This window comes from Streptomyces sp. NPDC050548 (assembly GCF_044457385.1).
Classification (GTDB): domain Bacteria; phylum Actinomycetota; class Actinomycetes; order Streptomycetales; family Streptomycetaceae; genus Streptomyces.
This window is the reverse complement of sequence record NZ_JBITGV010000004.1, coordinates 255634-310540: the sequence shown is the minus strand read 5'-3', so window position 1 is coordinate 310540 and position 54907 is coordinate 255634. Positions and strand designations below refer to the sequence as shown.

Below are 54907 nucleotides of genomic sequence, written 5' to 3'. Positions count from 1 at the left end.
GCACCGCGGCATCCCCGTCGACGGGGTCCCGCCCGCGCCCGTGTCGGCGGCCAGCCGTTCCCGGCTGGCCGCCGAGCGGATCGCGCTCGACGCGGGCGCGGTCGTACTGCGGCCCGGTCTCGTCCTCGGTACCGGAGACCGCTGGGTCGTGCCCGCGCTCGGCGAACTGCTCCGGCGGGTGCCGTTCCGCTGGGACGGCGGTCGCGGGCGGGTCTCCGCGGTGGCCGTCGAGGACCTGGCCCGGCTCGTCACGGCCCTGGCCACGGCACCGGACACCGTGCCCTCCGGGGTCTTCCACGCCAGCCATCCGACGCCGGTGCACAACCGCGACCTCATGACGAGGCTCGCGGAGCTGGACGTACTGTCACCGGTCACCGGTGACTTGACCTGGGAACAGTGTCTGGCGCGGCTTCGGGAGGTGCCCGGCCGCATCAGCGAGAGGCAGTTCGCCCTGCTGGCGCGCGACCACTGGTACGAGAGCGAGGAGATCTGGCGGCTCGCGGGATGCGCTCCAGGTCCCGGTCCACTGGACCGGTTGACCGAGGCGGCCCCCTGGTACCGGGCGCACCTCGCGGCCGGATGAGCGTGGTCAGCCCGCGCCAGTAATCAGGCCCCGCTCTTCGGAATGGGCTGACACTTCGGGCAGAAGTAGGAGGAGCGGTTCATGAACGGGGCTCTTCTGATCCTCGTTCCACACCGGTTGCACGCCTGGTCAGAGCGCCCGTATACGTCCAATTCCCTGCTGAAGTAGCCGGACTCCCCGTTCACGTTGACGTACAGGCTGTCGAAGCTGGTGCCGCCCACGTCGAGGGCCGCGGTCATCACATCCCGTGCGTGGCCCAGGAGTTCGGCGGTGCGCGGGCGGGTGAAGGTCGCGGTCGGGCGGTCGTAGTGGACGCGGGCCCGCCAAAGGGTCTCGTCCGCATAGATGTTGCCGACTCCGCTGATCAACGACTGGTCGAGCAGGGCCCGTTTGATGGTCGTGCGCTTGCGGCGCAGCGCCTGGTGGAACAACTCGTCGTCGAACAAGGGGTCCAGGGGGTCGCGCGCGATGTGCGCGATGACGTCCGGCAGCCCGTCCGGGGTGGTGTCGTGCAACGACAGCCCGCCGAAGGTGCGTTGGTCGACGAAACGGAGTTCGGTACCGAGGGTGTCGGCGAACCGGACCCGGATGCGCAGGTGCTTCTCGTCGGGGAACTCGTGCTGCTGGACGAGGAGTTGACCACTCATCCCGAGGTGGGCCACTACCGCCTGGTGGGTGTCCTCAAGCGGCAGCCACAGGTACTTGCCGCGGCGGCTCGGGGTGCCGATGCGATGCCCCTTGAGCCGGTGCGCGAAGTCGTCGGCGCCGGCGACATGACGTCGTACCGCACGCGGATGGAGCACCTCGGTGTCGGTGACGGTGCGCTGGGCGACCCACCGCTCCAGACCCCGCCGGACGACCTCGACCTCGGGCAACTCGGGCATTGGCATCCCCTGTTGGTCACGTGAACGATCCGAGCGCCCGCCCCACTCGGGGACGGGCGCTCGGATCTCGCTGTTCGGTCAGGCGGACGCCGACGACGGGTCGGCGCTCTCCTCGGCAGGCTGCTCAGCGGCCTCGGCGACGACCTCGACGGCCTGCTCGGCCGCCTCCTTCGCCTTCTTGGCACGCTCGTCCGCGTCGGCCCGGATGGACCGCCAGGCGGACTCGGCGGCCTGCTGCTCCGCCTCCTTCTTGCTGCGGCCGGTGCCGGTGCCGTACGAGACGCCTCCGACGCGGGCGGCAGCAGTGAAGGTCTTCTCGTGATCGGGGCCGGTCTCCGTGACCAGGTACTCGGGAACACCGAGTCCTTCGGTCGCGGTGAGCTCCTGGAGACTGGTCTTCCAGTCCAGGCCGGCACCGAGGTTCGAGGACTTCTCGATGAGCGGGTCGAACAGGCGGTGCACCAGTTCGGAGGCCGCGTCGAGGCCCTGGTCGAGATAGACCGCGCCGATCACCGCTTCAAGGGTGTCGGCGAGGATGGACGCCTTGTCCCGGCCGCCCGTGCCCTCTTCGCCCCGGCCGAGCCGGATGAAGGAGCCGAGTTCCAGACCGCGACCGACCTCCGCCAGCGCACGAGAGTTGACCACCGCGGCCCGCAGCTTGGCCAGTTGGCCTTCGGGCAGGTCAGGGTGGGTCGTGTACAGCGTGTCCGTGACGACGAGGCCGAGCACGGAGTCCCCGAGGAACTCCAGCCGCTCGTTCGTCGGCAGACCGCCGTTCTCGTACGCGTACGAACGGTGGGTCAGCGCGCGCACCAGAAGGGCGGACTCAAGGTGATACCCGAGCCGCCCTTCCAACAGCGTGTGGGACGAGGCCGTGTCCGCCTGCTTCTTGGCGACTGAGTCCGCCTTGACGTCAGACATGGAGCCTCTCACCAGCCGCTCAGACCTCTAGGACCTGGCGCTTGTTGTACGTGCCGCAAGACGGGCACGCGATGTGCTGCTGCTTGGGCTCGTGGCAGCGCTCGCACGCAACCAGAGGGGTGACCGCAGCCTTCCACTGCGACCGGCGGTGGCGCGTGTTGCTGCGCGACATCTTCCGCTTCGGAACAGCCACGGCTACTTCTCCTGCTTCTCGTTGGCGCGCGCCGGTCGGGGCGCTTCGCCACTGATCTCGTCCTTCTCGCCGTCTTCGAGTGAACCGGCGAGTCCCTGCAGTGCCGCCCAACGGATGTCGACGGCGTCATGGTGGTGGTCCGGGTCGTCCGCGAGCCGCACTCCACACTCGGAGCACAGGCCCGGACAGTCGTCCTGGCACACCGGCTGCATCGGCAGTGCGAGCACCACCGCATCACGCAGCACGGGTTCGAGGTCGAACAGGCCGTCCTCGATGAAGAGCCTGTCCTCGTCTTCCTCGGCGTCGTCGACCGGTTCCGCTTTCACACGGCCACGGTCGTCGGCGTCAGGGTACGAGAACATCTCCTGGAATTCCGCTTCGAGCGACAGCTCAAGCGGCTCCAGACACCTTACGCACTCCCCCTTGGCCTGTGCACGGGCGGTGCCTGTGACAAGCACCCCTTCCATGACGGACTCAAGGCGGAGGTCGAGCTTCACCGGGGCGCCTTCCGGCACTCCGATGACTCCCTGGATCCCGAGATCCTTGGGAGCGTCGATCGAACGGGTCAGGCGCTGCAGCGCACCAGGACGCCGCCCCAGCTCGTGAGTGTCGAACACGAGAGGGTTGCGGTGGTCGAGGCGGGCGTTCAGAGCCATTCCTGTCTTTCGGTCTGCTGAGCTCAAGGAGCGCTGCCCTTCGGTGCTTCCGGGCAGCGTGGATCGCGGACGTACACGCGACCGAAGAGCCAGGATACTGGACCTTTCGCTCACGGCCCAATCCGGTGGTCCCTTACAGGCCTCGGCCCTGCTCGTACGCCCGCAGCTGCTCGGCGCTGATCATGCCGGTGTCGAAGAGGCTGGTCTCGTCGAGGGCGTAGCCCTGCTGTCCCTGTGGGTCCAGCTGCTGGGCCTGCTGCATCTGGTTCGGGTCGTACACGGGCTGCTGGCCGGTGTCGTAGCCCTGATAGGCGTACGGGTCGGCCTGCTGGTAGCCGTAGGGGTCCTGCTGCTGGGGCTGGGCGTACTGCTGCTGATAGCCGTACTGGTCCTGCTGCTGGCCCGGCTGCTGGTAGTCGTAGGCCGCCTGCGGGGCGTAGTCCTGCTGCTCGGGCTGGACCGGGGTGTTCGAGACCGGGGTGTCCGTGACGGTCGCGAGGTCGGCGAGGTAGTCGGCGTCGCTGGTGTGCTGGACCTGGCTGCCGTCGGCGTCGAAGGCGAGGGCGCCGAGGTCGTCGCTGGCGATCCGGCCGTGCAGCTTCTGCCGGCCCTTGCCCACGGCCTCCAGGGTCTTGGCGAGGACCGCCTCGAAGGCGCCGAGCTTGACGTCCACGTACGCGTCGGCGTCACGGCGCAGGGTCTCCGGATCGTGGCTGCGCTCGGGGGCGTCCTCGTCCTCGTAGCCCTGGTCGTCGATGCCGGGACCCGTCCCGAGCAGCTTCTCGCGGCCCCGCCCCACCGACCCGAGGGTCTTGGTGAGGACGACCTCGAAGTTGGCGAGCTTGGAGTCGACGTAGTCGTCGGCCTCCGCGCGGACCTCCTCGGCCTCCTGGCGGGCCTCGGCGAGGATGCGGTCCGCCTCGTTCTGCGAGCGGCGGGCGACCTCGGTGTCGGAGATCAGCGAGCCGCGCTCGGCGTGCGCGGTCTGGATGATCCGCTCGGCCTCCTGGCGGGCCTGCTCGACCATCTCGTGCCGGCCGCCGATCAGCTCCTGCGCCTCGGCCAGCGAGTCGGGCAGCGCCGCGCGCACCTCTTCGAGCAGCGCGAGCAGCTCGGCGCGGTTGACCACGCAGGAGGCCGACATGGGCATGGACCGGGCGCTGGAGACCGAGGCGACGATCTCGTCGAGCTTCTTCTGCACGTCCACCGTGTGCTCGCCACTCTCTACCGACGTGTTGGAGACGGACGGGTCGACTGTACGACCACTCCTGTCCCGCCCGACACCGGGTGACGCACAGTCAGTCCCTCAGGCCTTGCCGATCCGGCCCTTGAGCGCGTCCAGGACCACCGGCGGCACCAGGTGGGAGATGTCGCCGCCCCAGGTCGCGACCTCCTTGACCAGCGAGGACGAGAGGAAGCTGTACGTGGGGCTGGTCGGGATGAACAGGGTTTCGACGCCCGAGAGTCCGTTGTTCATCTGGGCCATCTGCAACTCGTAGTCGAAGTCGCTGACCGCGCGCAGGCCCTTGACGATGGCCGGGATGTCGCGCTGCTTGCAGTAGTCGACGAGGAGGCCGTGGTAGGCCTCGACCTGCACGTTGCCGAACTCGGCGGTGACCTCGCGGATCAGTTCGATCCGCTCGTCGACGGTGAACAGGCCCTTCTTCGACTGGTTGATCATCACGACGACGTGCACGACGTCGTACAGCCGGGAAGCACGGGCGATGATGTCGAGGTGGCCATTGGTGATGGGGTCGAAGGACCCCGGACAAACAGCGCGGCGCACTTGATTTCCCTCGCTCTCCGGTCCGGTCATCGTGCGTCTTCGCACGTAGAGGCGGCGCGACCGTACCAAAAGGTCCCCTCGCCGTAGCGACGGGCCCGGATCCCCTCGAAACCGTCCGGCCACCCGAATTCGCCGCCTCTGGTGCTGCGCTCCACGGTGACGAGAGCGTCCGGCGCGAGCCAGCCCCCCGACCGGAGTGTGAGGAGAATCTCCCGAAGATCGTGATCTGGGACAACATACGGAGGATCGAGAAAGACGATGTCGTACGGCTCTGCCGACGCCGGCGTCTGAACGACCTGTTCGGCCTTGCCCGCCCGGACCTCGGCGCCGGGGAGGCCGACGTTCTTGACGTTCTCCCTGATGACCCGGGCGGCCTTGGCGTCGGCCTCGACGAGGAGGGTGTGGCTCGCGCCGCGGGAGAGGGCTTCGAGGCCTACGGCGCCTGAGCCGGCGTAGAGGTCGAGGACCCGTTCGCCGTTCAAGGGGGCGCCCAGGAGGGACTGCCAGGTGGAGAAGAGGCCCTCGCGTGCGCGGTCGGAGGTGGGGCGGGTGCCGGTGCCTGGCGGCACGGCGAGTCGACGTCCGCCGGCTTCGCCGGCGATCACGCGGGTCATGTTCGGTCCTTGCTTGTGGGCGTCTTCAGGTATCAGTGTGGCTGGTCGCGCAGTTCCCCGCGCCCCTGGGTAAGACAGCCTCAGCCCTTTTCCAAGTACTGCTCCCTTTCCTCGTCCAGGAGGGCGTCCAAAGCCGTACGGAGGCCAGGCAGCCCCGTCAGCTCGGGATCGGCCTCCACCACCTTCGCCGCCTCCTCCCTCGCCTCCGCGATGACCTCCTCGTCCTCGATGACCGACAACACCCGCAGGGACGTGCGGGCACCGGACTGGGCCTGACCCAGCACATCGCCCTCTCTCCGCTGTTCGAGGTCGATGCGGGAGAGTTCGAAGCCGTCGAGGGTGGACGCCACGGAGTTGAGGCGCTGGCGGGCCGGGCTGGCCTCGGGCATCTCGGAGACCAGGAGGCAGAGGCCGGCCGCCGAACCACGCCCCACCCGGCCGCGCAGCTGGTGGAGCTGGGAGACACCGAAGCGGTCCGCGTCCATGATCACCATCGCCGTGGCGTTGGGCACGTTGACGCCGACCTCGATGACCGTGGTGGCGACCAGGACGTCGGTGTCCCCGGCGGCGAAGCGGCGCATCACGGCGTCCTTGTCGTCGGGGTGCATACGGCCGTGCAGGACCTCGATCCTGAGGCCCTGGAGGGGGCCCTTGGCGAGCTGGGCGGCGATGTCGAGGACGGCGAGCGGGGGGCGCTTCTCGGCCTCGTCCTCGGCGGACTTCTTCTTGCCGGCCTTCTTCGGGTCGTCCTCCTCGTCGCCGATACGCGGGCAGACGACGTAGGCCTGATGGCCGTTGCCCACCTCCTCGCGCACGCGCTCCCAGGCGCGGGCCAGGAAGTGGGGTTTGTCGGCGGCGGGGACGACATGGCTGGCGATGGGTGAGCGGCCGGCGGGGAGCTGGTCGAGGACCGAGGTCTCCAGGTCGCCGAAGACCGTCATGGCGACCGTGCGCGGGATGGGGGTGGCGGTCATGACGAGGAGGTGCGGGGGCTGTTTGCCCTTGCCGCGCAGGGCGTCGCGCTGCTCGACACCGAAGCGGTGCTGTTCGTCGACCACGACCAGGCCCAGGTCGTGGAACTGCACCTTGTCCTCGATCAACGCGTGCGTGCCGATCACGATCCCGGCCTCGCCGGTGACGAGGTCGAGCAGTGCCTGCCGCCGCGCGGCCGTTCCCATCGACCCGGTGAGCAGCGTGACCTTGGTGGCCCGCTCGGCCCCGCCCAGCATCCCGCCCTCGGCCAGCTCCCCCATCATCTCGGTGATGGAACGGTGGTGCTGCTGCGCGAGCACTTCGGTGGGCGCGAGCATCGCGGCCTGCCCGCCCGCGTCGACGACGGCGAGCATGGCTCGGAGGGCCACCATGGTGTTGTGCGTCACCGTGAAGTTGTCGGTGACGTATGCGTGGCTGGGGTGCGCGACGCTGATGCACTGGACGGGCTTGCGTCCCACGTACTCAACGGCCCGGATTCCGCGGCGGAACGTGTTGTATTTCGGCCTGCTCCCTACGCGTTCGGCCTTGCGGGCCAACCTGAACGGAGCGTATTCGTCAGGCAGGGCCACGGAGACGTTGAAGGCCGCCTTCTTCGGCAGGACACGCGCTCGCCCGCCGAGTGAACGCACCAGCCAGGCAACGTCGTTGGCCAGTGCGAGCGAGGCAGAACAGAACGAGATGCTCAAGCCGTCCGAGTGGACGGTCCCGTCCGTATCCATCAGCCCTTGAAGCAGAGCCAGACGGTTCTTGATCGATGTGTTCTTGAACTCGTCGGGAACGAACTTGCCGTGCGATGTGACACCCCAGAGACTCAATCCGCGCAGGGTCTGGATCACAGGGTTGCGGACGCCTCCGGCCCGTTGGGCGAGTCGAATGGTGAAGTCGCAACGGGAGCCCTTCACCGGGATCACTTGGCACTCCGGGGCCACAGAGGCCTCCACGGCATCACGGATCTCGTCATCCATCGTGGAAAACCGCAGGTTGTGCCGGAATGAGCCGTCTCCCAGAAGGAGACCGAACAGGTAGGGATCGAGAGGCAGTCCACAGTCGCCTCCGAGATCGACCGGGGCAGCTGCCGGGAGATACCACTTCGAAGATCCATTCGCCTTGAACGTGTCCAGCCGGATCTCCCGAGTCGTCATGACTTTGGGAGCCTGTCCTCGGTGCCACCCGCAGCTCGTGTCGACGATCCAAAGGTGCTCGTCGTCGCACTCCACATGGCTTCCGTCGGAGAGGACCAAGCGCCAGACCTCACGCTCTCCCTGGGGGAAGACCCCGTCGATCAGCGCGATCTCCCCGTCCGGAACGACGACCTCGTCACCCACCTCCAGATCTCCCATGGGGCGGAACCCTGCAGGCGTGAGCACGAGCGAGTCGAGCGGCTGGGCCTTGCCCGATCCCACCTCCCCCTGCAGCAACCGATGCATCGGATGCTCGGTCGCCAGGTCGTCGAAGATCTCCTTGGAGACCTTCGACTGCCCGTCCGTGAGGGTGAACGGGAGGCGGTCGTCGAAGGCGGTGAGGAGGCCGTCGGGGGCAGGTTTGCGGGCTACCGCCGGGAGTTGGGCGTCGGTGTGGCGGCGGCGGGCCAGGGCCACCTGGAGAACGAAGGCCTCGTCCCACTTGAGGCGGTCCCGGGCGGCTGCGATGTCCGCCTTGGTGTGGGGGCAGTGGATCTTGAGGAGGGCTTCCGGGAGGGAGACCAGGCCGCGGCCCTCGCGGAGGGAGTCGGGGAGGGGGTCGACGGCCTCCTGGGCGCTGGGCAGGGCTGTCTGGAGCGCCTTGCCGATCTTCCAGGACTCCAGTTTGGCGGTGGCGGGGTAGATGGGGATCAGGGTGCCCGCCCAGGTCTCGACCGTCTCCTCGGCGTCGCCCTTCAGCAACTCGTACGCCGGGTGGGCGAGTTGCAGTCGGCGGTTGAAGACGGAGACCTTGCCGGCGAACATCGCGCGGGTGCCCGGCAGGAGTTCCTTGTGGGGTTTGTGAACTCCCGAGCCGAAGAAGACGAGTTGGAGCCGGCCGCTGCCGTCCGTGATCGTGACTTCGAGTCGCTGGCCCTTGCCCCGGGGGGCCTTGCTGGACGCGAAGGTGTGCAGCCGGGCGTCGGCGACCTGGGCGACCACGGTCACGTGCTCGTCCATCGGCAGGTCGGCGAGGTGCGTGAGCTGGCCGCGCTCCTCGTATCTGCGCGGGTAGTGGTGCAGGAGGTCGCCTACTGTGTGCAGGCCGAGATGCTCGGCCATCACCTTCGCGGTGGCGGGGCCGAGCACCTTTTTCAGTGGTTCTTCCAGTGCGGGCACGAGATCCATTGCACACCACGCCACTGACAATCCCGTATACGTCTCCCGAAACCCCTGGTCAGGCGGGTCGTTCGGGCCTAGGATGACGCGCTCCGGCCATCCCCCGCGGTCACCACCTCACAGGGACCGCCCGACCCTCGCGCCGTTCGCACCTTCCCCCACCTCGGCGCTGCGACGATGGATTCCCAGACCTCACAGTCATCCCAGGCATCACAGTCACCTCACACGTTCCAGGTCGACCTGCGCGGTCTGGTGGACCTGCTCTCCCATCACCTCTACTCCAGCCCCAAGGTCTATCTGCGCGAACTGCTGCAGAACGCCGTGGACGCGATCACCGCCCGCCGGGCCGAGCAGCCCGACTCCCCCGCTCTGGTGCGGCTGTACGCCGACGGGGGCACCCTGCGCGTCGAGGACTCCGGCGTCGGGCTCACCGAGGCGGACGTGCACAGCCTCCTCGCGACGATCGGCCGTAGCTCCAAGCGCGCCGACGGGCTCCAGGAGGTCCGCTCCGATTTTCTCGGGCAGTTCGGCATCGGGCTGCTGGCCTGTTTCGTGGTCGCCGAGCGGATCCGGGTCGTCAGCCGCAGCGCCCGTACGCCCCACGCGCCGCCCGTGGAGTGGACGGCGACGGACGACGGCTCCTACACCGTGCGGACGCTGCCCGCCACCGAGCATCCCGAACCGGGCACCACCGTGCACCTGGTGGCGCGCGCCGGGGCCGGCGAGTGGCTCACCAAGGAGCGGGTCCTGGCGCTGGCGCGGGACTTCGGGGCGCTGCTGCCGTACGACGTGCGGGTGGACGGTGAGGCGATCACCGATCTGCCGGCGCCCTGGGACCGGCCGTATCCGAGTCCCGGCGCGCGCAGGGTGGCGCTGGCCCGGCACTGTCACGAGCTGTTCGGGTTCACGCCGTTGGACTCGATCGAGCTGTCCGTGCCGCTCGCCGGGATCCGCGGGGTCGCCTATGTGCTGCCGTCGGCGGTGAGCCCGGCGCAGCGCGCCACGCACCGGGTGCATCTCAAGGGCATGCTGCTGACCGAGCGGGCCGAACAGCTGCTGCCCGACTGGGCATTCTTCGTGCGCTGTGTGCTGGACACGGACAGTCTGCGGCCCACGGCCTCGCGCGAGTCGCTGTACGAGGACGAGACGCTGGCCGCCGTACGGGAGGCGCTCGGGGAAAGGATTCGCTCCTGGCTGACCGGGCTGGCGGGCGGTGATCCGGAGCGGCTGGCCGCGTTCCTGTCGGTGCACCACCTGGGGGTGAAGTCCCTGGCGCGGCACGACCCGGAGATGCTGCGCACGATGCTGCCGTGGCTGCCGTTCGAGACGACCGACGGACGGGTCTCCCTGGAGGAGTTCGCGCAGCGGCACCCGGTGGTGCACTTCACGCGGACGGTCGAGGAGTACCGGCAGGTCGCCCCGATCGCGTCCGCGCAGGGCATCGGGGTGATCAACGGGGGCTACACCTACGACGGCGAGCTGGTCGAGGCGCTGCCGTCGGTGCGCCCGGGGACGGTGGTCGCCGAGCTGGACTCGGACACCGTGACCGCGCACCTGGACTCGGTCGACCCGGCCGAGGAGCTGGCGCTGGCGGACTTCCTGGCCGCCGCGCGGGCCAAACTGGACCCCCTGGGCTGTGATGTGGTCCTCCGGGCGTTCCATCCGCTGTCGGTGCCCGCGCTGCACCTGGACGACCGCTCGGCCCGGCACGAGCAGGCCCGCGCGGAGGCCGAGGAGCAGGCCGACGACCTGTGGGCGGGCATTCTCGGCTCGCTGCGGGGCAGCGCTCCACGCGCGCGGCTCGTGCTCAACCATCTCAACCCGCTGATCCGGCGCATCAGTTCGCTCAAGGACCGGGACCTGATCGGGACGGCCACGGAGTCGCTCTACGGGCAGGCACTCCTGATGGCGCAGCGACCACTGCGCCCCGCCGACTCGGCACTGCTGAACCGGGCGTTCATCGGCCTCCTGGAGTGGGCCACACACGGGGAGGGCGACCACTGATGACAGGGATCACGGACTTCGACGCGCTGCGCCGGGCGATGGCCGAGAACTCCGAGGAGCCGGAGGGACCGGCCCGCAACGCGCGCGCGGAGCAACTGCTCGCCGAGGCCGAGAAGCTGGACATCCCGCTCGCGGTGATCGAGGCGCTCGGGCACCAGCTGAAGGTCTACAACTACAGCTCCGAGAAGGACAAGATGTTCGTCCCCTTCGCGCGCCTGCTGCGCATGTGGGACGAACGGCCCGAGGACTTCGACGAGTACGAGATCCACTCGCTGCACTGGGTCTTCAAGTGGATGTCGTCCGGGATGCTCGGCCAGCCGCACATCCCGCTCGCGTCGATCGAGAAGTGGCTCGCCGAGATGGAGCACCGCTACCGGCTGGCCGGGCACTCCGAACGGGCGGTGCGCAGCGCGGAGTTCAGCGTCGCCTCGCACGTCGGGGACCTGGCGCGGGCCGAGCGGGCATACGCGGCGTGGCTGGCCGCCGACCGGGACACCATGGCCGACTGCCACGCGTGCGAGCTGCACAGCCAGGGCGAGTGGCAGGCCGAGCGCGGGCGGGACGCCGAGGCCCTCGACCTGTGGGGTCCGGTCCTGGAGGGCGAGTTCACCTGCGCCCACGAACCGCACACCGTCCTCGCGTCCTCCCTGGCCCCGCTGCTGCGCCTGGGGCGGACCGACGAGGCGCGCGCCCACCACCTGCGGGGTTTCCGGCTCGTACGGCCCATGGAGAGCATGCGGGGCGCGTACGCGGACCATGTGGAGTTCTGCGCGCTGAGCGGCAACGAGGCACGCGGTCTGGAGCTGCTGGCGGAGCGGCCGGCGTACTTCACGGACTCCGGGAACCCGCGCAGCGGGCTGGAGTTCCTGTCCGTGGTCACGCTGCTGATGGACCGGCTGACGGAGCTGGGGCTCGGCGACCAGCGGGTGCCGGGACCGGTCGGCCGGCCCTGGACGGCACGTGAACTCGCCGCCCACGCGCGCGTGGAGACCCTCGCGCTGGCCGCCCGCTTCGACGAGCGCAACGGCACGACCCATGTCGGCGACCGGGCCCGCGCGCGGATGGGTCAGCGTCCCCTGGTGGAACGGCTGCCCCTGGGAGTGCGTTCGGCGGGCCGGCCGACCGCGGCACCGGTGACCGTCCCCGCCCCCGAACCGGCCCCGGAGAAGGACCTCCCCGCGCTGCTCGCGGAGGCGCGGCGACTGTCGGACACACTGCAACCGCACGCCGTGGAGGCCTGGTTGACGGTCGCGCGGGCCGCAGAGGGCGTCGAGCTGGCCGCCCTCGACCGCGCGGAGATCGCCGACCACCAGGCGATGGACCGGGGCCCCGAGGGCGTCGCCCTGTTCGAGCGCGCGGCCGAGCTGTACGCGGAGGCGGGCGACCCCGGGGAGGCGTGGGCGGCACGCGCGCGTGGGGTGTACGTACGCGCTCTCACGGGCGAGCTGGACGAGGCCCTCGCGGCGATCGCCGAGCCGTACGACGGGGTGCTCGCCCTGTACGCCGAGGGCGCCACGGGCGTACGGCAGACGGCGGGTGTGCTGATGAGCCGGGCGCGTGTCCTGATGCGGGCCGTGCACGAGGATCCCTCGGGCGACTCCCCCGACGGCGAGGTCCTGGCCGCCGCCGAGGCCGCCGTCCGGGAGGTGCTGGCCCTGGTGGACGGGCGGCCCCTCCCGGGTGGCGAGGCCGATGTCCGGCTGGCCGCTCGGGGCGCCGAGGGGCAGGCGATGCTGGCCGAACTCGCGGTGCGGACCGGGGACTTGGAGACGGGCGTCCGGCTGTTCGCGAAGGCTTCGGCGGCTTTCGTGGAGGCGGGGCTGCCGTGGTTCGCGGTGGAGTACGAGGCCCGGCTGGCCGGGCTCGCCCATCAGCTCGGCGACATCGCGGAGACGGAGCGGGCGCTGCGGGCCGCCCTGGAGCACGGCGGGCCGTATCTGGAGGCGCCGGGGCGGGCGCAGCTGCACCTCCAGCTCGCCGAGGTGCTCGGCGGCCGGGGCCGGTCCCAGGAGGCGGCTGAACACGCCCTGGAGGCCGCGCACTGGTCCGACGAGGCGGGCGAGGGCCCGACGCTGGGCGCCTGGGCCCGGCACCAGCTGGGCGGCTTCCTGCTGCGTCAGGGCCGGTGGGCCGAGGCCGCGGAGGTGCTGGAGTCGGCGCTGCCCGACCTGACTGCCGAGACGCACGGCGACGGCGCGGTCGTACAGACGAAGTGGTGGCTCGGGGACTGTCTCAGCGAGCTGGGCGAGCACCGCGCGGCGGCCGAACGGCGGTTGCAGGCGGCCGAGATCGCCCGGCACTGGCCCGAGCAGCACGACCACGCGACGCTCGCCCATCTCGCCGCCGAGTCCCTGGGGCACGCGGAGCTGCACACCGAGGCGGACCAGGCGTACGCGCGCGCGGGCGACCTGTGGCGGTCACTGGGGAACGTGCACGGGCTCGTGCGGTCGCTGCGTGCCCGGGCCTGGCTGGCGTTGCGCGCCGACCAAGGGCTCGACAGCGCGCGGGAGTTGATGTCGGCCGCGATCGAGGAGTGCGAGGCGGCCCTGCTGGTCACGGACGACGAGGAGGCGCGGCAGCGGCTCACCGGTGAACTCGGCCACACGCACCGGCAGTTCGGCGAGCTGCTGGCCCGTTCGGTCGCCGAGGAGGCCGAGGACACCGCGATCCAGGGCGCGTTCGAGGACGCGCTGACGCAGACCGCGGAGGCCGTCGCCGTCTTCGCGGCTCTCGGGGAGGGCGCCGTGCACACCCGTACCGCCGCCGAACTCGCCGCGGGCTGGCTGGAGGCGGACCTCAGCCGTCCCGCGGACGCGGCGGCACGCGCGCGTGGCGTGCTGAAGGCCTACGAGGGTGCCGACGACGGCGACGAGACGGTACGGGCCCGTCGCGCCGAGGCGGAGCAGCTGCTCCAGCTGATGGAGGAGCAGAACGACGACAAGTAGTCCCTACTCGACGCCGATGAGCAGCAGGGCGCCCTGCCGGCCGCCCCGGTACACGACCGTGTCGACGGCGAGGTACGACTCGCGGACGTGGACCTCCAGGACGTCGGCGACGCTCTCTGGGGCCTCGTCGCCCAGGACGAGGGTGACGAGTTCGCCGCCCGCCGCGAGCATGCGGTCCAGGACGGCCCGCGCGGTGGCCGTGACATCGGCGCCGATCACCGCCACGTCGCCGTCGACGAGGCCCAGGACGTCCCCGGCCTGGCAGATGCCGGCCATGGTCCAGGACTGGCGTTCGGCGACGGCGACCTCCGCGTAGCGGGTCGCGCCGGCCGCCGAGGTCATCGAAACAACGTCCTCGTCGAAGCGGCGCTCGGGCTCGTGCACGGCGAGCGCGGCGATCCCCTGGACCGCGGAGCGCGTCGGGATCAGCGCGACCCGGATGCCCTCGGCCCGGGCCTGCTCGGCCGCTGCCGCCGCCGTGTGCCGCAGATCGGCGTCGTTGGGCAGCAGCACGACCTCACGCGCGTGTGCCCGCCGCAGAGCCGCGACCAGCTCCCCGCTGGCGGGCGGCTCCCCCGGGCGCGCGAGCACGGTGGTCGCGCCGGCCTCGCCGTAGAGCCCCGCCAGGCCCTCCCCCGGGACGACGGCGACGACGGCCCGCTGGGCGCGCTCCCGGGGCGGCCGTTCGGCGCCGGTGGTGTGGACGTCGCCGAGCCCGAAGTGGGTGATCCGGATGCGGTACGGCCGTCCGGCCTCGACGCCCGCCTCGACGGCGGCGCCGGCGTCGTCGACGTGCACATGGACGTTCCAGAGGCCGTCGCCGCCGACCACGACGAGCGAGTCGCCGAGGGCGTCGAGCCGGTCGCGCAGCCGCGTCACGGCCGTGTCCTCGGCCTCCAGGAGGTAGATCACCTCGTAGGCGGGCCCGCCCTCCTGGGCTGCCGTCGGGTCGTCCTCGCAGAGGAGAACGTCGTCGACCCCGGGAGCACCGACAGCCGAAACGTCCTCCACGCGTGCGTGCCCGACGAAGACCGGCGCCTCCCGTGTGAACGTCTCCACCAGCGCGGCCAGTACCGCCACCAGCCCCCGTCCGCCCGCGTCGACCACTCCCGCGCGCTCCAGGACGGCCAGTTGCCGCGGGGTCGCGGCCAGCGCCGCGCACGCCCCGTCGTAGGCGGCCCGTGCCACCGCCCCGCAGTCGCCCTCGGTGTCACCGGCCGAGTCGGCGGCCGCCGAGGCGACCGAGAGGACCGTGCCCTCGACCGGGTGGGCCACGGCCTGCCGGGCGGAGTCGGCCGCGTGCCGCAGCGCGAGCCGCAGTCCCTCCCCGTCCGTGTGAGCCGTCTCACCGTCGGCGGCGAGCACCTTGGCCATACCGCGCAGCAGCTGCGCGAGGATCGTCCCGGAATTGCCGCGCGCCCCTATGAGCGCCCCGTGGGCCATCGCCCCGGCGGCGTCGGCGAGCGGCGGCTTCTGCTCGGTGAGGGTGCCGTGCCCGGCGAACACCGCCTCGACGGCCGTGACCGCGGACTCCATGGTCAGGTAGAGGTTGGTGCCGGTGTCCCCGTCGGCCACGGGATACACGTTGATGGCGTCGATCTCCTCGCGCGCACGCCCCAGCGCGCGCAGCGCGAGACCGCACCAGGTACGCACCGCGAGAGCATCGAAGAATGTCTGCGGCACCTGCGGCACCTGCGCCTCCTTGAGCTGCTGGACTGGCACGCAGCGTAGACCCCGGAGGGGGCCGGGCCCGAGGAGGGCCGGAGCAGGCCCTCGACCAGGCATGGTAGTTTCGTTGAACCGGCGCAGTCGTTGTATGCTGCTCCGGTTGCCCGATCCCGATCGGGCCATCCCCCCTGGCAGTGCCACTTCAGATCCTAGATCCTGATCCCGGCATGCCGGGATCATCCGTAAGTGCATCTGTGCATCTGAAGTCTTTGGAGTGACCCGTGGCTGCCAACTGCGACGTCTGCGGCAAGGGGCCGGGCTTCGGCAACAACATCTCGCACTCGCACCGCCGTACGCCGCGTCGCTGGAACCCGAACATCCAGCGCGTTCGTACCGTGGTCGGCGGGACGCCGAAGCGCGTGAACGCTTGCACCTCGTGCATCAAGGCCGGCAAGGTCTCGCGCTGACGTACTGCTAGCGCGCGGCCACTGCTGGTTCGCTGCATCGAGCCGGTCCACCTCATGTGGGCCGGCTTTTTGCCGTGCCGTGTCAGAGGGCGGCCGACCGCAGCGCCCATCCATGATCCACCGGCCCGATCCCGCCCCCCAGCGCGAACCCCGCCGCGATCGCCCCGGTGACGTACTCCTTCGCCGCCGTCACCGCCTCCGGCACCGACCGCCCCTTGGCCAGCTCGGACGCGATCGCCGAGGCCAGCGTGCACCCCGTGCCGTGGGTGTGCCGGTTGTCGTAGCGGGGCGCGCGCAGCCAGTGCTCCTCGGTGCCGTCGGAAAGCAGGTCCACCGCGTCGCCGGACAGATGCCCGCCCTTGACGAGCACCCACCGCGGCCCGTACGCCAGCACGGCCGCCGCGGCCTCCCTCAACTGCTCCTCCGTCTCGACCCGCACACCGGTGAGCTGTGCCACCTCGTCGAGGTTAGGCGTCGCCACGGTCGCCACCGGAAGCAGCTTCGTCCGTACGGCGTCCAGCGCGGAGTCCGCCAGCAGCGAGTCCCCGTGCTTCGAGATGCCGACCGGGTCGACGACGGCAGGAGCGTCCGTCCCCGCGAGCAACTCCGCGACCGTCTCGACGAGTTCGGCCGACGCCAGCATGCCGGTCTTCACGGCCTGTACGCCGATGTCGTCGACGACGCTGCGGTACTGGGCGCGCACCGCCTCCGCCGGAAGTTCCCAAGCGCCCTGCACGCCAAGGGAGTTCTGCGCGGTGACGGCGGTGACGACGCTCATGCCGTGTACGCCGAGCGCCAGCATCGTCTTCAAGTCGGCCTGGATTCCGGCCCCTCCACCGGAGTCGGAGCCGGCGACCGTGAGGACGTTGGGCTTCACGACTCGATGTCCCCGAAGTGGTCCCAGCCGCCCTTGCTGGTCCACGGTGCCCCGTCGACCGTCACCTGGGGCAGCGCCGAGGGGTTGAGGACCTCGCCGATCACCTTCCAGCGGGCCGGCAGCTTCACGTCCGGGGCGAAGGTCGCCACGATCGCGTGGTCCTCTCCCCCGGTGAGCACCCACTGGATGGGGTCGACGCCGACGGCCTGCCCGATGTCGTGCATCTGGGTCGGGATGTCGATCGCGCCCGAGCGGATGTCGATCCGGACCTTGCTCGACTCGGCGATGTGCCCGAGGTCGGCGATCAGCCCGTCGCTGACGTCGCACATCGAGGTCGCCCCGAGCCCGGCCGCCGCCGGACCCGCGTGGTACGGCGGCTCGGGGCGCCGGTGCGCCTCCACGAACGCGCGCGGCGAGCGGAAGCCCCGCGACAGCACCGCGTACCCGGCCGCGGACCAGCCCAGCCAGCCGGTCACCGCCACCACGTCACCGGGCTGCGCGCCGGCCCGGGTGACCGGCTCCCGGCCGCGCAGATCGCCGAGCGCCGTGATCGACACCATGATCGTGTCGCCTCGTACGACATCGCCGCCGACCACCGAGGCGCCCGCGACCTGGCACTCGTCGCGCAGGCCGTCCATGAGCTCCATGGGCCAGGTGACCGGGAGTTCGGCCGGCACGACCAGGCCGAGGAGCAGCGCGGTCGGTACGGCGCCCATCGCGGCGATGTCCGCGAGGTTCTGTGCGGCGGCCTTGCGTCCGACGTCGTAGGCGGTGGACCAGTCGCGGCGGAAGTGCCGCCCCTCCAGCAGGATGTCGGTGCTCGCCACGACCCTGCGGTCGGGCGCGGCGACGACCGCGGCGTCGTCGCCGGGGCCGACCCGGACCGAGGGAGTGGTGGTGAGCCGGGAAGTCAGCTCCCTGATGAGCCCGAACTCCCCCAACTCACCGACGGTGCCCTTCATCGTTCGTCCTCTTCTCGTGACGGCAGCGCCCGGTCGCGAGCCGTCGGTGTGCTCGGTACGGTCGAGGTGACCGTCAACTTCAGTCGTGCCCGTGCCCCGGCACGGGGACCCGGGGCTCCGCGGGTCTCCCCGTGGTGAGCGGCGACGCGATACCGTGGCGTTCCTTTTCCCCACATGATCCTCGTGGCCGCCCTGGAGGTTCCGTGGTACAGGCGTACATCCTGATCCAGACGGAGGTCGGCAAGGCGTCGACCGTCGCCGACACGATCAGCAAGATTCCCGGAGTGATCCAGGCCGAGGACGTGACAGGACCGTACGACGTGATCGTGCGCGCCCAGGCCGACACCGTCGACGATCTCGGCCGCATGGTGGTCGCCAAAGTCCAGCAAGTGGACGGCATCACCCGCACCCTGACCTGCCCGGTGGTGCATCTGTAGCCCCCGTCTACCCTTGGCCGGTGAACTCTCTCCGTCACCGGCGCCGTTCTGTCATCGGGCTGTCCGTGCTCGCCCCGCTGATCGCCCTCGCGGGCTGTTCCTCGGCAGACGACAGCGCGTCGGCGGCGGTTCCCTCACCGGGCGCGAAGGTCACCGGGCTGTGCCGGAATCTGGACAAGGTGCTGCCGTCGAAGGTCGACGGCCAGGGCCGCCGGGATCCCGAGCCCGCGTCCGCGCTGACCGCGGGCTGGGGGAACCCGGCGATCATACTGCGCTGCGGTGTCGTGAGACCCGCGAAGATGAACGACCCGGAGGCCGACGGCGTCGAGGTGAACGGGGTCGGCTGGCTGCTGCAGAAGCAGAACGACGGCTCGTTCCGGTTCACCACGACGCTGCGCAAGGCCTATGTCGAGGTGACCATCCCGAAGGACCGCACCGGGGACGGACTGGCGCCCCTGGTCGACCTGGCGAAGTCCGTGCAGAAGGCGATCCCCGCGGGGATCGCCGACTAGCTCAGCGGAGTCCCGTGGACCGGCGCAGCGCGGCCTGCACCAGGAGGTCGACCAGCTCCCCGTAGGGGACGCCGCTGGCCTCCCACATCTTCGGGTACATCGAGATCGGCGTGAATCCGGGCATCGTGTTGATCTCGTTGATGACGAACTCGCCGTCCTCCGTGAGGAAGAAGTCCGCCCGCACCAGCCCCTCGCAGGAGGCCGCGTCGAAGGCGTCCACCGCGAGCTTCTGGACCTCGGCGGTCTCCTCGGGCGTCAGCGGGGCGGGCACGATGCCGGGGGTCGAGTCGATGTACTTCGCCTCGAAGTCGTAGTACGCGTGCTCCTGGGGCGGCGGGATCTCGGCCGGCACGCTGGCCCGCGGCCCGTCCTCGAACTCCAGCACCCCGCACTCGATCTCGCGTCCGCGCAGCGCGGCCTCCACGAGGATCTTCGGGTCGTGCCGCTGCGCCTCCTCGATCGCCTCGTCGAGTCCGGCCAGATCGTCGACCTTGGTGATGCCGATCGACGAACCCGCGCGCGCGGGCTTCACGAACAGCGGCCAGCCGTGCTCACCGGCGAAGTCGACGATCTTCTTGCGGGCTGCGGACTGGTCCCGCGCCCACTCGCGCGGCCGGATCACCACGTAGGGGCCGACCTTGAGGCCGAACGAGGTGAACACCCGCTTCATGTACTCCTTGTCCTGGCCGACGGCCGAGGCGAGCACACCCGCGCCCACGTACGGCACACCGGACAGCTCCAGGAGTCCCTGGAGGGTGCCGTCCTCGCCGTAGGGGCCATGCAGGACGGGGAAGACGACGTCGACCTCGCCGAGGGCCTTGGGCACGGATCCCGGTTCGCTGATGACGACTTCGCGGTTTCCGGGGTCGAGCGGGAGCACCACTCCGCCCTCGCTCGACTCGGTGAGCTGGTCGACGTCCGGGGTACGGCGGTCCGTGATCGCCATGCGTTCCGGCGCGTCGGCGGTGAGGGCCCAGCGGCCTTCGCGGGTGATGCCGATCGGCAGGACGTCGTACTTGGTCCGGTCGATGGCCGCGAGGACGGCGCCGGCGGTGACCACGGAGATCCCGTGTTCGGAGCTGCGACCGCCGAACACGACGGCCACACGCGGCTTGCGAGGCGGCTGCTCAGGGCTCTGGGAGAGGTTCTCGGTGCTCATATCGCGATGAGAGTACCCGGTGGCCCTGCCGTTAGTCAGCGTCCGTTGACGGGCGGCGGTTCGAACAGCGCCCCCGAAGGGGCGCGGGGAACTGCGCGCCCAGCCACGACGGCGCCGCAGCCGCGCAACGACACAAAGCGGCACCCCCTGGGGAAGCTCTCAGCGTCGTTCCGGCTTCGCGCTGCGCGACATCAGCTCCTTGACCGCGACAACCGGCGACTTCCCCTCGTGCACGATCTCGAACACCGTCTCCGTGATCGGCATGTCGACACCGTGCCTGCGGGCCAAGTCCAGTACGGACTCACAGGACTTGACGCCCTCCGCGGTCTGCTTGGTGACCGCGATGGTCTCCTGGAGGGTCATGCCCTTGCCGAGGTTGGTGCCGAAGGTGTGGTTGCGGGACAGCGGCGAGGAGCAGGTCGCCACCAGGTCGCCGAGGCCGGCGAGTCCGGAGAAGGTGAGGGGGTCGGCACCCATCGCGATCCCGAGCCGGGTCGTCTCGACGAGCCCGCGGGTGATGAGCGAGCCCTTGGCGTTGTCACCGAGTCCCATGCCGTCCGCGATGCCGACGGCGAGCCCGATCACGTTCTTCACCGCGCCGCCGAGCTCGCAGCCCACGACGTCGGTGATGGTGTACGGCCTGAAGTACGGGGTGTGGCAGGCGGCTTGGAGCCGGCGGGCCACGGCCTCGTCGGTGCAGGCGACCACCGCGGCGGCCGGCATCCGGGAGGCGATCTCGCGCGCGAGGTTGGGCCCGGAGACCACCGCGATCCGGTCCCGGCCCACCTTGGCGACGTCCTCGATGACCTCGCTCATCCGCATGACGGAGCCGAGCTCGACGCCTTTCATGAGCGAGACGAGAACCGTGTCGGGCGCCAACAGGGGTGCCCAGTCGGCCAAGTTGGCGCGCAGCGTCTGCGAAGGGACCGACAGGACGGTGAAGTCGGCGTCGGCGGCGGCCTCGGCGGGGTCGGTGGTGGCCCGCAGGTTCTCCGGGAGTTCGACGCCCGGGAAGTAATCGGGGTTCGTACGCGTGGAGTTGATGGCCTCGACGACCTCCGCGCGACGTCCCCACAGCGTGACCTCGCACCCCGCGTCGGCGAGCACCATGCCGAAGGCAGTGCCCCATGAACCGGCGCTGAAAACGGCCGCCTTGACCGGCTTGCTCACGTGCCCTGCCCCTCTTCCTGCTCGACCTTCGGCTCGGTCGCCGACTCGGCCCTGGACTCCAACTGCTCGGTCTCCGCGGCCGTCCGGCGCCGCTGCTCGATCCGCTCGCGGCGCGGGTCGTAGGGCGTCTCGGGTGCCTTGGCGCCGCGGATCTGCTCCAACAGGCGTGTGATGTCGGCCATGATGACCTCGGTCGCCTCCTTGAGGAGGTCCGGGCTCATGTCCTTGCCGTAGAACCGCGTGAGGTCCACCGGCGGGCCCGCGAGCACATGGCTGGTCTTGCGCGGGAGGACGTGCAGCTTCTTGGCGTACGGCGGCAGCAGTTCGTTGGCGCCCCACTGGGCGACGGGAATCACCGGGCACTTGGTCTGCAGGGCCACGCGCGCGGCACCGGTCTTGCCGGTCATGGGCCACTGGTCGGGGTCCCGGGTGATGGTGCCCTCGGGATAGAACGCGACGCATTCACCGCGATCCACGGCGTCGATCGCGGCGCGGAAGGCGCTCAGCGCGTCGGTGGTCTCGCGATAGACGGGGATCTGTCCGGTGCCGCGCATCGCGGCGCCGACGAATCCCTTGCGGAAAAGCCCGCTCTTCGCCAGGAATCGCGGAACGCGCCCGGTGTTGTACTGAAAGTGAGCGTACGCGAGGGGATCCACGTGTGAATTGTGGTTCACCGCGGTGATAAATCCGCCCTCGGCCGGAATGTGTTCCATTCCACGCCAGTCCCGCTTGATCAGAACCAGCAGCGGCGGTTTGCAGAGGACCGCTGCGAAGCGGTACCAGAACCCGATTCTGCGGCGGGGCACGCGAACACCTTCCTCTAGGGCCTGGGGGGCCGCACAAGTGTCGCCCCAGGCCGACGGTCTGTCGAGAACACCGTACGCCCCGCCACCGACAACGCCAGGGGCCCCGGGTGACAATGGCCGCGACAAGAGAGGGACGGAACCCGCGTGCAGTGGACCTTGGTCATACCCCTGAAGTCTCTGGCGCGAGCCAAGACCAGGCTCTCGGACACGGCCGGCGACGGGCTGCGGCCGGGGCTCGCCCTCGCCTTCGCGCAGGACACCGTGGCGGCGGCGCTGGCCTGCCCGGCGGTCCGCGATGTGGCGGTCGTCACGGGCGACGCCCTGGCCGGCCGCGAACTGGCCGCGCTGGGCGCCCAGATCGTCGCGGACGAGCCGGGAGACGGTCTGAACGCCGCGCTGCGGCACGCGGCGACGGTCGTGCGGGTTTCCCGACCCGAAAGCGCGGTGGCGGCCCTGAACGCCGATCTGCCGGCCCTGCGCCCCTTGGAATTGGCCCGGGTCCTGGACGCGGCGGCGGAATTCCCGCGCGCTTTTCTCCCGGACGCCGCCGCAATCGGCACCACCTTGCTCACCGCGCGCGCGGGCCGTGAATTGCGCCCGGCATTCGGCACCGATTCCCGCGCCCGCCATCGCGCCTCCGGCGCGGCCGAACTCGCCCTGGACGCGGTGGATTCCGTACGGCAGGACGTGGACACCGGGGAGGATCTGCGGGCGGCGCTGACCCTGGGCGTGGGGACGCGCACGGCGGCGGCGGCCGCGGGACTGCTGATTCCGGGACGGCCGGGGGCCGCGGGCGGGCAGTAGGCTGCGGCCATGCAGGCGACCGCTTTCACCTACGACGCCGGGACCCGTACCGGCAGTGTGCTGCTCGACGACGGCACCCCGGTGCCCTTCGACGCCGACGCGTTCGACGCGGGCGGGCTGCGGCTGCTGCGGCCGGGACAGCGGGTGCGGATCGAGACCGAGGGGCCGAGGGACGGCCTCAGGGTCACACTGGTGACGCTGCAAACCTTCTGAACGCCCGTGCACGGGCCGTGAACACGCCGCGGGCCGGACTCCCAATGGGAGTCCGGCCCGGCGCGTGAGTGCCGTGCGTTCCGCCGACTAGCGGGTGGCGGTGGCCTTCTTGGCGGTGGTCTTGCGCGTGGTCGACTTCTTGGCCGGGGCCTTCTTCGCCGCGGCCTTCTTGGCGGTGCCGGTGGCCTTCTTGGCCGCCGTCTTCTTGGCCGTCGCCGTGGTCTTCTTGGCGGTCGCCTTCTTGGCCGTGGTCTTCTTGGCGGTGGCCGTCTTGGCCGCCGTCTTCTTCGCCACGGTCTTCTTGGCCACGGTCTTCTTCGCGGTGGCCGTCGCCCTCTTGGCGGTGGTCTTCTTGGCCGCGGCCTTCTTGACCGTCGCCGAAGCGGTGCCGCTCAGGCTGCCCTTGGGCGCCTTCTTGACGGCGACCTCGCCACCGCGCGGGAGCTTCTTCGAGCCGCTCACCAGGTCCTTGAAACCCTGGCCCGCGCGGAAGCGCGGAACGGAGGTCTTCTTGACCCGAACCCGCTCGCCCGTCTGGGGGTTGCGGGCGTAACGGGCCGGACGGTCGACCTTCTCGAACGAACCGAAGCCGGTGACCGAGACCCGGTCCCCACTGACGACGGCACGGACGATGGCGTCCAGTACCGCGTCGACCGCCTCGGCGGCCTGCTGACGGCCACCGACCTTGTCGGCAATCGCTTCTACGAGCTGCGCCTTGTTCACGTCTTCCCCTTCGGAGACATTGCCGGAACGAAAGTGTTCAGGCTTTTCCGCACGTTAGGCAGATATATACCGCAAATCAAACACGAAACGGGCTAATCACCCGTGCGCCGCAACGAACTCGACTGTCCTGGACTTGTTCAGCGTTCCTCTTCGGGGAATCGACCCGCGTCGAGGTCCGCCGTGAACCGGTCCAGTCGCCTTGTCGCGTCGGCGAGATCGTGCTTGGCCGCGGCCGTAATGACCAGCAGCTTCCGGGCCAGCGCCATCCGTACGCCCTCCGGGACTTGCAGTGCGCGCACCCTTGTGTGCGCTTCCTTGAGTTGGTCCGCGACTGCCGCATAGAGCTTGAGTTGGCCGTCGTGTTCCATGCACAGATTGTGCCATCTGGGGCGAGTTGTCGCCTGCGGGGGTCGCAACTGGTGCCTCGAACGGCCTGACGGAGCCCGGCGGCAGCCTTGGCTCAAAGCTGCGCCTACCCAGTCAACACCCTGTCTAACATGGGAAGTTGAGAGAAGCGTTGGCGGCGCGCGGGGCCGTTCGAGTGCAGACATGGCTGTACCCCCAATCGTGGCGATCGGGGGTACAGAGGGTGTCGCGGTGGCCGGATCTCGACCTGGTGCGGGGGTTGGGGTCAGACCTGGACCGTCCGCGGCTTGTACGAGGGGCGCTTGGCCTCGTACGCGGAGATGTCGCCCTCGTTCTGGAGGGTGATGGAGATGTCGTCCAGTCCGTTCAGCAGCCGCCAGCGGGCGTTCTCGTCGAGTTCGAAGGCGGCGGTGATGCCCTCGGCGCGCACCTCACGGGCCTCCAGGTCGACCGTGATCTCGGCCTGCGGGTCGTTCTCGGTGAGTTCCTGCAGCGCGTCCACGATCTTCTGCTCCAGAACGACCGTGAGCAGGCCGTTCTTCAGCGAGTTGCCGCGGAAGATGTCGGCGAAGCGGGAGGAGATGACGGCCTTGAAGCCGTAGTTCTGCAGCGCCCACACGGCGTGCTCGCGGGAGGAGCCGGTGCCGAAGTCGGGTCCGGCCACCAGGACCGTCGCGCCCTTGCGCTCGGGGCGGTTGAGGATGAAGTTCTCATCCTTGCGCCAGGCCTCGAAGAGCCCGTCCTCGAACCCGTCCCTGGTCACCTTCTTGAGCCAGTGGGCGGGGATGATCTGGTCGGTGTCCACGTTGCTGCGGCGCAGCGGGACGGCCCGGCCGGTGTGCGTGGTGAATGCTTCCATGACTCTCAGACTCCAGCGGACACAGGGGCGTCGGACAGATCGGCGGGCGAGGCCAGGTGGCCCAGCACGGCGGTCGCGGCGGCGACCTGCGGCGAGACCAGGTGCGTACGGCCGCCCTTGCCCTGCCTGCCCTCGAAGTTGCGGTTGGAGGTGGACGCGGAACGCTCACCGGGCGCCAGTTGGTCCGGGTTCATGCCCAGACACATCGAGCAGCCCGCGTGCCGCCATTCGGCGCCGGCCTCCTTGAAGACGACATCCAGGCCCTCGGAGACGGCCTGGAGACCGACCCGCGCGGAGCCCGGGACGACCAGCATCCGTACGCCGTCGGCGACTTTGCGGCCCTCGACGATCGCGGCGGCGGCCCGCAGGTCCTCGATACGGCCGTTGGTGCAGGAACCTACGAAGACGGTGTCGACCTTGATGTCGCGCAGCGGCTGGCCGGCCTCCAACCCCATGTATTCCAGGGCCTTTTCGGCGGCGAGGCGCTCCGAAGCGTCTTCGTACGAAGCCGGGTCGGGGACGGACGCCGAAAGCGGCGCGCCCTGACCGGGGTTGGTGCCCCAGGTGACGAACGGCGCCAGCGAGGGACCGTCGATGACGACCTCGGCGTCGAATTCGGCGTCGTCGTCGGTCTTCAGGGTCTTCCAGTACGCGACGGCGGCGTCCCAGTCCTCGCCCTCGGGGGCGTGGGCGCGGCCCTTGATGTACGCGAAGGTGGTCTCGTCGGGGGCGATCATGCCCGCGCGGGCACCGGCCTCGATCGACATGTTGCAGATGGTCATGCGGGCTTCCATCGAGAGCTTCTCGATGGCGGAGCCGCGGTATTCGAGGATGTAGCCCTGGCCGCCGCCGGTGCCGATCTTCGCGATGATGGCGAGGATCAGGTCCTTGGCGGTGACACCGTCGGGCAGTTCGCCGTCGACGGTGATGGCCATGGTCTTCGGGCGGGCCAGCGGCAGCGTCTGCGTCGCCAGCACGTGCTCCACCTGGGAGGTGCCGATGCCGAACGCCAGCGCGCCGAAGGCGCCGTGGGTGGAGGTGTGGGAGTCACCGCACACGACGGTCGTACCGGGCTGGGTCAGACCCAGCTGCGGTCCTACGACGTGGACGACACCCTGCTCGACATCGCCCAGGGAGTGCAGGCGCACGCCGAAGTCGGCGCAGTTCTTGCGCAGCGTCTCCAGCTGGGCCCGGGAGACCGGGTCCGCGATGGGCTTGTCGATGTCGAGGGTCGGGGTGTTGTGATCCTCGGTGGCGATGGTGAGGTCGAGGCGCCGCACGGGACGCCCGGCCTGGCGGAGCCCGTCGAAGGCCTGCGGGCTGGTCACCTCGTGCAGCAGGTGCAGATCGATGAAGAGGAGGTCGGGCTCGCCCTGGGCGCGCCGGACGACATGGTCGTCCCAGACCTTCTCCGCGAGTGTCCTACCCATCGCTTTCCCTCCGGCCGGCGAAACAGCGCCGGCCCAACTAGAGATCTTGAGGAGACGGCGCTCGCACCCCTGGTTCACGGGCAGCCGCCGCCTGGCCCGTTTGGAACGCGGGCCGCTGTGCCTACAAGAGTTGCGCGTCTCACGAAAAAAGGAACTTGCGTTTCACAGAGTGAGACGCGAGTATCGTTTCATGGACAACAGTAGCGGCGTCGGCGTCCTGGACAAGGCAGCCCTTGTCCTGGGCGCTCTGGAGTCCGGTCCGGCCACCCTCGCGGGTCTGGTCGCGGCGACCGGGCTGGCACGACCCACGGCACACCGGCTGGCCGTGGCCTTGGAACACCACCGTATGGTGGCGCGCGACATGCAGGGCCGTTTCATTCTCGGCCCCCGCCTCGCCGAGCTGGCCGCGGCCGCCGGCGAGGACCGACTGCTCGCCACGGCGGGCCCGGTGCTCACGCATCTGCGGGACATCACGGGCGAGAGCGCGCAGCTCTACCGCCGCCAGGGCGACATGCGCATCTGCGTGGCCGCGGCGGAACGCCTGTCCGGACTCCGGGACACGGTCCCGGTCGGCTCGACCCTCACCATGAAAGCCGGTTCCTCGGCCCAGATCCTGATGGCCTGGGAGGAGCCGGAGCGCCTGCACCGCGGCCTCCAGGGCGCCCGCTTCACGGCCACGGCCCTGTCGGGCGTACGGCGCCGGGGCTGGGCCCAGTCCATCGGCGAGCGCGAGCCGGGCGTCGCGTCCGTCTCCGCGCCCGTGCGCGGCCCCTCGAACCGCGTGGTGGCCGCGGTGTCCGTCTCCGGTCCCATCGAGCGTCTGACGCGCCACCCGGGCCGTATGCACGCGCAGGCGGTCATCGACGCCGCCGCACGTCTCTCCGAGGCGCTGCGCCGCACCGGCTGATCCACCCGGAACACCTCAAGGAGGGCCTGCCTCAACGCCGCGGCAGGCCCTTCGTCATGTCCAGCGATATTCGCCGTCGTTTCGGTGCCGCGCCGTCGTGGCTGGTCGCGCAGTTCCCCGCGCCCCTTCGGGGCGCTGCCCACCTAGTCGGACGCCACACTCCCCGACCGGTAAGCGAACCGGTCCTTCGCCCGCCTCCCCCGCCGCTCCACCGGCACCTGTCCGTGCGCCGCCGCGAGGCCGAAGGGCGGCATGTCGGCGTAGATCGCCTCGTACGAGCCCTCGGGCACCACATAGCTCTCGTGCCACAGGCCGACGTGTCCGCGCACCTTCCCCGCCTTCTCCTTGCGGTTGATGATCGCCCACGCCTTGTGGTGGAACATGTCGGGCGAACTCGCGTACTTGTAGAGCTTCTCCTTGGACTCCCAGTACTGGACGACGTAGTACGTCCGCGGGGACGCCGTCAGCAGTACGTGTCCGAGCAGTCCGCGGCTCTTGTCCTTCCCCAACTCCCGCAGCATGCGCGGCATCGCGAGGAACACCGGCACCCAGTGGTGCACGGCCCAGAAGCGGTTGATGCGCATGCCGATCAGCAGGACCACCACCTCCCCCTCGGCGGCAGCGGTGGTACGGCCGTTGACAGCCTTCGCGAACATGACTCCCCCTTGTTGGGTACCGGCACTATCCGATGACCCGTGTTTGGATAGTGCCGGTATCCGAGAAAGGGCGCAAGACATGCGGCTGTCCGAGTTGAGCGAGCGCAGCGGTGTGTCCATCGCGACGATCAAGTACTACCTGCGCGAAGGGCTGTTGAGCCCCGGCCGCCAGGTCAACACGACCACCGCCGAGTACAACGAGGAGCAGCTGCGCCGACTGCGTCTGGTGCGCGCGATGATCCAGGTCGGCCGGCTGCCGGTGGCCACGGTCCGCGAGGTGCTCGGCCATGTGGACGACGACTCTCTGGGCCGTACGATCCGGTTGGGCGCGGCACTTTGGGCGTTGCCGCAGGTTCCGGAGCCGGACGCGGAGGACGAGTACGTCCAGGCCGCGCACCGCGAGGTGGACAAACTCCTGGAGACGCTGGGCTGGTCCAACTCCCAGGCGCTGGTGACCATTTCGCCGTCGTACCGCTCACTGGTGGTGGCGGTGGCCGCACTTCGCCGGCTCGGGTACGACTGGCCCCCCGAACTGGTCGTGAACTACGCCAAGTTGATGCACCGGGCGGCCGTGCTCGACCTGGACTTCGTGGAGACGCATCCCTCGGAGGCCGAGAAGGTGGAGACGGCGGTGGCGGGTGCGATCTTCGTCGAGCCGGTGCTCCAGGCGCTGCACCGGCTGGCGCAGGAGGAGGAGTCGGCGCGGCGGTACGGCTTCGAGTGAGCCGGGCATGCGAACGGCCCCCCACCGAAGTGGAGGGCCGTTCGTCTGCGTACCCCCGACCGGATTCGAACCGGCGCTACTGCCGTGAGAGGGCAGCGTGCTAGGCCGCTACACAACGGGGGCCTAGATCATGCAGGCGTTTAAAACTACACAGCCGCAGATCAGAGCTGGTCTACCAGGACTCGAACCTAGAATGACGGTACCAGAAACCGTAGTGTTGCCAATTACACCATAGACCAAGGTATTTCAAGGTAAAACGTACCCCCGACCGGATTCGAACCGGCGCTACTGCCGTGAGAGGGCAGCGTGCTAGGCCGCTACACAACGGGGGCCCTAGCGATCCTGCATGGAGGGCGGCGGGTGCGACCCGGACCGCCTTCCTGGGAAGGATCTGTACCCCCGACCGGATTCGAACCGGCGCTACTGCCGTGAGAGGGCAGCGTGCTAGGCCGCTACACAACGGGGGCGTTGCAGATGAGCTCTGCGAGCTGGCCTACCAGGACTCGAACCTAGAATGACGGTACCAGAAACCGTAGTGTTGCCAATTACACCATAGGCCACTAAAACGCAAGTCCTTGTGAGGACCTTGTTCCAGTTGACGCCTCCGGTTCCTTGGCCTTTCGGCCCGCTCTCCGGCGGCGCAGGAACAACATTACCTGAAGGTGGACGGGGCTCCAAAACGGGTATCGGCGCCGAGCAGAGCGGGGAGTTCGGCGAGGGAACCGATCCTGTGCCGCCCCACCAGGGCCTCGACCGAGGCGTGCCCGCCGTGGCGGTCGATCCAGACGGAGAGCAGACCGGCGTCCGCGGCGCCCCGCCCGTCGATCTCCGGGTGATCGCCGACGTACGCCACCTCGTGCGGTGGCAGTTCCAGTGCCTCGCAGGCCGCGAGGAAGGCGCCGGCCTCGGGCTTGGAGACGCCCAGCTCGGCCGCGCACAGGATGACCTCGAAGCGGTCGTGCACCCCGAGGGCGCGCAGCTTGCGGTCCTGCACGGTGAGGCTGGAGTTGGAGAGGACCGCGTGGCGGTGACTGGCCGCGAGGGTGTCGAGGACGGGCAGGACGTCCGGGAAGAGGGCCCAGGCCGTCTCGTAGTGGGTCTTGTATCGCCGGAACCAGTCCTCGGCCTCGGCGTCGGTCAGCTCCTGGTCCAGGAAGTGCCGGACCCGGTCGAGCCGCTGTCCCTCGAAGGTGACTTCTCCGGCCGCGAACCGCGCCCAGTGGAACTCGGTGGCCACCCGCCAGCGTTCCAGGGCCGCCAGCAGGCTCTCGTGTCCGTCGAGCAGCCCCTCGGCGACCAAGTGCTCCCGCATGGCCGTGCGGTCCGCGCCGGTGTAGTCGAACAGGGTGTCGTCGACGTCCCAGACCACGGCCCGAATGCTCATGATCCGACAATAACGTGGGGCCCCGAAGCGCGTCAGCGCCCCGGGGCCCCACGTGGTCGACGGTCAGGCCGCCAGCTTCCCCAGCGCCGCGTCGATCCTGGCCAGGGTCTTCTCCTTGCCCAGGATCTCCAGGGACTCGAAGAGCGGCAGGCCGATCGTGCGGCCGGTGACGGCGACACGGACCGGGGCCTGGGCCTTGCCGAGCTTGAGGCCATGGGTCTCGCCGGCGGCCAGGACGGCCTCCTTGAGGGACTCCGCCGAGTTCCAGTCGGCCGACTCAAGCTTCTCTCGGGCCGTACGGAGGAGGGCGTCGGAGCCCTCCTTCATGGCCTTCGTCCAGGACGCCTCGTCCTCGACCGGCTCGGCCAGGAACAGGAAGTCGACGTTGTCCGTGATCTCCGACAACACCTTCAGACGGGTCTGCGCGTGCGGGGCGACGGCCTGCCACTTGGCCTCGTCGAAGTCCTCCGGCGCCCAGGGGGCGAAGGGGGCGCGCAGCCACGGGGCGCAGCGCTCGGTGAAGTCCTTCACGTCGAGCAGCCGGATGTGGTCGGCGTTGATCGCCTCGCACTTCTTCAGGTCGAAGCGCGCCGGGTTGGGGTTCACGTCCGCGATGTCGAAGGCCGCGACCATCTCGTCCATCGAGAAGACGTCCCTGTCGGCCGCGAGCGACCAGCCCAGCAGGGAAAGGTAGTTGAGCAGTCCCTCGGGCAGGAAGCCGCGCTCCCGGTAGAGGTTGAGCGAGGACTCCGGGTCGCGCTTGGAGAGCTTCTTGTTGCCCTCGCCCATCACGTACGGCAAGTGCCCGAAGGACGGCACCGACTTGGCGACGCCCAGCTCGATCAGCGCCTTGTAGAGGGCGATCTGACGGGGCGTCGAGGAGAGCAGGTCCTCGCCGCGCAGGACGTGGGTGATCTCCATCAGGGCGTCGTCGACCGGGTTGACGAGCGTGTACAGCGGGGCGCCGTTGGCTCGTACGATCCCGTAGTCCGGGACGTTCTCCGGGGTGAACGTCAGCTCGCCCCGGACCAGGTCGGTGAAGGTGATCGTCTCGTCGGGCATCCGGAAGCGGACGATCGGCACCCGGCCCTCGGCCTTGTAGGCCTCGACCTGCTCGGCGGTGAGGGCGCGGCAGTGGCCGTCGTAGCCGGACGGCTTGCCGGCGGCGCGGGCGGCGTCGCGGCGGGCGTCCAGCTCCGCGGTGGAGCAGTAGCAGTCGTAGGCGTGGCCGGCGTCCTGGAGCTTCTTCGCGACGTCCTTGTAGATGTCCATGCGCTGCGACTGGCGGTAGGGCGCGTGCGGGCCGCCGATCTCGGGGCCCTCGTCCCAGTCGAAGCCCAACCAGCGCATCGCGTCGAGGAGTTGGCCGTAGGACTCCTCGGAGTCGCGGGCCGCGTCGGTGTCCTCGATGCGGAAGACCAGCGTGCCCTGGTTGTGCTTGGCGAACGCCCAGTTGAACAGGGCGGTGCGGACCAGGCCCACGTGCGGGTTGCCGGTCGGCGAGGGGCAGAAACGGACTCGGACTGCTGGGGCGGATGCGCTAGCCACGCTTGACAACCTTGTTGGTGAGAGTGCCGATGCCTTCGATGGTGACGGCGACCTCGTCGCCGACGGTGAGCGGTCCGACGCCTGCCGGGGTGCCCGTGAGGATCACGTCGCCGGGGAGCAGCGTCATGGCCTCGGTGATGTTGACGATCAGGTCCTCGATCGAGTGGATCATCTCGCTGGTGCGGCCGAGCTGGCGCTGCTGTCCGTTGACCGTGAGCTGGATGGTGAGGTCGCTCGGATCGAGGTCCGTCTCCACCCAGGGGCCGAGCGGGCAGGAGGTGTCGAAGCCCTTGGCGCGGGCCCACTGCTTCTCGCGCTTCTGGACGTCGCGCGCGGTGATGTCGTTGGCGCAGGTGTAGCCGAGGATGACGTCCTTGACGCGCTCGCGCGGGACCTCGCGGCACATCCGGCCGATGACGACGGCCAGTTCGGCCTCGTGGTGGAGGTCCTCGGTGAAGGAGGGGTACTGGATGTCGTCGCCGGAGCCGATCACGGAGGTGGACGGCTTGAAGAAGGCGAAGGGGGCGTCCGGCACCTCGTTGCCCAGTTCGCGGGCGTGCTCGGCGTAGTTGCGGCCGTAGGCGACGACCTTGTTCGGGAGCACCGGCGGCAGCAGCCTGACCTTGCTCAGCGGGACCTTCGTGCCGGAGAGTTCGAAGTCCGCGAACGGGATGCCCTTGATGATGTCGAGGACGAGTTCGTCCGGCTTGTCGCCCTCGACCGCGCCGAAGGCGACGTTCCCGTCGATGGAGAATCTGGCGATGCGCACGGGATCCTGGCGCCCCTCACTGAGCTGGCTGGAGTCTGACGCTCCAGGCTAACGCGGTGCGGAGGCGCTGCTTCGCCGATTAAGCCCTCTCCGGCGGATCAGGTCGCGGCAGAGCACCGGCGCCGACTGGACGCGGGCGGGTGCGCGCTGCCCCCGCAGTGCTCCGGTGCGTGCTCCGGGGCCCGGCCAGAGACTCGGGAATCGCCGGGCGGAAGCCCGCGCTGTGGACGCACTCGGGCTTTCGCCCGGTGCAGCGGGCGGGGGCAGCCTCCACACCTCCGAGGCGGCGGGGGTAGCGTGCCGGACGCCGTGGGGCGGGCGGGACCCCTGCTCGCGCAATTACTCCGCGGCGGCGCCGACCGGGATCTCCATGAGGATCGTGCGGCGCGGGTTGGCGGTCTGGGCCGGCAGTTCGAGAGAGTGCTCCGGCTGCTCCGGCGTCTGCAGTTCGTCGGCGTCGGAGAGGTGCGCCAGCGTCGTGCGTCGCGGGTTGGCAATGTTGCGGAACATCATCGTCGTCTTCACTGTTGTAGTCGACCCTCGTCAGTTCGTGGGTGGGTGGTTGACAGATTGTGCCCTCATGTAAAGCGTCAGGCTAAACATCCAATTCCCGGCCGAACGCGTGAAGAGCCCGTGATCCCCATGTGAGTTTGCTCACCACCTCATGGGCATACCGACCAATTCGGACCCGCAACTCACCTCAACGAAACGGACATTGACCCCCTGAAGATGTCATTCCGCTCCCGATCATGGCGACTTGGGCACAACCCACGCCTCACGGGATGGTGGGGATTTGCCCGCTTTGGAGTGAATAGCTTTCTACGTCTCGTGACACTGTCCTCACGGGGTGTCACACAGGTCACAGCCTGGCCTACGGGCCTTGTTGGAGATCCGGCACTGTGCTGGAATTCCACGGACCGCCGCAGAATCAGCCCGGCGCGCAGGGGGCGCAACGCAGCGCCGAGGGCGGCGGAAGGGGGAGCAGCGCCGGTCACTCACGACCACACATGGGGTGCGCGTTCAGGGCGCTCCCCAAGACGCCGACACCGTCCTTCCGTTCGCGCGGGGGACGCCTGGTCCAGAGGTTGCGACGCTAGTGCAGGGACGTTTCAAGAGGGATGGCAGTGCTCCGGCGGAGCCGGAGCCGCATGGCGGGGCTGGCCCCAACACCGGCAGCTCCTCGCCCCAGCACGCCCAGAACCCGGGCCCGGCACCGTCAGGTGAAGGCGGGGCCCCCGGGCGCCCCGGTGTGTCCGCAGCCCCGACCCCCACGCCCCCGGTGAAGCCGCCGAGCGGCACCCCAGGACCCGGCTCGCGCGTCGCTCTGCGCAACTGGCGCATCTCCACGCGCCTGGTGTCGCTGCTCGCGCTCCCCGTGGTCGCGGCCACCTCGCTGGGCGCCCTGCGCATCAGCGACTCCATGACCGACATCCAGCAGCTCGACAACATGAAGCTGCTGACGGACATGACCAAGCAGGCCACCGAGCTGGCCACCGCGCTCCAGGAGGAGCGCGACCAGTCGGCCGGCCCCCTGTCGCACGGCGTCAAGGCCACCGACTACCAGATCAAGGGCTACGAGGAGAAGACCGACCGGGCCCGCGACAACTTCATCAACTCCTCGGAAGAGGTGGACAGCGCCAGCAGGAACGGAAACCTGCAGGGCGTCCGCGAGACCGTCGTCGGTCTCGCCACCGAGTTGGACAACCTCGACCGGATCCGCAAGACGGCGTACCAGTCGAAGGAGAACTCGACGCAGACGGTCGACGCCTACCACCGTCTGATCACCCAGCTGCTCGACCTCTCGCAGGACATGGCGGAGGCGACCAGCAACCCCGAGATGATCCAGCGCACGCGCGCCCTGGCCGCCTTCTCCTCGGCCAAGGAGTTCGCGTCCGTGCAGCGCGCCGTCATCGCGGCGGCCCTGCCGGCCAACAACACGACGACCGGCCAGCTCTCCGACAACGACCGGCTGTACGCCGACTCCGCGCTGGAGAGCGAGAAGTCGGACCTGGCGATCTTCCGCAACATCTACGGCGACCAGGGTGCCGAGGAGCTCATCCAGCCGATCGAGGACGGCAACGCCACGATCGACGCCGCGGACAAGTACGCGGAGCGCGCCCTCGCCAACACCAACGGCCTGGCCTCGCTGGACAAGCGGTCGTACAAGGACTGGATAGACGACAGCTCGACCAAGATCGAGCAGATGAAGAAGATCGAGCACACGCTCCTTGAGGACATGGAGCAGAAGGCCCGCGAGCTGCGCTCCGCCTCCGAGCGCGAGGCGATCATCTCCGGTGCGCTGATCCTGCTCGTGCTCGGTGTCTCCCTCGTCGGCGCCTTCGTCATCGCCCGGTCCATGATCCGCTCGCTGCGCCGGCTCCAGGAGACCGCCAACAAGGTCGCCCAGGACCGGCTGCCCGAGCTGGTCAAGCAGCTCTCCGAGTCCGACCCGCAGGACGTCGACACGTCCGTGGAGTCGGTCGGTGTGCACTCCCGTGACGAGATCGGCCAGGTGGCCGCGGCCTTCGACGACGTGCACCGCGAGGCGGTCCGCCTCGCCGCCGAGCAGGCCCTCCTGCGGGGCAACGTCAACGCGATGTTCACCAACCTCTCGCGCCGCTCCCAGGGCCTCATCCAGCGTCAGCTCTCGCTCATCTCCGAGCTGGAGTCCCGCGAGGCCGACCCGGACCAGCTGTCCTCGCTCTTCAAGCTCGACCACCTCGCGACCCGTATGCGCCGTAACGGTGAGAACCTTCTCGTTCTCGCCGGTGAAGAGCCCGGCCGCCGCTGGACCCGCCCGGTCCCGCTGGTCGACGTGCTCCGCGCCGCCGCCTCCGAGGTGGAGCAGTACGAGCGCATCGAGCTGTCCTCCGTGCCGACCACCGAAGTGGCCGGCCGCGTGGTCAACGACCTCGTGCACCTGCTCGCGGAGCTGCTGGAGAACGCGACCTCGTTCTCCTCGCCGCAGACCAAGGTCAAGGTCACCGGTCACGCGCTGCCCGACGGCCGCGTCCTGATCGAGATCCACGACACCGGTATCGGCCTCTCCCCCGAGGACCTCGCGGCGATCAACGAGCGGCTCGCCTCGCCGCCCACCGTGGACGTCTCGGTCTCCCGCCGCATGGGTCTGTTCGTGGTCGGCCGGCTGTCCCAGCGTCACGGCATCCGTATCCAGCTGCGTCCGTCCGACTCCGGTGGTACGACCGCGCTGGTCATGCTCCCGGTCGATGTCGCCCAGGGCGGCAAGAAGCCCGCTCCGGGCAAGCCCGGCCAGGCCTCTGTCGGTGCGGCGGCTGCCGCCGCCGGCGCCGGTGCGGCCCGCCGGGGCAACGGTCAGGGCGGCTCCGCCGTCGGCGCGGGCGCGCCGGGGAACGGCGGACTGCTCGGTGCCGGTGCCGCTCCGCGCGGCCAGGTCGGTTCCGGTCAGGGCCCGCGGGCCGCGCTGCCCGGTGCGGGCGGTGGACGTCCGGGTGGTCCCGGTGGCCCGGGTGCTCCCGGCGGTGCGCGTGGCCCTCAGGGTCCCTCGGCGCCGCAGGGCCGTCCGGCGGCCGGTTCCGGTGCCGGTCTCTTCGGCCAGGCGCCCGGTGCCCCGCAGGGGCTGCAGGCGGCCGGTACGGGTACCCCGCAGGGCTTCGGTGACGGACGTCAGGACGCCTTCGGCGGGACCCCTCCGCAGCAGCAGAACGGCGCGGTTCCGCCGCAGCGCGCGAACAACGAGCCCGAGCCGCCCCGTGGCGGTGGCCGGCGCCGTGGGCGTCAGCCGCAGCTGCCGCCGCGCGGTGGTGCGCGGGCCGAGCTGCCGGGCGGCAACAACCAGCGCCCCAGCTGGAGCGACGAGAACGCGCAGCCCCCGCTGGGCCGCGGCAACCTCGACGCCCCGCGCGGTCACGACGAGCGCGACGCCGAGCAGACCTCCCGGATGCCGCGCATCGACGACCGTCAGGGCCCCGGCACGCAGGAGATGCCGGCGATCCCGCGCCTCGACGCGCAGGACAGCAGGCAGTTCCCGCGCCCGGGCACCAGCGGACCGCAGGACACGGGTTCGTTCCCGCGTCCGGGCACGAGCGGACCGCAGGACACCGGCTCGTTCCCGCGCCCCGGTGCGGGCGGCCCGCAGGACACGGGTTCCTTCCCCCGGCCGAACGTCAACGGGTCCCAGAACACGGGCCAGTTCCCGCGTCCGGGCGCCAACGGGGCGCAGTCCAACGGCCAGTTCCCGCGGCAGGACTTCGAGCCCCCGCGTCCCGGTTCCAACTCGCAGCAGAACGGCGGCCAGTTCGTCCGCTCGGACGTCTTCGGCTCCCCGAACAGCCCGGCCAACAACCCGTCCAACCCGGCCAACACAGGACAGTTCGCCGTCCCGCAGGCCTACGACGGCAGCTCCACCGGCCAGTTCGCGACACCCGGTTTTGACAACGGGTCCGCCGGTCAGCACAATCTGCCGGGCCGTCAGAACCCCGGGAACACCGGGCAGTTCGACCGTCCGCAGGTCAACGGGAATCGCAACGGTGCCGACTTCGGCACCGCGCGTCCGCCCGCCCCGCAGCGTCCCACCCGCCAGGAGCCCGAGGCGTTGCCGCCTGCCACGGGTCCCGGTGACGGCAGGACGCCGCTGTACGACACGCTGGAGACCAACTGGTTCCACGGCCAGCAGGCGGAAGCGCAGAGCCAGAGCAACGGTTCCGCGCCCGCCCCGCAGCCGCAGGCACCGCAGGCTCCGGCGACACCCCCTCAGCGTCCCACGGGCGGTACCTGGCGCAGCTCGCCGAACGACGATCTCGTTCGGCAGGCGGAGCGCGTACGGCAACCGGCCGCGGGCGGCGTCACCACCTCCGGCCTGCCGCGCCGGGTGCCCAGGGCGAACCTCGTCCCGGGCACGGCTCAGCAGCAACAGCACCAAACCGGTCCGCAGGTCTCGCGTGCGCCTGACGACGTACGCGGCCGGCTGACCAATCTCCGTCGGGGCATCGCACAGGGCCGCCAGGCCGGTACGGGTACCGGCCAGACCGGCAGCTTCCCCAGCCCCACTCACCAGCAGGAGCGTTAGTTGAGCCAGATGAGCCAGGCGGCACAGAACCTCAACTGGTTGATAACCAACTTCGTGGACAACACCCCCGGTGTGTCCCACACCGTCGTCGTATCCGCCGACGGACTCCTTCTGGCCATGTCGGAAGGCTTCCCGCGCGACCGCGCCGATCAACTCGCGGCCGTGGCATCCGGGTTGACCTCGCTGACGGCCGGGGCCTCCCGGATCTTCGAGGGCGGCGACGTGGCGCAGACCGTCGTGGAGATGGAGCGAGGGTTCCTCTTCCTCATGTCCGTCTCGGACGGCTCGTCGCTGGCGGTGCTCGCGCATCCGGAATGCGACATCGGCCTCGTCGGCTACGAGATGGCACTGCTCGTCGACCGTGCAGGGGCGGTCCTCACGCCGGACCTGCGCGCCGAACTCCAGGGCAGTCTGCTTCACTGACCGGCCCCGGCACCACCCGTCTCACCAAATCACCGTCCGGCCGCCACAATCCCCCCACCGGCCCTGTCAGACGGCTAGCCCGACCGACTTGCTGTCCCGCCCGGAGGATTCATGACCCCGCCCACCGCCTCTCATGATCCGTACGCCGAGCCGTACGGGGACGAGGGCGACCAGCCGCTGGTACGTCCTTACGCGATGACCGGCGGCCGGACCCGGCCGCGCTATCAGCTCGCCATAGAGGCACTGATCAGCACCACGGCCGACCCGGCAGCGCTGATGGGACTGCTCCCTGAGCACCAGCGCATCTGCCACCTGTGCCGTGAGGTCAAGTCGGTCGCGGAGGTGTCGGCACTCCTCGCCATGCCCCTCGGTGTGGCGCGGATCCTCGTCGCGGACCTCGCCGAGGCCGGACTGGTGGCCATCCACCAGCCGGGCGGCGACGAGAACAACGGCGGCGCACCGGACGTGACGCTGCTCGAAAGGGTGCTCAGTGGACTTCGCAAGCTCTGACGGAGGGCGGGCGACCACCTCCGCGAAGATCGTGGTGGCGGGTGGCTTCGGCGTCGGCAAGACCACGTTCGTGGGTGCCGTCTCCGAGATCAACCCGCTGCGCACGGAGGCCGTCATGACGTCCGCCTCGGCGGGCATCGACGACCTCACCCACACCGGGGACAAGACCACCACCACGGTGGCCATGGACTTCGGCCGTATCACCCTGGACCAGGACCTGATCCTGTACCTCTTCGGTACGCCGGGTCAGGACCGCTTCTGGTTCATGTGGGACGACCTGGTGCGCGGCGCGATCGGCGCCGTGGTCCTGGTCGACACCCGCCGTCTCGCCGACTGCTTCCCCGCGGTCGACTACTTCGAGAACAGCGGGCTGCCTTTTGTCATAGCCCTCAACGGGTTCGACGGCCACCAGCCGTACAACCCGGAGGAGGTGCGCGAGGCCCTGCAGATCGGACCGGACGCGCCGATCATCACGACGGACGCCCGGCACCGTTCGGACGCCAAGAGTGCGCTGATCACGCTGGTCGAGCACGCACTGATGGCCCGACTCCGGTAGCTGTTGGCGGGCCTCGACATGCAGTTCTCAAGTCGGCAGCGCCATACGGCAGTTGTCGTAGACACCCCGGAGCCGGCTGTGGCCTTTGACACGGTCGGCCCCGGTGTTCATAACGTTTCGGCAGAGGAATCCGGTGGTACCGCAACGCGTCGCGGTCATCCGGTGCCACTGCGCTAGCAAAGCCCCGTCTTTTGGCGGGGCTCGCTCTTTATGACCGTTTTATCTGGGGCTTACATCACTCGGAATCCGCCGTTCCGACTGTTTGGAATCGCGCAGGCTGACGTGCTGGAATGCCTGAACTGCCCAATAGTCAACGACGTACTCATAGTCAGCGCTCGTTGACGGGCCTGAGACACTGCGGCACGAGGATAGGTGCCGACCGCCGGAAGGTTGTTGGTCGAGTGAGGCGAAGCAAGAACGGTCCCGAGCCGTCGGCCCGGGGCAACTTCACCCCGCCGCCGCGCGGAGCGGCGCCCGCCCCTGTGCCAGGCTCGGAGCCCTCGGCACCACCCCCTCCCAGCGGAGGCCGTTTGTCGCCCCGCAACTGGCGGGTGCCGACCCGGCTGAACGCGATCCTGCTCATACCCGTGGCCGTCGGCCTCGTGATGGGCGGCTTCCAGGTGAAGAACTCCATCGACACCTGGCAGAACGCCCAGGACGCGGAGAACACCGCGCGCCTGGTGCAGGCCGCGCTGACGTACAGCAACGCGATCCTCGTCGAGCGCGACGTGAGCGCCGAGCCGCTGCTGGAAGGCAAGGGCAAGAACGACAAGACGGTCGTCACCGCCCGCAAGGCGACGGACCAGGCCGCGGACGAGTTCGACAAGGCCGCCCTGAAGATGCCGGACCGGGCCAACCTGAAACGCCGCCTGGCCAACTTCAAGAAGGTGGAGCCGCAACTCACGCAGATCCGCGCGATCGCGTACACCTCCAAGGTGACGGGCGTGCAGACCGAAGAGTCCTACACCAGCGTCGAGCAGCCGCTCCTCTCGTTCACCAACGAACTCGGCCTCGGTACCGGCAACATCACCAGTTACGGCCGCTCGCTCTACGCCATCGCCCTGGCCAAGGGCGCGGTGTCCCTGGAGCGCTCCATCGGCGTCCACCTTTTGATCAAGCCGGGCACCAGCACCACGAGCCTGCAGCAGCAGCGCACGGCCCTCACCTCGTACGCCTACCTGGAGGGCATCGGCATCCAGGAGTACCAGTACGGCGGCACCGCCGAGGACGTGGCCACGCTGCAGGCGGCCGAGACGAAGCTCAAGTCCGACGCCACGGCGATGGTCAAGCAGGCGGCGGCCCAGAGCAAGGACTATGTACCGCCGCCGTCCGACGACCCGACCGACATGGTCAAGGCCATGTCGCAGCTGCAGACCACGGACCCGGCCGCGCGCCAGCTCCTCGCCTCCAAGGGCGTCAGCGTGACGAACTGGTGGGGCGCCACCACCCTGAAGTACGACGCCTACCGCAAGATCGAGTCCGACAAGGCCCAGACCGCGGTGAACGAGGCCTCGGACATCGCCGACAACGCCAAGCGTGACGCCATCATCACCGGTGCCGCCGTCGTCGTCGCCCTGCTCCTCGCCTTCATCCTCGCCGGCGCGGTCGCCCGCCAGATGAGCCGCGCGATGCGCCAGCTGCGCAACGCGGCCTTCGGCATCGCCGAGCAGCGCCTGCCGATGCTGGTCGACCAGCTCTCGCGCACCGACCCCGGCCGCGTCGACACCCGGGTCCAGCCGATCCCCATCACCACGACGGACGAGATCGGCGAAGTCGCCAGAGCCTTCGACCAGGTCCACCGCGAGGCCGTACGACTCGCCGCCGAGCAGGCCCTCCTGCGGGGCAACATCAACGCGATCTTCACCAACCTCTCGCGCCGCAACCAGTCCCTGATCGAGGGCCAGCTGACCCTCATCACCGACCTGGAGAACAACGAGGCCGACCCGGACCAGCTGGAGAACCTCTTCCGCCTGGACCACCTCGCGACCCGTATGCGCCGCAACGGCGAGAACCTCCTGGTCCTCGCCGGCGAGGAGCCGGGCCGCCGCTGGGACCAGCCGGTCCCGCTGGTCGACGTGCTGCGCGCCGCCTCCTCCGAGGTGGAGCAGTACGAGCGCATCGAGCTGTCGGGTGTCCCGGAGGCCGAGATCCACGGCCGCGCCGTGACCGACCTCGTGCACCTGCTGGCCGAGCTGCTGGAGAACGCGACGACGTTCTCCTCCCCGCAGACCAAGGTCCGCGTCACCGCGACCCGTCTCCCCGACGGCCGCGTGATGATCGAGATCCACGACAAGGGCATCGGCCTCACCGCCGAGGACTTCGCGGACATCAACCACAAGCTGGCCAACCCGCCGACCGTGGACGTAGCGATCTCCCAGCGCATGGGCCTGTTCGTGGTCGGCCGGCTGTCCGACCGGCACGGCATCCGCGTCCAGCTCCGCCCCTCGGGCGAGCAGGCAGGCACCACCTCGCTGGTCATGCTGCCGGACGCGATCACCCACGGTGGCGGTGGCGAACAGCAGCTCCAGCGCGACGAGTTCACCGTCTCGCAGATCATGCCGGAGCAGCCGCAGTACCAGGGCGAGGACTTCAACCGCGCCCCGCTCACGGCCGCCGAGCTCGGCTTCGACGACACCCGCTACCCCGAGGTGCCGGACGACATCCGCGAGCTCGACCCGGTGGGCCGCTCGCTGATGCGCGAGGAGCGCCGGGCGGCCCTGGAGTCCCAGAAGCCGGGCCAGGAGGCCCTGGAGCCGGGCGCCTACCCGGAGTTCACCGAGTTCGAGGAACCGCGGCAGCAGCCGTACGCCGAGAACGGCCAGCAGGCGTACCAGGAGCAGCCGACGGCGTACAACGGGCAGCCGACGTACGAGGAGCAGCAGCAGACGTCGTACGACGAGCCGCTTCAGCCCGCGTACGACGAGCAGTACTTCGCGCCGAACGGCAACGGGACGCAGAACGACACCTTCGCCGACTCCTTCGCGGCCAACGGCGGATACCCGGAGCCCGGGTATGCGGAGCCGGTGCAGGAGGAGCACGCGTCGGCGCACTCCGTGGCCCCGGAGACGTATCCGGGCTTCGAAGAGCCGTCCTATCAGGACGACTGGCCGCAGCAGGACGGTTACCGCAACGGCTACCCGGACCAGTACGCTCCGGAACCGGAACCTTCGCAGGCCGCTGACGTGAGTGAGCGGGATCACGTAGGCTTCGACCGTCCGGGACCGGCCCCCTCTGCTGTCCACGCGCTGACCGACGCCGGGCTGCCGCGCCGCGGTTCGGCCGCGAAAGGCACCAACGGTTCGCAGCCCGCGCGCCAGGAGTCGACGGCCTCCGCCCCGGAGAGCAGCACCAACATCTTCGGTACGGCGAACGGCACCGCGAACGGAAACGGCAGCGCCAACGGCGGCACCGGGACCGTGGACTGGCGCTCGGCGAACGACGAGCGGTGGCAGCAGGCCTCGGCGCTGAAGAAGCCGAAGGCCGGCGGGGTCACCTCCTCCGGCCTGCCGAGGCGGGTGCCCAAGGCCAACCTGGTCGAGGGCACCGCCGAGAGCACCCCTCAGGGCGGCCCCCAGGTCTCCCGCGCTCCCGAGGACATCCGGGGCAGGCTCAGCAACCTGCGCCGTGGCGTCCAGCGGGGTCGCAGCGCAGGCAGTGAAACGAACGGTCAGGGTTTCGGCTCTGACAGCACCTACAACCAGGAGCGTTAGTGTGAGCCCGATGAGCCAGGCGGCGCAGAACCTGAACTGGTTGATCACCAACTTCGTGGACAACACCCCCGGTGTGTCCCACACGGTGGTGGTCTCCGCCGACGGACTCCTTCTGGCGATGTCCGAAGGTTTCCCGCGTGACCGCGCCGACCAGCTGGCGGCCGTAGCGTCGGGTCTTACCTCCCTCACCGCCGGTGCCTCGCGCATCTTCGAGGGCGGCAGCGTGAACCAGACGGTTGTGGAGATGGAGCGGGGATTCCTCTTCATCATGTCCGTGTCCGACGGTTCCTCGCTCGCGGTTCTCGCACACCCCGAGGCGGACATCGGCCTCATTGGGTACGAGATGGCCCTTCTGGTGGACCGCGCGGGCACGGTCCTGACCCCTGACCTTCGAGCAGAGCTCCAGGGGAGCCTTCTCAACTAACCAGCGGACGGTGCGTTTTGGCGTCCCGAGGCCATAAGGTTTCGGGACGCGGCTCCACATTGATGGGTGCCCGGCACAGTCGGAGGAGGAGAAAGTGGCAACACCCCCAGGCGGTTCGTCTTCGGGCAACTGGTCGTACGGCCCCGGCCAGGGGCAGGACGACGGTTCCGGGAACCGGTACAACTTCCCCTCCTCGCCCTCCCCGCGTCACCCTCAGTACCCGCAGGGCCCCGGTCCGTCGCCGTACGACCAGCCGCCGGCGCCGCGCATCCAGCCCGTGCAGCCGCACCGACGCTCCCCCGAGGCCGCGCCCGCGGGTTCGTCGAGCAATCCCCTGGTGCGTCCGTACGCCATGACCGGCGGCCGGACCCGCCCCCGCTACCAGCTCGCCATCGAGGCGCTGGTGCACACCACCGCGCAGCCGCACCAGATGCAGGGCCAGTTGCCCGAGCATCAGCGGATCTGCAACCTCTGCCGGGAGATCAAGTCGGTGGCCGAGATCTCGGCCCTCCTGACGATCCCTCTCGGTGTGGCCAGGATCCTCGTCGCCGACTTGGCGGAGGCGGGCCTGGTCGCCATTCATCAGCCCGGCGGCGACGAGAACGCCGGCGGCCAGCCAGACGTGACACTGCTCGAAAGGGTGCTCAGTGGACTTCGCAAGCTCTAGCGGCGGTCCTTCCCGCTCCACCACCTCGGCGAAGATCGTGGTGGCGGGTGGCTTCGGCGTGGGCAAGACCACGTTCGTCGGGGCCGTCTCGGAGATCAACCCGCTGCGTACCGAGGCCGTCATGACGTCCGCTTCCGCGGGCATCGACGACCTCACCCACACCGGAGACAAGACGACCACCACGGTCGCCATGGACTTCGGACGCATCACCCTGGACCAGGACCTGATCCTGTACCTGTTCGGCACCCCCGGCCAGGACCGCTTCTGGTTCATGTGGGACGACCTGGTCCGAGGCGCGATCGGCGCGATCGTCCTGGTCGACACCCGCCGTCTCGCCGACTGCTTCCCCGCGGTCGACTACTTCGAGAACTCGGGCCTCCCCTTCGTCATCGCCCTCAACGGCTTCGACGGCCAGCAGCCGTACAACCCGGACGAGGTCCGCGAGGCCCTCCAGATCGGCCCCGACACCCCGATCATCACGACGGACGCCCGGCACCGCGCCGACGCGAAGTCGGCACTGATCACGCTGGTGGAGCACGCGCTGATGGCGCGGCTGCGGTAGGACCGACGCGACACGGCCCCTGTACCTCCGGAGGGAGGCGCGGGGGCCGTTTTCCGTTCACCAGAGCCCGACGGGGTCACGCCAGGCCGCTCTCCGCAGGATGTCCCGGATGCGACTCATCCCGAACTTGTCCTCGGCACTGGAGAGTTCGGCCACTTCCAGCAGAAGCGGCCGGATGTCGACCCGCGCCTCACGGGCCTCTTCGCACAGGCCGTTCAGGGTGACCATCTCGTCCCGGGTGTCGTCGCCGTGGTCCCTGGCGGACGCCGGCCTCGTCCAGCGGGTCCGGCCCGTCGCGCAGACGGGCCGGCCAGTCGGGGTCGGTGATGTCCACCGGCATGCAGAGGCCCCGGCCGCCCGGTGAAGGACGGTCGGGGCCCTGTGCGTGCTTCGGGGGCTCAGTGCCAGCTGTGCGGCGCCCGGAACCCACCCTCGCGCTCCAGTCGGCGCCAGCCGGCCTTGCGCAGGGGACGGTGGGTCTCAGTGGTCGGGGCTGCTGCCGCGCGGGCCAGGAGGATGGCCGTGATGGCGGCGACTTCCTCGGGCTCGGCGTGGCCCTTCTCGACACGAATGTCAGGCGTGGTCATAGGTCTCAGTCTCCGTGAGAGAGGTTTCCGCACGGGTAGCGCGGAGGGTCCGCTGGGTTACTGCGGGGGGTTGCCGTGCTTGCGCGAGGGCAGGTCCGCGTGCTTGGTGTGCAGCATCGCGAGCGACTGGATGAGGACCTCGCGGGTCTCGGCCGGGTCGATGACGTCGTCGACGAGTCCGCGCTCGGCCGCGTAGTACGGGTGCATCAGCTCGGACTTGTACTCCTTGACCATCCGCGTCCGCATGGCCTCGGGGTCTTCGGCGTCGGCGATCTGGCGGCGGAAGATGACGTTGGCGGCACCTTCGGCGCCCATCACGGCGATCTCGTTGGTGGGCCAGGCGTAAGTGAGGTCCGCACCGATGGACTGGCTGTCCATGACGATGTAGGCGCCTCCGTACGCCTTGCGCAGGATGAGCGAAATCCTCGGCACGGTGGCGTTGCAGTACGCGTAGAGCAGCTTCGCTCCGTGCCTGATGATTCCGCCGTGTTCCTGGTCGACGCCGGGAAGGAATCCCGGGACGTCCAGAAGCGTAACGATCGGAATGTTAAAAGCGTCACACATCTGGACAAAGCGCGCAGCTTTTTCGCTCGCCTCGATGTCCAGGACGCCCGCGAGGGTCTGCGGCTGGTTGGCGACGATGCCGACGACCTGGCCGTCGAGGCGGGCCAGCGCGCAGATGATGTTGCGGGCCCAGCGCTCGTGGATCTCCAGGTAGTCGCCGTCGTCGACGATCTCCTCGATGACCTTGGCCATGTCGTACGGCCGGTTGCCGTCGGCCGGGACCAGGTCGAGCAGGATGTCCGAGCGGCGGTCGGCGGCGTCGGAGGACTCGGCGCGGGGCGGGTTCTCGCGGTTGTTCTGCGGGAGCATCGACAGGAGGTAGCGCACCTCGGCGAGGCAGGTCTCCTCGTCGTCGTAGGCGAAGTGGCAGACACCGCTCGTCTCGGCGTGCACGTCGGCGCCGCCCAGGCCGTTCTGCGTGATCTCCTCGCCCGTCACCGCCTTCACCACGTCCGGACCCGTGATGAACATCTGGGACGTCTCACGGACCATGAACACGAAGTCCGTGAGAGCGGGCGAGTACGCCGCGCCGCCCGCGCACGGGCCGAGCATCACGCTGATCTGCGGGATGACCCCGGACGCCTTCGTGTTGCGCTGGAAGATGCCGCCGTAGCCGGCGAGCGCGCTGACGCCCTCCTGGATACGGGCACCGGCGCCGTCGTTCAACGACACCAGCGGAGCACCCGCCGCGATGGCCATGTCCATGATCTTGTGGATCTTCGTGGCGTGGGCCTCGCCCAGCGCGCCGCCGAAGATCCGGAAGTCGTGCGCGTAGACGAAGACCGTGCGGCCCTCGACCGTGCCCCAGCCGGTGATGACACCGTCGGTGTACGGCTTCTTGGCCTCCAGGCCGAAGCCGACGGCTCGGTGCCTGCGCAGCTGCTCGACCTCGCGGAAGGACCCGGGGTCGAGGAGCAGGTCGATGCGCTCCCGGCCGGTCAGCTTCCCCTTGGCGTGCTGCGCCTCGGTCGCCTTCTCGCTCGGGCCGGCCAGTGCCAGGGCACGGATCTCGTGCAGTTCGGCCACTCGCCCGCGCGCGTCCGTCGGCTCACCCGGCGCCTCATCCAAAACGGTCATGTACCGACCCTACGAAGCACACCAAGGATTGTGCGCCGTCGACTCTGCACAGTCTCCGGCCCGTTTTCCTGGTACCACCGAACAGAACCTCACGGGCATGCAGCCGTTCCGACTGCTCAGGGGGCGTGCCCGTTGTAGGAGTCACACAAAGGCGTCAGCTGAGAGCCACCTCACATTCACATGGGGAGGATGCCATCCCCAGAGTGATTCCCGGAGGGACCCCAGGCCCGATTCCCGCATTGCCGAGCCCGCCGCGAGAGCGTACTCGTAGTAGTTGGTGAAACACCCTGCGGATGATGTTGAAAATTGAATGGAATAGGTCTACGGTCCTTCGTGTTGGCATCGTTGAACATTCAACAGCTTCATCCCCGCACGACCCCCGTCCCCCTTAGGAGCACGTCATGGGCATCTTCGGCCGCAAGAGCGACGACACCGACACCACCTCGGCGCCCGCCGCCGTCAACCCCGACCTGGCCGCGCTGACCGGCGAGTACACCATCGACCCGTCGCACACCACGCTCGGTTTCGTCGCCCGCCACGCCATGGTCACGAACGTCAAGGGCAAGTTCCTCGACTTCACCGGCACGCTGAACCTCGACGGCTCGGACCCCGCCAAGTCCACCGCCTCCCTGGACGTCAAGATGGAGAGCATCGACACCGGCTCCCCGGACCGTGACGGTCACCTCAAGAGCGCGGACTTCTTCAAGACGGAGGAGTTCCCCACGATGACCTTCCGCTCCACCTCCGCCGAAGCCCTGGGCGGCGACGACTACCGCATCACCGGTGACCTGGAGATCCTCGGCACCACCAAGCCGCTCACCATCGACCTGGAGTTCAACGGCGCCGCGAAGGACCCGTTCGGCAACGAGCGCGTCGGCTTCGAGGGCAAGGCCGAGATCCTGCGCTCCGAGTGGGGCCTCACCTGGAACGCGGCGCTGGAGACCGGTGGCGTCCTCGTCTCCGACAAGATCAAGCTGAACTTCGACATCTCGGCGATCAAGAGCGCCTGAGGTTGAGCCACGCGGCCAGATCATCGATCTCGGCCTCCACGGCATCGGCGATGCTCCTGCTGAACTCCACGTCCTGATGGACGGCGTTCACCAGGAGCGCGCCTGCCTTGCGGTCGGCGGTGGCGTCGAGCTTCCCGACGAGCTGATCGCCGTAGAGAATCGGCAGCGCGAAGTAGCCCCAGCGGCGCTTCGCGGCCGGTTTGTACATCTCCAACTGGTAGTCGTAGCCGAAGAGTTCGGTGGTGCGCTGCCGGTCGTGGACGAGTCGGTCGAACGGTGAGAGCAGTGCGGCGCGGCCGGTGAACGGCCGCTCCAGGTACGCCGGATCGACCCTCCACTCCCCCTTCACCCCTTCTACGACGGCCGGTTCGCCGGCCTCGCCGACGACGGCGGGTTCGACCGGGAGCGCGGTGCCGATGGCGCGGGCGATGCCGAGTGCGCGGAGCCGCCGTTCGTTCCGGAGACGGCGGGCCTCGGCGACGGGGACGGCGGGTTCGTCCGGGTAGACGCGGGAGGCCAGGTCCCAGAGCCGTTCACGTCCCGCCCTGCCCGCGATCGCGACTTCCCCTCTGAGCACCATCAGCTCCAGGAGCTGGGTGACGTTGCGGTTGTGCGTCCAGCCGGACGACTGCCACGGCACCGCGCAGGTGTCGGGCAACTCCCTTGAGGTGAGCGGACCTTGGCCGCCCAGCCGGTCGAGGATGTCGCGCCTGCACGCGTCGTTGGCCGCGACCCACTCCCGGTAGTGCTTGGTCTCCTTCTCCCATACGGCCATGTCGGCGCGGTACAGCGCCAGGTCCTCGCTCGGGCGGATCATCGCGCGGAGTTCGAGGAGGGTGCGGTTCGTGAGCGCGGCGGCGAGGTCCTCCCGTGTGTACGACGAGCCGAGGCGGCTCCAGGCGACCAGGTCGGCGTTGGGTGCGATCGCGGCCGTGGGGTCGATCTGGAGCAGGGTCAACTGGCGTACCACTGTGTGGAGTTCGGTGGGGCGGTGGGCGTCGAGAAGTTGCGCCTGGACGGCGATGCGGCGGGCTTCGGTACGGGTCAGTTCACGCATGGCGCTGATGTGCTCCCGGGGTGTGGCCGAAGGTGCGGCGGAAGACGTCGATGAAGGCGCTGGCGGACGACCAGCCGCACCGGTGGGCGACGGCGGTGACCTGGGTGTCCTCGGCGAGCAGCACCAGGGCGCGGTACAGGCGGAGTTGAGTGCGCCACTGCGGGAAGCTCATGCCGAGATCGGACTTGAAGAGCCGGGAGAGCGTACGGTCGCTCGCGCCGACCTGTCTGCCGAGGGCGGCCAGGGTGCGGTCGTCGGCCGGGTTTTCGCGCAGGATCTCGCAGACTGCCCGCAGGAGAGGGGCGGTTGGGGTGGGCAGGTGCAGGGGCTGCTGGGGCGAGGCCTTCAACTGGTCGAGCAGCACGGCGCGGAGTCGCGCGCGTTCGGGGCTCTCGTCCTCCGGGGCCTGCGTGTAGGAGATGATCAACTCCCGTAGCAGCGGCCCGACTTCCAGGATCGTCGGCTGGTCGAGCCCCAGCGGGTTGTCGCTCGCGGGCAGGCCGACCGTCCGCAGTTCGAGTTCGCCGTGGGCCTGGTGGGCGTGGACGGTGCCGGCCGGTACCCAGATGGCGCGGGTGCCCGGTGCGATCCACGAGCCCGTACCGGTCGTCACGGCCAGCACGCCGCGCCCCGCGTAGACGATCTGGTGGTCGTCGTGGCGGTGGGCGTCGATGGCGGCGCCGGGGGCCAGCCACTGGGTGCGGGTCGGCGCCACCGGCTCATGGCGGATTTCTGTCATTGTCTGGCAGTTTATCGGAAGCGCGACAAACAGCCCGGCGCCGAGCATGGCGCCATGTCAAAGAAGAAAGCCATCACGCTGCTCGCTGTCGGCCATGCCTGCGTGGACATCTACCAGGGCGCGGTCGCCGCGCTCATCCCGTTCTTCGTCGCCGAGCGCGCCTACAGCTATGCCGCGGTGTCGGGCATCGTGCTCGCCGCGTCCCTGCTCTCCTCGGTGGCGCAGCCGGTGTTCGGTCTGCTGACCGACCGCTGGGCGATGCCGTGGATCCTGCCGCTGAGCACGGTCCTCGGCGGACTCGGCATCGCACTGAGCGGCTTGACCGGTTCCTACGCGCTCACCCTGGTGTTCGTGGCCGTGTCCGGTGTCGGGGTCGCCGCGTACCACCCCGAGTCCGCCCGTGTGGCGCGGCTCGTCAGCGGGGGCAGCCACAGCGCGATGGGCTGGTTCTCGGTCGGCGGCAACCTCGGCTTCGCCGCCGCGCCGCTCATGGTCGGCGGCGTCTTCGCCACCGGCGGCCTGCGCCTGTCACCGCTGCTCGTGCTCCCCGCCCTCGCGGGCAGCGCGCTGTGCCTGCCGGTGCTGCGCGCGCTGGGGAAGCGGGAGAGTGGCGCCGCCCACGGCGCGGTCCCGGTCGGCACCGACGACAAGGCGTCGTTCGTGCGGCTCTCGCTGTCCGTGGTGCTGCGGTCCATAGAGTTCATCGGTCTGAGCACGTTCATCTCGCTCTACGCCCAGCAGCGCATGGGAGGCGGTACGGCGGCCGGGATCGTGGCGCTGTTCGTCCTCTATCTCGGGGGCGCCCTGGGCTCCGTGGTGGGCGGCAACCTTGCCAACCGCTGGGACCGGGTGACGGTCGCCCGCTGGTCGTACGTGCTGACGATCCCCGCGATCGCGGGCACGGTGTTCGTCCCCGGGCCCGCGTTCTACGTCTTCGTGGCGCTGGCGTCCCTCGCGCTCTACGTCCCCTTCTCCCTCCATGTCACCCTCGGCCAGGACTACTTGCCCACCCGCGTCGGCACGGCCAGCGGTATCACGCTCGGCCTGACCGTGAGCATCGGGGGCATGGTCACTCCGCTGATCGGGGCGATCGCCGACGCGACGTCCCTGCGGACGGCGCTGACCCCGCTGATCGTGCTGCCGGTGTTGAGCTGGCTGCTGTTCCGGGGGCTGCCCGAACCGACCGCACCGGGCAACGGCCTCGGCCTCTCCCCGGCCGAGCCGGTCGGGCCTACTTCCCTGCCGTCCCGCGCTTCCCGCTGACGGACTCGCGATAGATGTCCCCATAGGTGCGCTGGTCCTTGATCAGGTCGTCGGCGAAGGCGGCGACGTCGGTGCCGATGAGTTCCAGGACTCCCTTGCCGTCCACGGCGCCCTCCTCGAAGAATTCGACGATTCCCGGGAGCAGGGTCAGGTCGGGCAGTTCGACCGGTCCGACCTTGAAGTAGTACTTCTGCATTTCGTTGTAGACGATCTGGTAGTCCGGCGGGAGCGCTTTGACCCGCGACATGTGTGCCCGCCAGTGCTTCTTGCCCTTGATGATGTCCTGAATGCTCACGTCAGCCTCCCAGCCGGGCCAATTTCCGGGCGACGTTCCGGTTCAACTGCTCGCGCCACCGGTCGCGATAGCTCCGGGTTCCTTCTCCGCCGGCCAGCGCCGCGCAGAAGCCCGCGATGTCGTCGCCCAGTACGTCGTGAACGCTCTGGCCGTCCGCCGCGGTCTCTTCGAGCAGGCCCAGGGCGCTGTCGAGGATCGGCATCAGGTTGCGGCCCGTGAAACCGGAGTACGGGGAGAGGTGGACCTTGATCTCCTCCCACGCCGCCCGGTGGTCGTCCGGCAATGCCTCGGCCCGGGCTTCGAAGCCCTTCCATTCCCGGGTGAGGTCGCTGCCGGTGATGGTCTGCCAGTAGTTCATCGCCCGCCCTCCTTCAGCTTGTTGATGCGCGCGGAGAGGTAGTCCCATTTCGCCCAGAACCGCGTGAGTTCTTCGCGTCCCGCTTCGTTGAGCGCGTAGAACTTGCGCGGCGGACCCACCCCCGACGGTCGCTTCGTCACCTCGACGAGCCCGTTCTTTTCGAGTCGCAGCAGGATCGTGTAGACCGTGCCCTCGATGACATCGGCGAAGCCGAGTTCATTCAGCCGGCGCGTGATGGCGTACCCGTAGGTCTCCTCGCCGCCGATGATTTCCAGCACGCAGCCCTCAAGGGTGCCTTTCAGCATCTCCGTCAGGTCGTCCATCGCCGGTCTCCGCTCCGCCCGTTCCCACTCTCGGTACTACGTAGTACCGAGTACCACTATACGGTATCACCGAGTAGCTGGGCCAGGGGCGGACCGCGAGCGGCGAGCAGCGAGCGGCGTCAGACCACCGCGAGGCGGTCCACCAGTAGCCGTGTCCTCCGCTCGGCGTACTCCGGCGGCAGCCGTCCCGCCCGGGTCAGGGTGGCCAGGCCGTGCAGGGCCGCCCAGAACAGCTCGGTGAACACCCCCGGGTGGACACCGTCCCCGGCGACCTCTCCGAGGTTTTCCAGCAGGGCGGCGAAGGCGTCCTTCAGCGGCTCCGGGGTGTCCTCCTGCGCGAAGGCCAGGCCGCCGTCGAGCTGGAACATGGCGTCGTACACCGCCGGGTTGCGTTCGGCGAAGTCGAGGTAGGCGCGGGCGAGGGCGGAGACCCGGGCGCGCGGGCCGTCCGCGGCGGAGGTCGCGGAGGTCGCGGCCCGCAGCTCCGCGGCCAGCTCGGTGGCGCCCTGGAGGGCTACGGCGCCGATGATCTCGCGCTTGCCGCGGAAGTGGCTGTAGAGGACGGGCTGGCTGTACTCGATGCGCTCGGCCAGCCGGCGGGTGGTGACCGCGTCCCAGCCCTGCTGCTCGGCGAGTTCGCGGGCCGTCGCCAAGATGAGGCGCTCGCGGCCCGCCCGTTCGCGCTCCTTGCGTTCCTGTACCGACATGATTCGATCCTAGCACCGCTAGACATCCGAGCGGCAGTAGTACTAGCGTTGCCTCATCAGCTAGCAACGCTAGAAAACAGGGAGAGTCGTGATGCTCACCGCGCTTGAGGTCTTCACCACCGTGGTCGTCGGCGTGATGGTCGGGGTGGAGTTCTCCGTCGCCTTCGTCATGAACCGGATCTTCAACGCCCTTCCCGAGGACAGCGGCCAGCTCGGCCGCGCCCACGGGGGCCGGATGCTCGGCGCCGTGATGCCGTTCTGGTACATCGGCTCGCTCGTCCTGAGCGCGGTCTGGGCCGTCGCCGGATGGCACCACTCCGGCGCCGGCCTCGTCGTCACCGCCGCCGCGCTGCTGATCGTGAGCGTGATCATGTCGCTCGTGCTGCTCGTCCCGATCAACAACCGGGGCAAGACGTGGACCCCCGAGAACCGGCCCGCCGACTGGAAGGAGCAGATGAACCGCTGGGACCGGTACCACTACGTCCGCGTCGCCATCATCATCGCCGCGTTCGCTCTGCTGGCCGCGGCCCTCACCTGAGCGCGAACTCGCACCACACCACCGTGCCCGGCGACCGCTCCCCCACGCCCCACTTGTCCGACAGCACGGCGACCAGCATCAGGCCCCGCCCCTCCTCCGCGTCCAACGACCGGTACGGGGTGCGGACCTTGCGGAGTTCGGTGGTGCCGCTGTCGTGGACCTCGATCCGGAGGACACCGTCGGGGTGCAGCGACAGGTGGAGGGCGAAGCCCCTGCCTGGCGGTACGCCGTGGAGGACCGCGTTGGTCGCCAACTCGCTTACGCAGAGCAGCGCGTCGTCCATCCGGTCCGTGACCGACCAGGACGTGAGCGACTCCCGGGTGAAGTCGCGGGCCAGGGCGACCGATCTGCGGTCCCGGCGGTAGAACGCCTCGCGGGTGTGGCTTTGTTGGAGTTGTTCATTCACGGGACCACTGTCACAGGGAGTCACTATCGTGGGTCAGTGAGTGAGGTCGTAGTTCTTTTTGCTACGACCCCACTACGACGTCTTCGGGTGTGCGCGGGGGAAAGGGACACGCATGCAATCGGCGAAGAGGCCTAAGAAGGTCGGCACTTGGGAAGCGGTCGGGGGGCTCGTCGCCCACTTTCGGAGGAAGGCGGGGTACACGCAGGAGCGGTTCGCCGAGATTGCGAATCTGCACGTCGACACGATCCGGTCGATCGAGCAGGGGCGGCTTGCGCTTCAGGACTATCGCGCGGTGGAGTTCGATGAACTGCTCGGTACGGGTGGGGCGTTGTTCGCGCTGGTGGACAAGTTGCCGGTGCGGGAGCGGATGCCGCTGTTCGCGCAGGGCCTCGTCGACAATGAGCAGGAGGCCATCAGCATCCTGTCGTACCAGAGTCTGGTGATTCCTGGTCTCCTTCAGACCAGGGACTACTGCCGCGCCGTCTTCGAGTACCGCTATCCGGCACTCGGGGACGAGACCGCGGAGCAGTGGGTGGACAACCGGATGCAGCGGCAGTTGATCTGGCAGCGCAAACGGCCGCCGGTCGGGCACTTCATCATCGAGGAGAGCGTCTTGCGGAGGCAGGTCGGCAGTGCGGAGGTTATGCGGACGCAGATTCAGCAACTGCTGGACTTCACCGAGCCGGTGAACATGAGCTTGCAGATCATGCCTATGGATCGGACTCCGCACGCCTGTCTCGACGGTCCGATGGTGCTGCTGGAAACGCCTGAGCACGATCGCCTGGTCTGGCTGGAGGTACAGCGGGCGAGCTTCCTCGTCGATGATCCCGACGAGGTCAGCGACTATCACCACAAGTATGGAATGCTGCGGTCTCAGGCTCTCACTCCTGCCGAGAGTGTGCGCCTCCTGGAGCAACTGCTAGGAGAGTAATGAACACCGCAGCACGGCAGTGGTTCAAGTCCAGCTACAGCGGCAGCGAAGGCGGCAATTGCCTTGAAGTCGCTTACGCCTGGCACAAGTCCAGCTACAGCGGCAGCGAGGGCGGCGACTGCATCGAGGTCGCTGCCCACCCCTCCGCCATTCACGTCCGGGACTCCAAGGTCGCCGCCGGGCCCATCCTCACCGTCGCCCCCGGCACTTGGACCGCCTTCCTCGACACTGTCACGCATCCCGCAGCCTGAACCACGCTCCCCCGGCCCCCAACAAGCCCACCGCGTACGCCGCCAGAACCCCAAGCCCGGGCCACGGAGCGATCGCCAGCGTGCCCAGATTCTTCGTCGCCTGGATGGACAGGCCCGCCGGCATCGGGGCCCAGCGTTGCAAACGGTGTTGCCAGGTTGGGGAGTTGACCATGTGGGACAGGATCGGGACGACGTAGAGGACGCCTAGCCCCGACGTGATCGCTCCTGCCGTGTCGCGGAGCAGGGTCGCCAGGGACAGGCCCATGAGCGTCACCAGGACCAGGATCAGGATCGAGCCCGTCGCCGGTCGGAGCAGGGCACCGTCCGGCGGGGTCTGGAGGATCAGGCGAGCCAGGCCCAGGGAGGACAGGATCCCCAGGGCTCCCGCCATCGCCGTCAGCAGTGACAGGGTCGCCGCCTTCGATGTCAGTACCCGCCATCTGCCCGGCATCGCGGTGAGCGTCGTACGGATCGTGCCCGTGCTGTACTCCGCGCCTATCGACAGCGCGCCCAGGACCAGGCATATGGCCTGGCTCAACTGGACGCCCGAGAGGGCCAGTTTGGTCGTGTCCGCGTCGCACG

At 69.5% G+C, this 54907-nt stretch carries 57 protein-coding genes and 5 tRNA genes (2 of these 62 running past the window's edge); 23 read left to right on the top strand and 39 right to left on the bottom strand.

Annotation, left to right across the window (positions count from 1 at the left end; genetic code table 11):
- Positions 1-583, top strand: the 3' portion of a protein-coding gene (locus ACIBJH_RS14625; protein ID WP_399117181.1) for an NAD-dependent epimerase/dehydratase family protein. 374 nt of this gene lie to the left of the window's left edge; 583 of the gene's 957 nt are visible here — the last part of the coding sequence; its start codon lies off the left edge, out of view; it ends in the stop codon at positions 581-583.
- A gap of 23 nt (positions 584-606) precedes the next feature.
- On the opposite strand, the gene mutM is transcribed toward ACIBJH_RS14625, so the two are convergent.
- The 8 genes from mutM to ACIBJH_RS14585 form a co-directional block, all read right to left on the bottom strand.
- Positions 607-1467 carry a bifunctional DNA-formamidopyrimidine glycosylase/DNA-(apurinic or apyrimidinic site) lyase gene (mutM, locus tag ACIBJH_RS14620; protein WP_399117180.1) on the bottom strand — a complete coding sequence of 287 codons (861 nt, stop codon included), beginning with the start codon at positions 1465-1467 and terminating at the stop codon, positions 607-609.
- A 78-nt stretch (positions 1468-1545) separates the two neighbouring features.
- Positions 1546-2388: a ribonuclease III gene (rnc, locus tag ACIBJH_RS14615; protein ID WP_399117179.1), complete on the bottom strand. Its 843-nt coding sequence runs from the start codon at positions 2386-2388 to the stop codon at positions 1546-1548.
- A 19-nt stretch (positions 2389-2407) separates the two neighbouring features.
- Positions 2408-2581, bottom strand: coding sequence for a 50S ribosomal protein L32 (gene rpmF, locus ACIBJH_RS14610; protein ID WP_015657589.1), 174 nt, complete (start codon positions 2579-2581; stop codon positions 2408-2410).
- Between the two features lie 2 nt (positions 2582-2583).
- Positions 2584-3237 (bottom strand): YceD family protein, encoded by a 654-nt coding sequence (locus ACIBJH_RS14605; protein ID WP_381244577.1) that lies wholly within the window; start codon positions 3235-3237, stop codon positions 2584-2586.
- Positions 3238-3370: 133 nt separating this feature from the next.
- Entirely contained in the window at positions 3371-4444 is a 1074-nt protein-coding gene (locus ACIBJH_RS14600) for an ATP synthase F0 subunit B (protein ID WP_399117178.1), read from the bottom strand.
- Between the two features lie 99 nt (positions 4445-4543).
- Complete coding sequence (gene coaD, locus ACIBJH_RS14595; RefSeq protein ID WP_019068740.1) at positions 4544-5023, bottom strand: pantetheine-phosphate adenylyltransferase; 480 nt, start codon at positions 5021-5023, stop codon at positions 4544-4546.
- Between the two features lie 26 nt (positions 5024-5049).
- A complete protein-coding gene (gene rsmD / locus ACIBJH_RS14590; RefSeq protein WP_399117177.1) occupies positions 5050-5637 on the bottom strand; it encodes a 16S rRNA (guanine(966)-N(2))-methyltransferase RsmD in 588 nt (195 codons plus the stop codon).
- Between the two features lie 80 nt (positions 5638-5717).
- Positions 5718-8939: a helicase-related protein gene (locus ACIBJH_RS14585; RefSeq protein ID WP_399117176.1), complete on the bottom strand. Its 3222-nt coding sequence runs from the start codon at positions 8937-8939 to the stop codon at positions 5718-5720.
- Between the two features lie 168 nt (positions 8940-9107).
- On the opposite strand from ACIBJH_RS14585, the gene ACIBJH_RS14580 reads away from it, so the two are divergent.
- Both ACIBJH_RS14580 and ACIBJH_RS14575 read left to right on the top strand, forming a co-directional pair.
- A complete protein-coding gene (locus tag ACIBJH_RS14580) occupies positions 9108-10934 on the top strand; it encodes an HSP90 family protein (RefSeq protein WP_399117175.1) in 1827 nt (608 codons plus the stop codon).
- Complete coding sequence (locus ACIBJH_RS14575; protein ID WP_399117174.1) at positions 10934-13879, top strand: tetratricopeptide repeat protein; 2946 nt, start codon at positions 10934-10936, stop codon at positions 13877-13879. The genes ACIBJH_RS14580 and ACIBJH_RS14575 overlap by 1 nt, the downstream gene beginning before the upstream one ends.
- A 3-nt stretch (positions 13880-13882) precedes the next feature.
- Here ACIBJH_RS14575 and ACIBJH_RS14570 read toward each other — a convergent pair whose 3' ends face one another.
- Positions 13883-15571, bottom strand: a complete 1689-nt coding sequence (locus ACIBJH_RS14570; RefSeq protein ID WP_399117375.1) for a DAK2 domain-containing protein — start codon at positions 15569-15571, stop codon at positions 13883-13885.
- A gap of 257 nt (positions 15572-15828) precedes the next feature.
- Here ACIBJH_RS14570 and rpmB point away from each other — a divergent pair, with 257 nt between their 5' ends.
- Positions 15829-16014 carry a 50S ribosomal protein L28 gene (rpmB, locus tag ACIBJH_RS14565; RefSeq protein WP_004924906.1) on the top strand — a complete coding sequence of 62 codons (186 nt, stop codon included), beginning with the start codon at positions 15829-15831 and terminating at the stop codon, positions 16012-16014.
- Between the two features lie 82 nt (positions 16015-16096).
- On the opposite strand, the gene thiD is transcribed toward rpmB, so the two are convergent.
- Both thiD and ACIBJH_RS14555 read right to left on the bottom strand, forming a co-directional pair.
- The gene (gene thiD, locus ACIBJH_RS14560; protein WP_399117173.1) at positions 16097-16891 is read right to left on the bottom strand and encodes a bifunctional hydroxymethylpyrimidine kinase/phosphomethylpyrimidine kinase; all 795 of its coding nucleotides are present in this window, start codon (positions 16889-16891) and stop codon (positions 16097-16099) included.
- Positions 16888-17853, bottom strand: coding sequence for a thiamine-phosphate kinase (locus ACIBJH_RS14555; protein ID WP_019068733.1), 966 nt, complete (start codon positions 17851-17853; stop codon positions 16888-16890). The genes thiD and ACIBJH_RS14555 overlap by 4 nt, the downstream gene beginning before the upstream one ends.
- A gap of 203 nt (positions 17854-18056) precedes the next feature.
- Here ACIBJH_RS14555 and ACIBJH_RS14550 point away from each other — a divergent pair, with 203 nt between their 5' ends.
- The gene (locus ACIBJH_RS14550) at positions 18057-18290 is read left to right on the top strand and encodes an Lrp/AsnC family transcriptional regulator (protein ID WP_019068732.1); all 234 of its coding nucleotides are present in this window, start codon (positions 18057-18059) and stop codon (positions 18288-18290) included.
- A 20-nt stretch (positions 18291-18310) separates the two neighbouring features.
- A complete protein-coding gene (locus ACIBJH_RS14545; RefSeq protein WP_399117172.1) occupies positions 18311-18802 on the top strand; it encodes a DUF3515 domain-containing protein in 492 nt (163 codons plus the stop codon).
- 1 nt (position 18803) lies between these two features.
- On the opposite strand, the gene ACIBJH_RS14540 is transcribed toward ACIBJH_RS14545, so the two are convergent.
- The 3 genes from ACIBJH_RS14540 to ACIBJH_RS14530 all read right to left on the bottom strand — a co-directional run bounded on the left by ACIBJH_RS14540 (position 18804) and on the right by ACIBJH_RS14530 (position 21937).
- The gene (locus ACIBJH_RS14540; RefSeq protein ID WP_399117171.1) at positions 18804-19961 is read right to left on the bottom strand and encodes a D-alanine--D-alanine ligase family protein; all 1158 of its coding nucleotides are present in this window, start codon (positions 19959-19961) and stop codon (positions 18804-18806) included.
- A gap of 159 nt (positions 19962-20120) precedes the next feature.
- Positions 20121-21131, bottom strand: a complete 1011-nt coding sequence (locus ACIBJH_RS14535; protein WP_399117170.1) for an NAD(P)H-dependent glycerol-3-phosphate dehydrogenase — start codon at positions 21129-21131, stop codon at positions 20121-20123.
- Positions 21128-21937 carry a lysophospholipid acyltransferase family protein gene (locus ACIBJH_RS14530; RefSeq protein ID WP_399117169.1) on the bottom strand — a complete coding sequence of 270 codons (810 nt, stop codon included), beginning with the start codon at positions 21935-21937 and terminating at the stop codon, positions 21128-21130. Before ACIBJH_RS14530 ends, ACIBJH_RS14535 begins: the two co-directional genes overlap by 4 nt.
- Positions 21938-22081: 144 nt before the next feature.
- On the opposite strand from ACIBJH_RS14530, the gene cofC reads away from it, so the two are divergent.
- Together cofC and ACIBJH_RS14520 are read left to right on the top strand one after the other, a co-directional pair.
- A complete protein-coding gene (gene cofC, locus ACIBJH_RS14525) occupies positions 22082-22741 on the top strand; it encodes a 2-phospho-L-lactate guanylyltransferase (RefSeq protein ID WP_399117168.1) in 660 nt (219 codons plus the stop codon).
- A 9-nt stretch (positions 22742-22750) separates the two neighbouring features.
- Positions 22751-22954, top strand: coding sequence for a hypothetical protein (locus ACIBJH_RS14520; protein ID WP_399117167.1), 204 nt, complete (start codon positions 22751-22753; stop codon positions 22952-22954).
- An 87-nt stretch (positions 22955-23041) separates the two neighbouring features.
- On the opposite strand, the gene ACIBJH_RS14515 is transcribed toward ACIBJH_RS14520, so the two are convergent.
- The 4 genes from ACIBJH_RS14515 to leuC form a co-directional block, all read right to left on the bottom strand.
- Positions 23042-23677 (bottom strand): HU family DNA-binding protein, encoded by a 636-nt coding sequence (locus ACIBJH_RS14515; RefSeq protein ID WP_359609289.1) that lies wholly within the window; start codon positions 23675-23677, stop codon positions 23042-23044.
- Between the two features lie 137 nt (positions 23678-23814).
- Positions 23815-24045: a hypothetical protein gene (locus tag ACIBJH_RS14510; RefSeq protein ID WP_019068724.1), complete on the bottom strand. Its 231-nt coding sequence runs from the start codon at positions 24043-24045 to the stop codon at positions 23815-23817.
- Positions 24046-24308: 263 nt separating this feature from the next.
- Positions 24309-24902: a 3-isopropylmalate dehydratase small subunit gene (gene leuD, locus ACIBJH_RS14505; protein ID WP_200713349.1), complete on the bottom strand. Its 594-nt coding sequence runs from the start codon at positions 24900-24902 to the stop codon at positions 24309-24311.
- Between the two features lie 5 nt (positions 24903-24907).
- Positions 24908-26332 (bottom strand): 3-isopropylmalate dehydratase large subunit, encoded by a 1425-nt coding sequence (gene leuC / locus ACIBJH_RS14500; RefSeq protein WP_399117166.1) that lies wholly within the window; start codon positions 26330-26332, stop codon positions 24908-24910.
- A 190-nt stretch (positions 26333-26522) separates the two neighbouring features.
- On the opposite strand from leuC, the gene ndgR reads away from it, so the two are divergent.
- Positions 26523-27239 (top strand): IclR family transcriptional regulator NdgR, encoded by a 717-nt coding sequence (gene ndgR, locus ACIBJH_RS14495; RefSeq protein ID WP_019068721.1) that lies wholly within the window; start codon positions 26523-26525, stop codon positions 27237-27239.
- 143 nt (positions 27240-27382) lie between these two features.
- Here the strand turns inward: ndgR and ACIBJH_RS14490 are convergent, their stop codons facing one another.
- Positions 27383-27895 carry a DUF4188 domain-containing protein gene (locus tag ACIBJH_RS14490; protein WP_399117165.1) on the bottom strand — a complete coding sequence of 171 codons (513 nt, stop codon included), beginning with the start codon at positions 27893-27895 and terminating at the stop codon, positions 27383-27385.
- Positions 27896-27974: 79 nt separating this feature from the next.
- Here ACIBJH_RS14490 and ACIBJH_RS14485 point away from each other — a divergent pair, with 79 nt between their 5' ends.
- Positions 27975-28619: a MerR family transcriptional regulator gene (locus ACIBJH_RS14485; protein ID WP_399117164.1), complete on the top strand. Its 645-nt coding sequence runs from the start codon at positions 27975-27977 to the stop codon at positions 28617-28619.
- Between the two features lie 50 nt (positions 28620-28669).
- On the opposite strand, the gene ACIBJH_RS14480 is transcribed toward ACIBJH_RS14485, so the two are convergent.
- The 9 genes from ACIBJH_RS14480 to ACIBJH_RS14440 all read right to left on the bottom strand — a co-directional run bounded on the left by ACIBJH_RS14480 (position 28670) and on the right by ACIBJH_RS14440 (position 32845).
- Positions 28670-28742: transfer RNA gene (locus ACIBJH_RS14480), tRNA-Glu, on the bottom strand.
- Positions 28743-28786: 44 nt separating this feature from the next.
- Positions 28787-28858 (bottom strand) — tRNA-Gln (locus ACIBJH_RS14475).
- A gap of 20 nt (positions 28859-28878) precedes the next feature.
- Positions 28879-28951, bottom strand: a tRNA-Glu gene (locus ACIBJH_RS14470).
- Between the two features lie 62 nt (positions 28952-29013).
- Positions 29014-29086, bottom strand: a tRNA-Glu gene (locus ACIBJH_RS14465).
- Between the two features lie 21 nt (positions 29087-29107).
- A tRNA-Gln gene (locus tag ACIBJH_RS14460) sits at positions 29108-29179 on the bottom strand.
- A gap of 92 nt (positions 29180-29271) precedes the next feature.
- Positions 29272-30003: an HAD family hydrolase gene (locus ACIBJH_RS14455; protein WP_399117163.1), complete on the bottom strand. Its 732-nt coding sequence runs from the start codon at positions 30001-30003 to the stop codon at positions 29272-29274.
- Positions 30004-30066: 63 nt separating this feature from the next.
- Entirely contained in the window at positions 30067-31551 is a 1485-nt protein-coding gene (gene gltX / locus ACIBJH_RS14450) for a glutamate--tRNA ligase (RefSeq protein WP_399117162.1), read from the bottom strand.
- Positions 31544-32320 carry a fumarylacetoacetate hydrolase family protein gene (locus ACIBJH_RS14445; protein WP_019068715.1) on the bottom strand — a complete coding sequence of 259 codons (777 nt, stop codon included), beginning with the start codon at positions 32318-32320 and terminating at the stop codon, positions 31544-31546. The genes gltX and ACIBJH_RS14445 overlap by 8 nt, the downstream gene beginning before the upstream one ends.
- Before the next feature lie 339 nt (positions 32321-32659).
- Positions 32660-32845 carry a hypothetical protein gene (locus tag ACIBJH_RS14440; RefSeq protein ID WP_399117161.1) on the bottom strand — a complete coding sequence of 62 codons (186 nt, stop codon included), beginning with the start codon at positions 32843-32845 and terminating at the stop codon, positions 32660-32662.
- Between the two features lie 571 nt (positions 32846-33416).
- Here ACIBJH_RS14440 and ACIBJH_RS14435 point away from each other — a divergent pair.
- The 8 genes from ACIBJH_RS14435 (at position 33417) to ACIBJH_RS14400 (ending at position 44219) form a co-directional block, all read left to right on the top strand.
- Positions 33417-37367, top strand: a complete 3951-nt coding sequence (locus ACIBJH_RS14435) for a nitrate- and nitrite sensing domain-containing protein (protein WP_399117160.1) — start codon at positions 33417-33419, stop codon at positions 37365-37367.
- Positions 37368-37376: 9 nt separating this feature from the next.
- On the top strand, positions 37377-37790 hold the full coding sequence (locus ACIBJH_RS14430) for a roadblock/LC7 domain-containing protein (RefSeq protein ID WP_005479910.1): 414 nt from the start codon (positions 37377-37379) through the stop codon (positions 37788-37790).
- 111 nt (positions 37791-37901) lie between these two features.
- Positions 37902-38300, top strand: a complete 399-nt coding sequence (locus tag ACIBJH_RS14425; RefSeq protein WP_019058642.1) for a DUF742 domain-containing protein — start codon at positions 37902-37904, stop codon at positions 38298-38300.
- Positions 38281-38856 (top strand): ATP/GTP-binding protein, encoded by a 576-nt coding sequence (locus ACIBJH_RS14420; RefSeq protein ID WP_006375318.1) that lies wholly within the window; start codon positions 38281-38283, stop codon positions 38854-38856. The genes ACIBJH_RS14425 and ACIBJH_RS14420 overlap by 20 nt, the downstream gene beginning before the upstream one ends.
- Positions 38857-39257: 401 nt before the next feature.
- The gene (locus tag ACIBJH_RS14415) at positions 39258-42566 is read left to right on the top strand and encodes a nitrate- and nitrite sensing domain-containing protein (protein ID WP_399117159.1); all 3309 of its coding nucleotides are present in this window, start codon (positions 39258-39260) and stop codon (positions 42564-42566) included.
- Between the two features lie 10 nt (positions 42567-42576).
- Positions 42577-42990: a roadblock/LC7 domain-containing protein gene (locus ACIBJH_RS14410; RefSeq protein ID WP_005479603.1), complete on the top strand. Its 414-nt coding sequence runs from the start codon at positions 42577-42579 to the stop codon at positions 42988-42990.
- 94 nt (positions 42991-43084) lie between these two features.
- Entirely contained in the window at positions 43085-43657 is a 573-nt protein-coding gene (locus ACIBJH_RS14405) for a DUF742 domain-containing protein (RefSeq protein ID WP_399117158.1), read from the top strand.
- Positions 43638-44219 carry an ATP/GTP-binding protein gene (locus ACIBJH_RS14400; RefSeq protein WP_009314218.1) on the top strand — a complete coding sequence of 194 codons (582 nt, stop codon included), beginning with the start codon at positions 43638-43640 and terminating at the stop codon, positions 44217-44219. Before ACIBJH_RS14405 ends, ACIBJH_RS14400 begins: the two co-directional genes overlap by 20 nt.
- Positions 44220-44276: 57 nt before the next feature.
- On the opposite strand, the gene ACIBJH_RS14395 is transcribed toward ACIBJH_RS14400, so the two are convergent.
- From ACIBJH_RS14395 to ACIBJH_RS14385, 3 genes are all read right to left on the bottom strand, one after another.
- Positions 44277-44447: a hypothetical protein gene (locus tag ACIBJH_RS14395; RefSeq protein WP_399117157.1), complete on the bottom strand. Its 171-nt coding sequence runs from the start codon at positions 44445-44447 to the stop codon at positions 44277-44279.
- Between the two features lie 170 nt (positions 44448-44617).
- Positions 44618-44806, bottom strand: a complete 189-nt coding sequence (locus ACIBJH_RS14390) for an acyl-CoA carboxylase subunit epsilon (protein ID WP_019068709.1) — start codon at positions 44804-44806, stop codon at positions 44618-44620.
- Positions 44807-44863: 57 nt separating this feature from the next.
- Positions 44864-46447 (bottom strand): acyl-CoA carboxylase subunit beta, encoded by a 1584-nt coding sequence (locus ACIBJH_RS14385; protein WP_399117156.1) that lies wholly within the window; start codon positions 46445-46447, stop codon positions 44864-44866.
- A 401-nt stretch (positions 46448-46848) separates the two neighbouring features.
- Here ACIBJH_RS14385 and ACIBJH_RS14380 point away from each other — a divergent pair, with 401 nt between their 5' ends.
- Positions 46849-47457: a YceI family protein gene (locus ACIBJH_RS14380; RefSeq protein WP_399117155.1), complete on the top strand. Its 609-nt coding sequence runs from the start codon at positions 46849-46851 to the stop codon at positions 47455-47457.
- Here the strand turns inward: ACIBJH_RS14380 and ACIBJH_RS14375 are convergent.
- Positions 47444-48514: a DNA glycosylase AlkZ-like family protein gene (locus tag ACIBJH_RS14375; RefSeq protein ID WP_399117154.1), complete on the bottom strand. Its 1071-nt coding sequence runs from the start codon at positions 48512-48514 to the stop codon at positions 47444-47446. The genes ACIBJH_RS14380 and ACIBJH_RS14375 overlap by 14 nt on opposite strands.
- A complete protein-coding gene (locus ACIBJH_RS14370; protein WP_399117153.1) occupies positions 48507-49253 on the bottom strand; it encodes an AraC family transcriptional regulator in 747 nt (248 codons plus the stop codon). Before ACIBJH_RS14370 ends, ACIBJH_RS14375 begins: the two co-directional genes overlap by 8 nt.
- Before the next feature lie 54 nt (positions 49254-49307).
- On the opposite strand from ACIBJH_RS14370, the gene ACIBJH_RS14365 reads away from it, so the two are divergent.
- Positions 49308-50516 (top strand): MFS transporter, encoded by a 1209-nt coding sequence (locus ACIBJH_RS14365; RefSeq protein ID WP_399117152.1) that lies wholly within the window; start codon positions 49308-49310, stop codon positions 50514-50516.
- On the opposite strand, the gene ACIBJH_RS14360 is transcribed toward ACIBJH_RS14365, so the two are convergent.
- From ACIBJH_RS14360 to ACIBJH_RS14345, 4 genes are all read right to left on the bottom strand, one after another.
- Positions 50485-50811 carry a DUF1048 domain-containing protein gene (locus tag ACIBJH_RS14360; RefSeq protein ID WP_399117151.1) on the bottom strand — a complete coding sequence of 109 codons (327 nt, stop codon included), beginning with the start codon at positions 50809-50811 and terminating at the stop codon, positions 50485-50487. The two genes, ACIBJH_RS14365 and ACIBJH_RS14360, sit on opposite strands and share 32 nt — an antisense overlap.
- Before the next feature lies 1 nt (position 50812).
- Positions 50813-51169 carry a DUF1048 domain-containing protein gene (locus ACIBJH_RS14355; RefSeq protein WP_399117150.1) on the bottom strand — a complete coding sequence of 119 codons (357 nt, stop codon included), beginning with the start codon at positions 51167-51169 and terminating at the stop codon, positions 50813-50815.
- The gene (locus tag ACIBJH_RS14350; RefSeq protein WP_399117149.1) at positions 51166-51492 is read right to left on the bottom strand and encodes a PadR family transcriptional regulator; all 327 of its coding nucleotides are present in this window, start codon (positions 51490-51492) and stop codon (positions 51166-51168) included. The genes ACIBJH_RS14355 and ACIBJH_RS14350 overlap by 4 nt, the downstream gene beginning before the upstream one ends.
- 119 nt (positions 51493-51611) lie before the next feature.
- Entirely contained in the window at positions 51612-52199 is a 588-nt protein-coding gene (locus ACIBJH_RS14345) for a TetR/AcrR family transcriptional regulator (RefSeq protein WP_399117148.1), read from the bottom strand.
- Between the two features lie 91 nt (positions 52200-52290).
- Between ACIBJH_RS14345 and ACIBJH_RS14340 the strand changes: the two genes are divergently transcribed.
- Positions 52291-52737: an anthrone oxygenase family protein gene (locus ACIBJH_RS14340; protein WP_399117147.1), complete on the top strand. Its 447-nt coding sequence runs from the start codon at positions 52291-52293 to the stop codon at positions 52735-52737.
- Here the strand turns inward: ACIBJH_RS14340 and ACIBJH_RS14335 are convergent.
- Positions 52730-53143 carry an ATP-binding protein gene (locus ACIBJH_RS14335; protein ID WP_399117146.1) on the bottom strand — a complete coding sequence of 138 codons (414 nt, stop codon included), beginning with the start codon at positions 53141-53143 and terminating at the stop codon, positions 52730-52732. The two genes, ACIBJH_RS14340 and ACIBJH_RS14335, sit on opposite strands and share 8 nt — an antisense overlap.
- A gap of 112 nt (positions 53144-53255) precedes the next feature.
- Here ACIBJH_RS14335 and ACIBJH_RS14330 point away from each other — a divergent pair, with 112 nt between their 5' ends.
- Together ACIBJH_RS14330 and ACIBJH_RS14325 are read left to right on the top strand one after the other, a co-directional pair.
- Entirely contained in the window at positions 53256-54074 is an 819-nt protein-coding gene (locus ACIBJH_RS14330; RefSeq protein WP_399117145.1) for a helix-turn-helix domain-containing protein, read from the top strand.
- Positions 54074-54325, top strand: a complete 252-nt coding sequence (locus ACIBJH_RS14325; RefSeq protein ID WP_399117144.1) for a DUF397 domain-containing protein — start codon at positions 54074-54076, stop codon at positions 54323-54325. Before ACIBJH_RS14330 ends, ACIBJH_RS14325 begins: the two co-directional genes overlap by 1 nt.
- Here ACIBJH_RS14325 and ACIBJH_RS14320 read toward each other — a convergent pair.
- A protein-coding gene (locus ACIBJH_RS14320) for an ABC transporter permease (RefSeq protein ID WP_399117143.1) crosses the window boundary here: on the bottom strand, positions 54306-54907 show its 3' portion. Its footprint extends 148 nt past the window's final position; only the last 602 of its 750 coding nucleotides appear in the window; the start codon falls outside the window, past its right edge; the stop codon is at positions 54306-54308. The two genes, ACIBJH_RS14325 and ACIBJH_RS14320, sit on opposite strands and share 20 nt — an antisense overlap.

Bases quoted from the DNA above. Each gene is read 5' to 3' on its own strand.
- mutM (WP_399117180.1), bottom strand. From the start codon at position 1,467: ATGCCCGAGTTGCCCGAGGTCGAGGTCGTCCGGCGGGGTCTGGAGCGG.
- rnc (WP_399117179.1), bottom strand. From the start codon at position 2,388: ATGTCTGACGTCAAGGCGGACTCAGTCGCCAAGAAGCAGGCGGACACG.
- ACIBJH_RS14605 (WP_381244577.1), bottom strand. From the start codon at position 3,237: ATGGCTCTGAACGCCCGCCTCGACCACCGCAACCCTCTCGTGTTCGAC.
- rsmD (WP_399117177.1), bottom strand. From the start codon at position 5,637: ATGACCCGCGTGATCGCCGGCGAAGCCGGCGGACGTCGACTCGCCGTG.
- ACIBJH_RS14585 (WP_399117176.1), bottom strand. From the start codon at position 8,939: ATGGATCTCGTGCCCGCACTGGAAGAACCACTGAAAAAGGTGCTCGGC.
- ACIBJH_RS14580 (WP_399117175.1), top strand. From the start codon at position 9,108: ATGGATTCCCAGACCTCACAGTCATCCCAGGCATCACAGTCACCTCAC.
- ACIBJH_RS14575 (WP_399117174.1), top strand. From the start codon at position 10,934: ATGACAGGGATCACGGACTTCGACGCGCTGCGCCGGGCGATGGCCGAG.
- ACIBJH_RS14555 (WP_019068733.1), bottom strand. From the start codon at position 17,853: ATGAAGGGCACCGTCGGTGAGTTGGGGGAGTTCGGGCTCATCAGGGAG.
- ACIBJH_RS14540 (WP_399117171.1), bottom strand. From the start codon at position 19,961: ATGAGCACCGAGAACCTCTCCCAGAGCCCTGAGCAGCCGCCTCGCAAG.
- ACIBJH_RS14520 (WP_399117167.1), top strand. From the start codon at position 22,751: ATGCAGGCGACCGCTTTCACCTACGACGCCGGGACCCGTACCGGCAGT.
- ACIBJH_RS14510 (WP_019068724.1), bottom strand. From the start codon at position 24,045: ATGGAACACGACGGCCAACTCAAGCTCTATGCGGCAGTCGCGGACCAA.
- leuD (WP_200713349.1), bottom strand. From the start codon at position 24,902: ATGGAAGCATTCACCACGCACACCGGCCGGGCCGTCCCGCTGCGCCGC.
- leuC (WP_399117166.1), bottom strand. From the start codon at position 26,332: ATGGGTAGGACACTCGCGGAGAAGGTCTGGGACGACCATGTCGTCCGG.
- ndgR (WP_019068721.1), top strand. From the start codon at position 26,523: ATGGACAACAGTAGCGGCGTCGGCGTCCTGGACAAGGCAGCCCTTGTC.
- ACIBJH_RS14490 (WP_399117165.1), bottom strand. From the start codon at position 27,895: ATGTTCGCGAAGGCTGTCAACGGCCGTACCACCGCTGCCGCCGAGGGG.
- ACIBJH_RS14485 (WP_399117164.1), top strand. From the start codon at position 27,975: ATGCGGCTGTCCGAGTTGAGCGAGCGCAGCGGTGTGTCCATCGCGACG.
- ACIBJH_RS14455 (WP_399117163.1), bottom strand. From the start codon at position 30,003: ATGAGCATTCGGGCCGTGGTCTGGGACGTCGACGACACCCTGTTCGAC.
- ACIBJH_RS14430 (WP_005479910.1), top strand. From the start codon at position 37,377: ATGAGCCAGGCGGCACAGAACCTCAACTGGTTGATAACCAACTTCGTG.
- ACIBJH_RS14425 (WP_019058642.1), top strand. From the start codon at position 37,902: ATGACCCCGCCCACCGCCTCTCATGATCCGTACGCCGAGCCGTACGGG.
- ACIBJH_RS14410 (WP_005479603.1), top strand. From the start codon at position 42,577: ATGAGCCAGGCGGCGCAGAACCTGAACTGGTTGATCACCAACTTCGTG.
- ACIBJH_RS14395 (WP_399117157.1), bottom strand. From the start codon at position 44,447: ATGGTCACCCTGAACGGCCTGTGCGAAGAGGCCCGTGAGGCGCGGGTC.
- ACIBJH_RS14390 (WP_019068709.1), bottom strand. From the start codon at position 44,806: ATGACCACGCCTGACATTCGTGTCGAGAAGGGCCACGCCGAGCCCGAG.
- ACIBJH_RS14385 (WP_399117156.1), bottom strand. From the start codon at position 46,447: ATGACCGTTTTGGATGAGGCGCCGGGTGAGCCGACGGACGCGCGCGGG.
- ACIBJH_RS14380 (WP_399117155.1), top strand. From the start codon at position 46,849: ATGGGCATCTTCGGCCGCAAGAGCGACGACACCGACACCACCTCGGCG.
- ACIBJH_RS14375 (WP_399117154.1), bottom strand. From the start codon at position 48,514: ATGCGTGAACTGACCCGTACCGAAGCCCGCCGCATCGCCGTCCAGGCG.
- ACIBJH_RS14370 (WP_399117153.1), bottom strand. From the start codon at position 49,253: ATGACAGAAATCCGCCATGAGCCGGTGGCGCCGACCCGCACCCAGTGG.
- ACIBJH_RS14365 (WP_399117152.1), top strand. From the start codon at position 49,308: ATGTCAAAGAAGAAAGCCATCACGCTGCTCGCTGTCGGCCATGCCTGC.
- ACIBJH_RS14355 (WP_399117150.1), bottom strand. From the start codon at position 51,169: ATGAACTACTGGCAGACCATCACCGGCAGCGACCTCACCCGGGAATGG.
- ACIBJH_RS14350 (WP_399117149.1), bottom strand. From the start codon at position 51,492: ATGGACGACCTGACGGAGATGCTGAAAGGCACCCTTGAGGGCTGCGTG.
- ACIBJH_RS14345 (WP_399117148.1), bottom strand. From the start codon at position 52,199: ATGTCGGTACAGGAACGCAAGGAGCGCGAACGGGCGGGCCGCGAGCGC.
- ACIBJH_RS14340 (WP_399117147.1), top strand. From the start codon at position 52,291: ATGCTCACCGCGCTTGAGGTCTTCACCACCGTGGTCGTCGGCGTGATG.
- ACIBJH_RS14330 (WP_399117145.1), top strand. From the start codon at position 53,256: ATGCAATCGGCGAAGAGGCCTAAGAAGGTCGGCACTTGGGAAGCGGTC.
- ACIBJH_RS14325 (WP_399117144.1), top strand. From the start codon at position 54,074: ATGAACACCGCAGCACGGCAGTGGTTCAAGTCCAGCTACAGCGGCAGC.